The sequence below is a fragment of the Bradyrhizobium lablabi genome (genome assembly GCF_900141755.1).
Lineage (GTDB): Bacteria > Pseudomonadota > Alphaproteobacteria > Rhizobiales > Xanthobacteraceae > Bradyrhizobium > Bradyrhizobium lablabi_A.
Map to the genome: position 1 here is coordinate 5034179 of NZ_LT670844.1, position 56987 is coordinate 5091165.

Genomic DNA, 56987 nt, shown 5'->3' on the forward strand with positions numbered 1-56987 from the left:
GATATTGCATCGGATGGGTCCTTTCAAAAACAGCTCGAGCTGCGCTCCCTCGCCCCGCCCTTGCGGGGAGAGGGTTGGGGTGAGGGGCTGTCTCCGCAAATTCCGAAGACCATTACTGCGGTGACTCCCCCTCACCCGCCGCGCGAAGAGCGCGGCGACCTCTCCCCGCAGGCGGGGAGAGGTGAAGAAGGCAACCCCCTCACTCGTTCTTTAATATCTTAAACACGCCATTGGCCATCGCGATACAGCGCTTGTCGACCTTCACCTCGGTGCTCACGAAAATGAGACTGCGGGTCGAGCGCACCACGCGCGGCTTTGACACCAAAATCTCCCCGATCTTGCCGGCCTCGACAAAATGGGTGTCGAGCTGCACCGTCGCCAAGGTCTGCTTGCCCGAGACATGTCGCGCCGTCATGCCGCAGCTGCGGTCCGCGAAGGTCATCAACAGCCCGCCCTGAACAAGGCCCCGGCGGTTATGGTGCTTGTCCTCGGTGATAATAGCAAATTCGAGCTCGCCATCGACGAGCCGCTGCCACAAGGGCCCGACAAGGCTCAAGAATCCGGTCGTATCCGCGATGCTCCAGCCGGAGGCTTTTAGCTTGTCCGCGGCAGTTATTTTGTCGTCTTTCGATTGCGCAGAAATTACACCCTCCATTGTCGTCCCTGCGAAAGCAGGGACCCATAACCACCGGCGCTCGTGAGGTGCAAAGCCGGTTATTATCGTGCCCCAAGCGCGTCCGCGGCGTATGGGTCCCTGCTTGCGCAGGGACCACCTATCAATCATTTCATCAAACGCTCACGTGGTGTAGTCAAGCCGGATGGGCTGGCCCTTCGATGATGCCACACGGCGGAATATTTTAGCGCGCTGCGCGGCGTTTACGCGCTTGCCGGCAAGCGCGCCGGCGCCGGCGCCGGCGCTGAAGCGGGCCGCGGTCGCGATCGCGCTGGTCGAGGCCGAGGATGGCGCGGGCGGCACGGCGCTGTTGTTGACCTTGCGCGCGGCGGGCTTGCGCGCCCATCGTGGCCAATGGGCGCTGCCGGGCGGACGCTGCGACGCCGGCGAAACCCAAATCGAGGCGGGCTTACGCGAGCTTGCCGAAGAGCTCGGCCTTGCGCTTACACCCGACGACGTCCTGGGCCTGCTCGACGATTATCCGACCCGCTCCGGCTATCTCATCACGCCTGTGGTGGTGTGGGCGGGCACGAGGGCCGCGATCTCTCCGAACCCCGCCGAAGTCGCCTCGGTGCATCGCATCGCGCTCGATCAGATCGAACGGCCTGACGCGTTCGATTTCGTCGCCATCCCCGAAAGCACGCGGCGGGTGATCCGGTTTCACCATGCGGGCCGGCTTATCCACGCGCCGACCGCGGCGTTGATCTATCAGTTCCGCGAGGTGCTCGCGGGCCGCGATACCCGCGTCGCCGAGCTGGAACAGCCGGTGTTCGCCTGGAAGTAAGCCCTAATCCGTAACGTTTCGGGGCTGACTTAAGCCATCAGCGCTTGCTAAGAGAATCCCATGCGCCCTCATGCGATTCGATACTTCCCCTATTTCGCGCTCGCGCTGCTCGTGATCGCGCCGCAGGCTCTGGCGACGGACACCACGGTGCTGCCCGCGGCCACCGCGGGAGCGATGGCGCAGGCGGCTTCGCCACCGGCGCTCGCGGAATATCGCCGCAAGCTGAAGGAATACCTCGCGGCGCGCGCGGCGTTCGAGGAGGAGGCCGGCGCCTATTGGAATTCGATCGCCGAGAAACGCCGCGGCCGCAACGCCAAGCGGCGCGAGCACCAGGCGATCGCCCTCGATGATTATGTGCTGACCCAGCCGCCGGTCTATACCGGGCCGAAGCGGCCGGTGAACCCGCAGCCCGAGGCCGAGGAACCGCGCGAGCCCCGCCGCGAGCGCAAATATATTCCCGTGGTCGCCGATCTCCTGAAAGCTGCCGCCGATCATTTCCAGTGGACGCCGCAGCGGCCCACCAGCGAACTCGAATTCAAGCGGGCCTATGCAAGCTTTGCTTCCGCCGCGGGGTTGACGCGCGAGCAGGCGGTGCGGGTCTATGCGTTCGAGACCGGCGGCAATGGCACCCACGCCTCGCAGTCGGGTTTTCACGGAACGCACGCGATCTCGACGGCGATCGGCTACAACCAGCTTCTGACCACCAACACCGTCGAACTGCTCGCCGAGCAGGGGCACGAATTCATAAAGTTGCTGACGGAGCGGGCGGCGGGTCTGTCAGGTGCCGCGCGGCAAAACATGGAGCACAAGATCGCGGTGCTGAAAAAAATGGTGGCACTGGCGCGTTCGGTGCCGGACGAGTGGGCGCAGCACGAAAGGATCGGCGATACGCCGCAGGGCTGGGCGCTGCATGCGATGGTGCTCGATATCGACGTCGGGCCGATGTTGCAGACCCACAAGCTCCTGACCTCGGTGATCTTCGCGCGCGCCAAGGGGTATATGCGCCCGCTCTCCGCCGCTGAACTGGAGATGATGAACCTGACCGGCGACGGCACCGGGCTCGACATGGTGACGATGCCGCTAGCGATGCGCGAGCAGGTCCCAACCTCGAATTTCTTCCAGCGCGGCGGCTACGAACGCAACCCGGTGGCGATCCACCACAACTCAGTTGCAAAACTGTTGGCGGTGACCGACTCAAGGATGGACTCGATGAGCAACCTGCCGGGCGCCAAGGAATTAGCGGCGGCGTTTTAGCTTTCGCTGCAACCAAAGCCGTCATGCCCCGCGAAGGCGGGGCATCCAGTAATCGGCTACGTCGGAATAAGACCTCGGGCGGCGCTGCGTACTGGATCATCCGCTGGAGCCTGTCATCGGGCTCGCCGGAGGCGAGACCCGGTGGCGGATGATGACACCGAAAATAGCCCCCTCTAATTCGGCCCGAACATGAACTTGCCGTCGCCCTCGAGGAACGGGCCGGTGCGCATGTAGAGCTGGCCGTTCTGGCCGATGAAGAACAGCGTGCCCTTGGGCACCTTCTTGGCGCCCTTCAAGAGCAGGCCGGCATTGTTGGTGCCCATCTTGTAGGAAAACGTCTTGCCTTCCTTGTCGTAGCCATAGCCCAGGTCCGGCTTCAGCTCCCACGGCGTCGGTGCTGCGGCTTGCGCGAAGGCCGAAGTCGCCGGCGCACCGATGGCGGTCGCCATCAAAAGGCTGGCCATCAAAAGAATCTTGCTCGAAAATCTCGTCATCATCCATCCCCGCTAAAAATTGGTCGTCCCGTTTTGAACAAATCACGAACGTCATTGCCGCGTCAATATGACGATCCCCATTCACGCATTCCGCCGCAGCGCACACGATGTGAGACTTTGTGATTTCCCGCATGCCGGTTGGCGACTATGTTCCACTTTCAGTCTAGAAGCGGTGTCGACAAAATAGGTTAGGGGGATGATTCGGATGAACCAGGTTATGAAAATTTGTTTGGGCGTCGCGTTGTCGTTCGCGGCGCTGGTTCCTGCGGCCCAGGCGGACGAATTCAAGCTCTCCAACAACCAGAGAATTTCCTGCAGCCGCGGCCTTGCCGCCGGAAAACTCAACACCGCGACCTGCAAGTCATACGCTTATTTGTTCAACGTCAAGACCTCGGAATATTTCCGCTGCCAGGTCTCGCTGGCGCTGACGCGGGACAACAAGGAAGTGATCAACGTCCAGACCGATGGCGGCTGCAGCAAAAGACCGCGCATCTTCGAGACCGATTCCAATTACCAATTCGACGCCACCGAAACCGAGCCGCCGAACACCAATTCGTTTTTCGGTCCCGGCGGCTATTCGGTGTGGGCAGCCGACTCTACCGCGCAAAAAGTCCGCGGCTGCATCACCATCTCCTCCGGCCTCGGCTCCGACATCTCGAAATGCCTGGATATGACGTTTAATTGATTGCTCTGGCCGAATTGAAGTCTGATTCGGGTTTTCGTCATGGCCGGGCTCGTCCCGGCCATCCACGTCTTTCTTGCTAGTTGCAGCAAAGACGTGGATACCCGGCACAAGGCCGGGCATGACGACCCGATTACGAAAACCTCATTCCCTTGGCTGTTTCTTGAGTTGGTCTGAGGCTCCGTTCGTCTCGTTCAATGCCCCATGCGCGCGGAGGCCGGATGGCCCGGCACCTTGAATCGCTTGCCGGTGTCGGTGACCTTGCCGCCGTCGACTTTCAGGATCGAGAAATCCTCTGTCATGAAATTGCCGGCGAGGATGTACTTGCCGTCAGGCGTGAACAACACCGCCTCCGGCAATCCGCCGAGTTCGATATCCTCCGTCTTGGTCACTTTCTTGCCGTCGATTTTCAAGATCGAGAGGCTGCCGTTCTTCTGGTAGAAGAAGGCTTTCTTCATGTTGGAGCCGCGCAGGATGGCTGAGACCGCGAGATCGCCGTTCGGCGACATCGCCATTCCTTCCGGGCCGTCGCCGACCACCACGCGGTCGATGATGCGCGGCGGGTTGGCCTCGAGATCGATCACGCTCACCGTATCGACGCTGCCGTCCGACGAGCCGGCACCGCCATTGTCGTTGGTCAGCCCAAGACGGCTGTCGGGCGTCACCACGACATTGTAGGGCCACTGCCCGGTCGGCAAATCGATCTTGCTGTAGGTCACCTTGTCGCCCGCGACATCGAGCAGCGATACCTTGTGCGCGGGGAATCGCACCGCCAGCGCCCGCTTGCCGTCGGGCGTGAACAGGACGTGCGCGACGCTGTCCGGGAATGTCAGCGTGTCGGTGACCTTGACGTCGGTGCCATCGAGCGAGAGTACGCTGACCGTGTTGTCGCCACGATTGGCGACCAGCGCCATCTTGCCGGAGGGAGAGATGCTCAGGCCCGAGGGCTGCTTGCCGACGGTGACGGTTGCCGCCAGTTTGGGCGGGCTCGCCTTGAGGTCGATGACATAGAGCTTGTTGTCCGGCACCTGTTTCAGCGCATCGCCGTCTTTAACGACATCGACCGAATCCGCCACCAGCGCGACCGAGCCCGTTGGGTCGATGTCGAGGTTGACCGGCGGTCCGACGATCGAATTCTTCAGGGGCAGGCTAACGACGGTCTTGGGGTCTTCGGGATTGGCAAGATCGACGATCAGGACCTGGTCCTTGCCGGGCGCCGACAGGATGGTCTTTCCGTCATCGTCCCACCAGACTTTCTCATCAAGGCCGACGATCATGAACGGCTTTGCCTGCACGGATTGGAGGCTCGAGCCGCAGAGCAGGATGGCTGCTGCCAGGGACAATTTAGCTGCGCGATTAACAGGCATTGTGGCGTTCTCCCGGATTGAACCCGCCACTGATGGCCGGGTTCGCGATTTTCAGATTACGCGGGCGGCCGCGTTGTTGCCAGAGCGAACGGCGGCCGCGTCGGGGTGATCCGAGACGCTTATGCAACCGCAACCCTGCCTTTGGCCGGAGAGGGTTGACCCCGGGCTTTGGTCCGTCCAATTTCAGGGGAATATTTTTCAAGGGGATATTTTTCATGTTTTCAAGATTGACGGCCGTTGCCGTTGCGGTGGTGGCCGTGCTGTCAGCGCCTGCGACCCGGGCGCAAGCCTTCATCAACGTGCTGACCGGCGGCACCTCCGGCGTCTATTATCCGCTCGGCGTCGCGATCGGAAAAATCTACTCTGACCAGATTCCGAACGTGAGGACGCAGGTGCAGGCCACCAAGGCGTCGGTGGAAAATCTCAATATGCTGCAGCAGGGCCGCGGCGAGATCGCGTTTGCGCTGGGCGATGCGCTGAAAGCCGCCTGGGAAGGCGACGAAGACGCCGGCTTCAAGTCAAAACTCAAGCGGTTGCGCACCATCGGCGCGATCTATCCGAACTATATCCAGATCGTCGCCACATCCGACAGCGGCATCCGGACGCTCGCCGATCTCAGGGGCAAGAGCCTCTCGGTTGGCGCGCCAAAATCGGGCACCGAACTCAATACGCGCGCAATCCTTGCCGCCGCGGGCTTGAGTTACAAGGATCTCGGCAAGGTCGAATATCTCCCGTTCGCCGAATCCATCGACCTGATGAAAAATCGCCAGTTGGACGCGACGCTGCAATCCGCCGGCCTCGGGGTGGCCTCGCTGAAGGATCTGAGCACCTCGGTCGACATCACCCTGGTGTCGGTGCCGAAGGAGGTGGTCGACAGGGTCGGGCCGCCCTTCGTGGCCGAGACTATCCCGGCCAATACCTATTCCGGCCAGGACAAGGACGTTCCGACCGCGGCCATCATCAATTATCTGGTGACCAGTTCCGCCGTCTCCGACGACCTCGCCTATAAGATGACCCGGCTGATCTTCGAGTCGCTGCCGGAGCTGGCCAACGCCCACGCCGCCGGCAAGGAGATCAAACTTGCGACCGCGGCTGCGGGCGGTCCGGTGCCGCTGCACCCCGGCGCGATCCGTTATTACAGGGAAAAAGGTCTGATTAAGTAGGGGCTAATTAATTTGGAGTGTCATGGCCGGGGCAAAAGCGCAAAGCGCGTCTTCACGCCGATGCCCCGGCCATCCATCTTTTTGAGTAAAACTTGATTTTTTGATGGATGCGCGGGCATAGGCGAGCGGAAGCGACGCCGTCCTTCGGACGACTATGCCCGCGCATGACGAATTGAGGCCGGTGCGCGAGAGATAATAAGCGCCGCTCGATACGGGCGCGGGGGACAAGAATGCTGCAGGCTGAGGGCACCGAGGCGGCCGCGAACGTCAAATTCGATCATTTCGAGCACGGCTTCCCGGCAGGCTTTGGCCCCGGCGGCTGGGGAAAGTTGGCCTATGCGGTCGGCATCGCCTTTGCTTCCTTCCAACTCTATGTCGCGGCCTTCAACTATCTGCCGAGCCAGGTGGTGCGCGGCGTTCACGTCGGCTTCCTGATCCTGATGACGTTTGGGCTCTCCGGCAACTTCACCGCCAAAGGCAATACCGGCCGTGCCGCCGGCTGGCTGATCGGCGGCGCCGGATTTTTGTGCGGACTCTATCAGTGGATCTTCTACGCCGACCTGATCGCGCACGACGGCGATCCGACCCGGCTCGATCTCGTGGTCGGCACCTTGCTCGCGGCCCTGATCTTCGAGGGCACGCGGCGGCTGATGGGCCTTGCGCTGCCCTTGATGTGCGGCGCCTGCATTCTCTACTGGTTCTTCGGCCAGCATCTGCCGGCGCCGTTCAACCATCGCGGCTATGATTTCGATCAAATCATCACCCATTTGTCCTACGGCACCGAAGGCTTTTATGGCGTGCCGATCTATGTCTCGGCAACCTACATCTTCCTGTTCATCCTGTTCGGCTCGTTTCTCGAACATGCCGGGATGATCCAATTGTTCACCGATGTCTCGCTCGGCCTGTTCGGCCGCACCCGCGGCGGACCTGCCAAGGTCGCGGTGTTCGCATCGGGCCTGATGGGAACGATCTCGGGCTCCGGCATCGCCAATGTCGTCACCGTCGGCCAGTTCACCATCCCCCTGATGATCAAGTTCGGCTATCGCCGCGCCTTTGCCGCCGGCGTCGAGGCCACCGCCTCGATGGGCGGACAGATCATGCCGCCGGTGATGGGCGCGGTCGCCTTCATCATGGCGGAGACGCTCGGCGTCGACTTTTCCGTCATCGTCAAGGCCGCGTTGATCCCGGCGACGTTGTATTTTGCTTCCGCGTTCTGGATGGTGCACCTCGAAGCCGGCAAGCATGGCCTTACCGGCATGAAGCGCTCGGAAATCCCGAGCGCCTGGAAGGCGCTGGTGGCGCGCTGGTACCTGGTGTTGCCGCTGGCGGCCCTGGTCTACATGCTGTTCCAGGGCTTTACGCCGCTTTACGCCGGCAGCATCGGATTGGCGCTGACCGTGGCGCTGATCCTCGGCGCCAGCATCACGCTCGGTCTTTCCGAAACTGGGCTGCGATATGGGTTCTGGATTGGGCTCGCGCTCGTGGTCGCCGCGGTGTCGCGCAACGGGCTCGAGATCGTGCCGGTAGCGGGCGTGGTCGGCGTGCTCATCGCGATCGCGGCGTTTTCGCGCCGCGGCCGGGCGAGCCTCGTGGCCTGCCGCGATTCGCTTGCCGACAGCGCCAAATCGGCGCTGACCGTCGGCATGGCCTGCGCCATTGTCGGCTCCATCATCGGCATGCTGACGCAGACCGGCGTCGGGACCCTGTTCGGCGGCTGGGTCATCGGCCTCGGCGCCAAAAGCCTGTTCCTGGCGCTGGTCATGACCATGCTGCTGTCGATCCTGCTCGGCACCGGCATCCCGACCATTCCGACCTACATCATCACCGCCGCTCTTGCCGCGCCGGCACTTGCAAAACTCGGCGTGCCCCTGATCGTCAGCCATATGTTTGCGTTCTACTACGGCATCATGGCCGATCTCTCGCCGCCGGTAGCGCTGGCGGCGCTGGCGGCCGCACCCATTGCGAGGGAAAGCCCCGACAAGATCGGCTGGGAGGCGATGCGCATCGCGCTCGCCGGCTATGTCATTCCGTTCGTCTTCGTCTATTCGCCGGCCTTGATGCTGCAGGCCGGCGATCCCATGGCCGCGCAACTCGGATTCTACGGCGCCGTGGCGCTCGCGACCTTCAAGGCGCTGGTTGCGATCGGGTTGTTCGGCATGATGGCGATCGGATTTCTGTTTGCGAAGATGTCGCTGGCCGAACGCGGCGTTGCCTTGATCGCGGCGCTTTGTTTGCTTGGCGATTTTCGCTTCAGCGATACGGTCGGCTTCGCGCTGACGGTTGTGATCGTGCTGTGGCAATGGCGGCAGCGCCCGCGTGCCGCGGTGGTGACCGCGTGAGCCTGTGCCTCACTTACCTGGGCGTCGTGAAGACGCTATCGATCGCGGCTTTCACGCTGGCCTGGACCCATTCGATCGAAAAGACCGATTGGCAGGAAGACTGGCGCGTCACGCCAAAAGGATTGGAATTGGTGCAGGCGAGGGTGAAGGGTTTTGGCGCCGGAATGGAGCCGCCGCCGGAGGCGCGGCTTGTCGATGGCTGGTTTCAGTGGAGACCTGCGCGCGCGGCAATGCCGGAACTGGTGCTGGCCAATTCCGGCGCGGCGGGCGAATGGCGGCTATGCAGCGAGGGGCATTGCCGGACGCTGTCGGAGATCTTTGGACATCGGGTCGCGGCAAATGTCATAAAGATGAGCGCATGCAATCCCCCTTACGACAACAAATCATAAAACAGGGAGAAGTCGATGGAACGGCTCAAGGGCAAGACAGCGATGGTGGTCGGCGCCGGCTCGATCGGGCCGGGCTGGGGCAATGGCAAGGCGACCGCGGTAACCTTTGCGCGCGAGGGCGCGCAGGTGTTTTGCGTCGATCGCAATGAGGCCGCCGCAAGGGAGACGGTTGCGATCATCGCTTCCGAAGGCGGCAAGGCGACCGCCTTCACGGCCGACGTGTCCCGCGCCGCCGATATCGAGGCGATGGTCGCCTCATGCCTGAAAACCTATGGCCGCATCGACGTGCTCGACAACAATGTCGGCATCGCCGAGATGGGCAGCGTGGTCGAGGTGTCGGAAGCCGATTGGGACCGGGTATTTTCGGTCAATCTGAAAAGCGCGTACCTTTCCATGAAGCACGTCATTCCGGTGATGGCGCGGCAGGGCGGCGGCTCGATCATCAATATCTCGTCGATCGCCTCGATCCGCCATCTCGGCATTTCCTATGTCAGCTATGGCACGACCAAAGCCGCGATGAACCAGATGACCCGCACCACGGCGGTCGAATTCGCCGCAAAACATATTCGCGTCAACGCGATCCTGCCCGGACTGATGAAGACCCCGATGGTCGAGCACTCCGCGGGGCTGGCCGCGAGCTACGCCAAGGGCGACGTCGAGGCGATGTGGCGCGCGCGCGACGCGCAGGTGCCGATGGGCCATATGGGCGACGCCTGGGACGTCGCCAACGCCGCTTTGTTCCTCGCCTCCGATGAATCGAAATACATCACCGGCATCGAGCTCGTCGTCGATGGCGGCGTCACGCTGAAGGCGGGTTAGCTCTCTCCCCTCATGGCGAGGAGGTGCTCTCGCGCCGTCTCGAACCATGAGGCCCGTGGCCCATCCTTCGAGACGCCGCGCCAACGCGCGGCTCCTCAGGATGAGGGAAGCGTCTGTGGCGACTCAAATGCTTTCGCAACGACGACGACTATCCCTGCGCGCTCAGTTCGGCGCGATCGAACTCTTCCTCGAGCTGATGGAAGGCGTCGTCGCCGATCGTTTCCGGCTCGCGCTGCGCGATGATTGCCCGCCGCGCGGCGGCGATCGCGCGCCGCCGCAGCGGGTCCGCCGGCAATTCCCCGGTCGGGACCGCGCCATCGGGATCGGTTTTCGCGCGCATCAGCAGCGCGCGGTATTCGAGCCGGAGAATCTCGGCTTCTTCCGACGGGTCGCCGTCGATTTCCTCCAGCGCCGCGCGATAGGCGGCGGCGCGGGCGCGTCCGACTTCGATGGTGACCGGATTGTCGTCCTTCAACTGCAGCGCGGTGATCAAGGGCCGCAGCGTCAGGCCCTGAATCACCAGCGATCCCAGCACCACGGCGAATGCCGTCCACAGAATGAGATCGCGATAGGGAAAACCCTCGGGCAATGCGAACGCCGCCGCCAGCGTGACGATGCCGCGCATGCCGCACCACGCAAGGTACCCTACCCGACGTTCCTCGCGCTTGGCGGCATGCTGCTCGCCTTCGCGCCGTCAGGTCCGTCCTGGACCTTGGAGCCCGATGATCCGCCGGGCCAGCGCCGACAGCAGCACCGCGCCGAGCAACAAGCCGATCAGCCATTCAAATGTCGTCAAATCCTGCATCCCGTGGGGGCTCGATATCGGATCAATTCTAGCATTAAAGCGCGTATGTCGATGGTGGCGCAAATCTCACGGCAGTGCCGATCGGAACTCACCTGGTCTTGCAATATCCGCTCCGATATGAAAGGCGATGCGCTGGAAGAAAATCGATGCAAAATATCTTCACCATCCTGATCCGGAACGCCGTGCTCGCCTCGCTGGTGTGGACGACGCTGCCGCAATCCGCCGGCGCGACCGGCGCCGAGCCCACCACCGACCCGCTGGTCGATCCGGCGCCGTGCCAAGCCGCCGCCACGGCGAAGGATGATGACAAGATCATCGCCATCTGCGGCGCGCTGATCGACAACGAAAAAACCTTGAAGATCGACCGCGTCAGGGCGCTGATCGCGCGTGGCGGCGCTTATGACCGCAAGGATCAGATCGACCGCGCCATCGGCGACTACGACACGGCGCTGCGGCTCGATCCCACGCTTGCCGATATCTTCAACACGCGCGGCGAACTCTGGTACCGCAAGGCCGACCGGCCCAAGGCGCTGGCCGATTTCGGCGCCGCCCTGAAACTCAATCCGCAGCACGAGGCGGCGCGCGCCAACTACAAGTCGCTGGCGCTGGAACTGGAGCGGCTCGGTGCGCAGATGGCGGTCAACAACACGCCGAGCTTCAATTGCGCAACTGCCAGACGCGCGGTCGAGAAGGCGATCTGCGCCGATCCGGAGCTTGCCAAGCTCGACCGCGGTATCCATACCGTGAATATCTGGGTGGTCCGCGAAGCGAAAACTCCGCGCCTCCGTCGTGCCATACAGCGCGAACAGGACGCTTTTCTCGCCCGCCGCAATGCCTTATTCGGCCGGCCGGACTACGACCTGCGCAAGGCCATGAAGCAGCGGTTCGAAAGTCTGGTGGGCGTCGACGGGTATTAGACCGCGACAGCTGCGGGAACGGCAGCGTCCCGGCAAACGGCCCGCTTTCGAACCTCGGGGAATGCCGCGGCGACAAAGCCTCTAGGCGCGGGATTGCCGCGAAGCACGCCAGTATTTTGAGAGCCGTCATGCGATCATTTGTTTCGCCGTTTGCCGCAAGCGCGGCCTTTGCCATCATTGTCCTGTCTTCCAGCGCCGCCAGCGCTGAAACCGCCGCCGAGCCGCCGGTCATTTGCGCCGCGCTAACGGTTGCGGCGCCTGCAAAACTGATCGCAAGCTGCAGCGCGCTGATCGACAATCCGGCGACGCCGGAGGCCGACCGTCTCGATGCCATGGTCACCCGTGCCGCCGCGCTCCATGGCAACGGCCAGACCGACAAGGCATTGGCCGAGATCGACGCGGTCATTGCCAGGGATCCCAACCGGGCGCGGGCCTTTCGCGCCCGCGGCGAAATCCTTCGCACCAGCGGCAAGAAGGAGGCGGCATTCGAATCGCTCAACCAGGCCATCAGGCTTGAGCCGGACAATGCCAATGGCTACGAAAGCCGCGGCAATGTTTTCAACAATGCCGGCAAGTACGATCGCGCCATCCAAGACTATGATGAGGCGCTGCGGCTGAAGCCCGATTTCGCGCAGGCGTTTTCGGACCGCGGCGCCGCCTGGTATTTCAAGGGCGAGTATCAGAAGGCGATCGCCGATTACGATGAAGCGATCCGTCTCGAACCGAACCGGGCGCGGAGCTACACCAACCGCGGCGCGGCCTACAAAAAGCTTGGCCGCATCGAACGCGCGCTCGACGATGAAACCGCGGCGATCCGGATCGATCCGTCGCAGCCGGAATTCTTTGACAATCGCGGGCTGAGCCTCGCCGGCAATGGCGACTACAAGCAGGCGATCGTCGATTACAACGAAGCGATAAAAATCCGTCCCGAGGCGAAATTCCTGACCAACCGCGGCGACGCGTATCAGGCAATCAAGGACTATGACCGCGCGATCGCGGATTACGATGCGGCTGTGAGACTGGATTCGACGTTTCAGCGCGCTTACAACAACCGCGGCGCGGCATGGCGCGGGAAGGGCGACCGCGCCCGCGCGATGCAGGATTACGCCGAGGCGGTCCGCCTCAATCCCTCGGACAAAACCGCCGCCGAGAACTACCAGCAGATCGCGCTCGAAGTCGAACGGCTGGGCGCGCTGACCACCCAGACAAATTTGCCGAGTTTCAATTGCGCCACCGCCAAGCGTCCGGTGGAAAAGGCGATTTGCGCCGATCCCGGCCTCGCCCGGCTCGACCGCGACATCAACGACGTATTTTTGAGGGCGATCGCGAGCGCGGAAGCCGACAGCCATCGCGCGGCGCTGGCGCTGACCCAGCAGCAGCGCGATTTTATCGAGAAGCGCAACGCGTCTTTCGGCCGCCATAGCTATGACCTGCGCCAGGCCATGGCGGAGCGGCTGGAAAAGCTCAATACCATCGCCCGGCCGTAGGGTTTGGCCGAACGGCGAAGCTGTTTCCGGCTTGATCTCCCGCCGCTTCCCGTGACAATGGCGGTTAGCAAGTCGATGGCCGACCAGCGCCGTCATGCCCGGCCTCGTCCCGGCCATCCACGTCTTTCTTGCCTCGAGGCGTGAAGACGTGGATGGCCGGGACAAGCCCGGCCAAGACGGATAAAGGGTGCCGACTCGACGGCCGGGAGGGCGCCATGAACATCCGGAGCAATAGCCGCTATCACGAGGTCCACGCACGCTCGCTGCGGGATCCCGAGGGCTTTTGGGCCGAGGCGGCGCGCGAGATCGACTGGATCGAGCCGGCAAAGAAGATCTTCGATCCCACCACGGGGCCTTACGGCCGCTGGTTCACCGGCGGGGTGGTCAACACCTGCTACAACGCGCTTGACCGCCATGTCGCGGGTGGGCGGGCTGATCAGGTGGCGCTGATCCACGATTCGCCGCTCACGGGCCGCGTGACCAAATTTACCTATGCCGAGCTGTTGCATGACGTGAAAACGCTCGCCGCCGTGATGGCCGATTTCGGCGTGACAAAGGGCGACCGCGTCATCCTCTATATGCCGATGGTGCCGGAAGCCGTCATCGCGATGCTGGCCTGCGCGCGGATCGGCGCGGTGCACTCGGTGGTATTCGGTGGTTTTGCCGCGAAGGAGCTGGCGACCCGGATCGAAGATGCAAAGCCAAAACTGATATTCTCGGCGAGTTGCGGGCTCGAGCCCGGCCGTATCGTGCAATACAAGCCGCTGTTGGATGAGGCCATAAAACTTTCCAGCTTCAAGCCGCAAGCCTGCATCGTCTTGCAGCGGCCGCAGCAATCATGCGAACTCGTCGCCGGACGCGATCACGACTGGGAAGAGTTGCGCGCTCAGGCCATGGCGGCGAAAAAATCCGCCGATTGCGTGCCGGTACTCGCCACCGATCCGCTCTATATCCTCTACACCTCCGGCACCACGGGCATCCCGAAAGGTGTCGTCCGCGACAATGGTGGGCATCTGGTCGCCCTGAAGTGGTCGATGTTCAATCTCTACGGCGTCAAGCCCGGCGAGGTCTGGTGGTGCGGCTCCGACATCGGCTGGGTGGTCGGGCATTGCTACATCGTCTACGCACCGCTGTTTCACGGCGCGACCTCGATCATGTATGAGGGCAAACCGGTCGGCACGCCGGATGCCGGCGCCTTCTGGCGCGTCATCTCCGAACACAACGCGGTTGCCTTCTTCACCGCGCCGACCGCGTTCCGCGCCATCAAGAAGGAAGACCCGGACGGAAAGTTCATCCGGCAATACGATTTGTCAAAATTCCGCACGCTGTTTCTGGCCGGCGAGCGCGCCGATCCACCGACGGTGGAATGGGCGGAGCAGCAATTGAAGGTGCCGGTGATCGACCATTGGTGGCAGACCGAAACCGGCTGGTGCATCGCCGGCAATCCGGTGGGCCTGGGCATGCTGCCGGTGAAGCACGGCTCGCCGACGGTGCCGATGCCGGGCTATCAGGTCGACGTGGTCGATGAAGCCTCAAAGCCCGTGCCTGCGGGCACCATGGGCTCGATCGTGATCAAGTTGCCGATGCCGCCGGCCTGTCTGCCGACGCTGTGGCAGCAGGACGATCGCTTTCGGGAAGCCTACCTCACCGAATTCCCCGGCTATTACAAAACCTCCGACGCCGGCTACAAGGACGAGGACGGCTATGTCTTCGTGATGGGCCGCACCGACGACATCATCAACGTCGCCGGGCATAGACTCTCCACCGGCGGAATGGAGGAGATTTTGGCATCCCACCCCGACGTCGCCGAATGCGCGGTGCTCGGGATCAAGGATGCGATCAAGGGCGAGGTGCCCTGCGGCTTCCTGGTGCTCAAGGCCGGCGTGACCAAGAACCATGCCGAGATCGAAAAGGAGATCGTGGCGCTGGTGCGCGAAAAACTCGGCCCCGTCGCCGCCTTCAAGCTCGCGATCACGGTGGCACGGCTGCCGAAGACGCGCTCGGGAAAGATCTTGCGCGGCACCATCAAGAAGATCGCCGACGGCGAGGAATGGACGATGCCCGCGACGATCGAGGATCCAAAGGTGCTGGATGAAATCGGCGTTGCGTTGAGGGGACGGGTGTGACCCGAGGCCCCGTCATTGCGAGCAAAGCGAAGCAATCCATCTTACCGCGTAAAGAATGGATTGCTTCGTCGCAAGCGCTCCTCGCAATGACGACGGAGGGTTTATTGCGTCCCCGATCAAGCAATTTGCCTTTATTTCGATGGATTGCCGGGTCAAGCCCGGCAATGACGAAAATTGGACCGAGGTAAGGCATGCGACGCAAATCTGCACGACTTCTCATTCTGCTGCTTCTCGCACCTCTGCTCGCCGGCTGCCTTGAGCGCGGACAGCCGACCATGGTCAATGCCGGTGGCGACGACGATGACGCGTTCTGCCGCGCCAGCAATGCGGTCGGCTCGCCGGAATATGTCGCCTGTCGCAAGGATCGCGACGTTCAACGCAACAACGCCAACGCCCGCGCCGACCGCCGCCAGCGCGATCTCGGCGACTACATGCTGAACCATCCGGACCATCCGTAACACCAGGGGGCCGCCATGAACGAAGACGTTTTCAATACCAGTCTGCGCAGATTTTTGAAAAAAGTCGGCATCACCTCGCAGCGCGAGATCGAGATGGCGGTGCGCGACGCGATAAAAGCCGGCCGTCTCAAGGGCAACGAAAAACTCCCGGCCAAAATGGTTTTGACCGTCGGCGGCGTCAGCCTGACGTACGAGATCACCGACGAGATCGAATTGGGATAGGAAGGCCCGCCCCATACGAAACTGTCATCGTCCGCGAAGGCGGACGATCCAGTATTCCAGAGCAGTTGCGATGGAGCCGCGAAGTCGCGGCGTACTGGATACCCCGCATGCGCGGGGTATGACGACCAGTGTTGGAACGGCAGCGTGCTTTAGCAAGAGGCGCTCCACATTTCACACAAAGGGACCACACCATGGACATCAAGGTCAGGGATTCAAACGGCGCGCTGCTCGCCGAGGGCGACAGCGTCACGCTGATCAAGGATTTGAAGCTGAAGGGCTCGTCCACCGTGCTCAAGCGCGGCACCGTGATCAGGAACATTCATCTCACCGACAACGAGGACGAGATCGAAGGCCGCACCGACAAGGTCAAGGGCCTGGTGCTGCGCACGGAGTTCTTGAAGAAAGCGTGAGGGGTGCGACAGCCATTTACACGCGGACGGGGTTTGTTCGGCAGCATCGGTTTGATGGCGGGTCCATTCATAATCGCTGAGCTCGTAGCGGATGATTCGAGGCTCCAGTTCGGAGCTTGAATCACGTCCACAGCCGTACCATCAACCGCAGCGGCCGGTCGCGGAGCCGCTCATGTTCCGAAATTACTTCCGCTTTCGAGGCATAGCGGACACGGCCGGACTTCCTGCTGGCTCGACCCGGTCGCGAATGACCCATCTCGGACATTGGCTCAAAGAACTGACGGACGTCGATTAGCGATGCAATACCGATACGATCCAGCGTATCCACGTGATGTCGCGCCGCCCCGGCCAGGGAAGGCGTTTTACCGAGCGATCCCTGCCGGTTCTCCGGTCGATGCGGTCCGCTTGGCAGGAATTTCGGATGATGCGGCGCTGCCTCGTGGCGAAATGTTGCAACGGTAATAATGGCGGCCAGAAAAAGCCACGGACAACTTCTAAATGCGCGCTTAACACCGAATGAGGCGTCGCGCTGGCTTAGGCGGCCCTTTCTGGCTCTTGCAGCAGGGTGGAGCTTTCCTCATGGTAACCGGACCACCTATCGGGCTTTCCCAACTGGAGCCGCAGCCACCCAAATGGGGCGGCGAACACATCGTTCCCGACGGCTTTTCGAGGAGCATCCGGCCGTCCGCCGCCGTTGCCGACCTCGTCGAGGCGATCTGGGATTGGGACATTCCCGACCGCGATGCGGCGACCGCCTTTACGATCAAGGTGCCGCCGAGCACCGCGCCGTATTTCGTCGTTCAATACCGCACGCTGACGCATTGCAGATGGCAACTCGGCGGCGACAGCTGTGATCACAAAAACTACGGCCATGTGCTGACCCAGACCCAGAGCGGGACCTTTGCGATCAGTCCGCGCGGCCCACTCGGTGTCATCACCGTCCGGCTCAAGCCCGAGGGCGCCGCCCGGTTGGCGCGGGCGTCCATGCACGAGCTCATGAACGTCAAGATCGGACTGCGCAACATCTTTAGGGATCACGATATCGCCCTGCTGGAGGAAAGGGTAATGGAGTCCGGCAGCAGCAGCGAACGGATCGCCTGCGTCGAACGTTTTCTCTTTCAGAATCTGCGTCAGGATCGCGAAGATCCGGTTTTTTCCCGCGCTTCCTCGTGGCTGCGTCGCAATCCGGGCCTGCGCGTACGAAAACTCGCCTCGCTATTGGATGTCAGCGAGCGGCAGCTGTCGCGCGGCTTCCGCGCGACATACGGGACCAGCCCTAAACAATATGCGCGACTAGCGCGGATCGAAAAGGTTGTCGCCGCGCGGAAAAGCGGTCTGGGTTGGGCAGATGTCGCATATGCCTGCGGCTTTGTTGATCAGGCGCACCTGATCCATGATTTCGCGACGATCGTGGGCGGAACTCCGGCGGAGTTCTTCGGTACGACACTGCGGTGGGGATTACGCGGCACGGAAGCGGCGCCGGGCATGGCCGATTCTTACAATCCATTTATCGTCTAGATTGCTAACAGAATCTTATTGGCGTCGACCGCAGCGCGGCGGGACGCCAGCCGGCCCTGTGTTGGCGGAGCTCCGCTGATCCACCGCTCCGTTACGCGACTGGCCGAAGATCTACCGAATTTATCTGTTGGAAGGTACCGCCGTGGCGAACGCCGAGATTTCACGTGTGTCAATTCATGCTTCTGTGCGGTCCGCAGCAGCCATGCGGACGCCTGATCACGTACTGACCGAGGTCGAGTCCAGCCGCATTGTGGCCACCGACTGCAGCTCGAGCCATATCCTTGTCGTGGATGACGATCCGGCGGTCCGGCATCTGATCTCGGATTATTTCGGGCAGTACGGAATACAGACCGTCTCGGCGACGAGCCGCTCGGGGGTGGCCCGTCAATTGGCTGGCGGGGACACAAGCGCGATCATTCTCGACCTGCACCTCGGCGAGGACAATGGGCTCGATCTGCTGCGGGAAATTCGTTCCAGTTCGGACGTCCCGGTCATTCTTCTGACAGGTCGCTCCCGCGATGAAGTTGACTGTGTGGTCGGACTCGAACTCGGTGCCGACGACTACCTCACCAAGCCGTTCGGTATCCGCGAATTGTATGCCCGGTTTCGCGCCGTGCGACGGCGCCGTGTGAACGGAGGGTTATTGCGCACCCGCGACGTGGAGCGGGGCGGATACAAGTTCGGCGGATGGCGGCTTGATCGTCGCAGCCGGCGCCTGATCGATCCGCAGGAACGGCCGGTTGCCTTAAGCAAAGGCGAGTACGCCCTGCTGCTGGCCTTCCTCGATGCGCCGGAGCGGCCGCTTTCGCGCGAGTATCTATTACAGGCGACCCGGCTCCACGAAGACATCTTCGATCGCAGCATCGATGTTCAGGTGCTGCGGCTGCGGCGCAAACTGGAGGCAGAGCCGAAGGCGCCACGTGTCATCAAGACCGAACGCGGCGTCGGCTATGTCTTTGCAATTCCCGTCGAACAAAGCCGTTGGCCGGATTAGCGCAGCTGCGGTGTTGCCTCCGTGTTGCAGAGATTGCTTGGGACTACGATTTCGCAAGATCGATCGAAGTACGTGCCCAAACGAGGACGTCAGCATGATTGGCAAGTTCAAGGGGGACCCGTCATGGCTCCAGTCCATGGTTCTAGCCGTTGCCCCGGTAGCTGACGGTCTGGTTGGGTAGTCTCCGTCTTGCAGCTGACTCAGTGAAGTGCAGGAGCAATAAGCGCCTGGCCAAGAGCAAGCAAACTTGGGGTGTTAAATGAAAAGCGGATATGACTATGTCGTTGTAGGTGGCGGTTCCGCCGGATGTGTTATAGCGGCAAGGCTAAGTGAAGACCCTGCCGTCCAAGTCGCGCTAATCGAAGCCGGTCCGATGGATGATGCACCCGAAGTTCACACACCGGTTGCCTTCCCTCAATTGTTCAAATCGGAGCACGACTGGGACTATTCATCCGAGCCGGAGCCGGCGCTCTTCGGTCGACGTATCTACCTGCCGCGCGGCAAGGTTCTTGGTGGCACTTCGTCGATGAATGCTATGATATATATTCGTGGCAATCGAGCGGATTACGACGAATGGGCGGCCGAGGGGGCGACGGGGTGGTCCTACGATGAACTGCTGCCTTACTTCATCAAGTCTGAAGCCAATGAACGAGGTGCCAGTAAGTTTCATGGCGCTGATGGGCCTCTTTTCGTCCAAAATGGGCGGTCGCAGCACCCGTTGATTGATCGCATCATCGAAGCGTTTGTCGAGGCAGGCTATCCGCGTAACGACGACTTCAATGGAGCAAGCCAGCTCGGTGCGGGCCGCTTTCAATTCACCCAGAACTGTGGACTGCGCTGCAGTACGGCTACGGGCTTCTTACGCCCTGCGCGGGGGCGGGCGAACCTCGACATCCTAACGCAGGCCACTGTGACTCGAGTGGTGCTGGAAGGTTCGCGTGCAGTGGGAATCGAGATTCAACGCCATGGCGAGAGGAGCATTATCCGGGCCGAACGAGAAGTCATACTCTCGGCCGGCGCTTACAACTCGCCACAGATCTTGATGCTTTCGGGCATTGGCAAACCCACCGATCTGAAGGCGGTCGGCATCGATCCGCTTATTGATCTTCCTGTCGGCGATAACCTGCAGGACCATCCCGGCCTCGTGCTGTCCTACTTCACTGACACTCCGACGCTTTTACGCGCGGGCACGGACGAAGACCTGCGGCTGCTCAAGGAGTGGGGACGAGGGCCCTTGACTTCCAGCATCAGTGAGGGCGGGGGATTCTTCCGGACGGACTCTTCGATGGAGTTGCCTGACGTCATGTTCAACGCCGGGCCCGTCATGTTCTATGAGGAGGGCCTGTCCCAACCCTTCGATGACGCCTATGTCTTCGGGCCCGTCGTCCTGAAACCGACCAGCCGCGGAACCGTCAAGCTCCGTAGTGCGCGGCCTGATGTCAAGCCACGGATTTTCAGCAACTACCTGGCGACCGAAGAAGATCGGCGGAGCATGATCCGCGGCGTCCAACTCACGATGGACGTTGCGCAAAGGCCCGCTCTTGCCGCGGTGCGCCGGGGGCCTCATCTCGTGCCGGCATCCAGCAGTGACGCGGATGTTTGGTCCTTCGTCGAACGCCATACACAGACCTTCTACCACCCGTCGAGCACGTGCGGGATCGGTCGGGTGGTCGACCCGCAGCTCCGTGTCTTCGGCATCGAGGGCCTCCGGGTGGCCGACGCATCCGTCATGCCGAGCGTCACCCGCGGAAATACCAACGCTCCCGTCATCGCCATAGCCGAGCGGGCAGCGGATTTGGTTCGGCAGCGACATCCTTAAGTCCTGTCCGCCGACCAAGATTTGGGAGGAACAAATTCACTCACAACGCTCGATAGAAGCGCTCAGTCGATGTTGCGGGACTTGGACTGAACCTGGTTGTCCTGAAAGCCAGCTCGAAATCCGATTTCGATTCGGCCTTCACGACGCTGGTCCAACAACGAGCCGGAGCCCTGGTCGTTAGCGCCGATCCGTTTTTCATCAGTCAACGTGATCAACTGATTGCACTGGCGGCGCGCCATGGCGTGCCCGCGATCTACTATGCGCGCGAGTTTACGGCGGCCGGCTTGATGAGCTACGGGTCCAGCTTTGCCGTTGCGCATCGCCAGGCGGGCGTTTATGCGGGGCGGGTTCTCAAGGGCGAGAAGCCGGGCGATCTTCCGGTCATGCTGTCCGCCAAGTTCGAGTTCGTGATCAACCTCAAGACCGCAAAGGCGCTTGGGTTGAGGTGCCAGCAAGGCTACTTGCGCTCGCCGACGAGGTGATTTGAATAGGAATGTCATTTTGTGCAGTGCATGAGTCTCTTCATGGCGACGATAGGCGCGGCGGTCAGCGAGCGCTCGATAACCCCCACTAAAGCCATACTAGCACGGTCGGTAGGGATAGTATCCGCAGCGATAAGCTCCGTAAGCTCCGGCGGCACCAGCACCGACTGCAGCAGCTCCGACGCCGACCGCCACTCCACGGCGTACGGCTGCACCACGGTAGACGCCACCACGATAGACGCCGCCGTGATAAACGCCAGCGCGACCAACTCCAACGCCCCTTCGATATGCGAAGGCGTCAGTAGAAATAGTCGCAATGCAGGCGATGCCGATGATAACGGATGCAGCAAGCGAAACGATGGTTCGACGTGACATGATTAATCCTTTCTCGGGCTGATCAGTTCGTACTCGAAGTTTAGAACCCTTCCCGACTGCTCATGCTGCGTCTATGCAATTTCGGCCGACGACTCGGGTTATTTTGCCGTGCAGGAGTCTGGTAAACCCTCTATGAAAATTGTGACCCATCAAACCACACTCCATCTCTCCTTCAAGATAAAGTGTTGCGTCGACCGGTTGAGACCACCCCTCAAGAACAGACATGGCGGGATCGACGCGTGACGTCTCGAACCGGGTCAGCGTGGCGAGATCCGCTTCCGAGCGCGGCTCCTTCGTGCCCGCGTCGGTGATCATTGTCGTCAGCAAAGGCTTGGCGGGACGCCAGTCATCTTTACGAAGTGGAGCGTCGCGTTCAGCATGCCGCGCGCCCCGGCTTTCGCATTATGGAGTTGCAGCTCTCGCCGACGCAGAAGGTGCCGTGGCACAGTCACACCAATATCACCGATACTTTTTACGTTTTGGAAGGCCGCATGAGGCTGTTCCTGCAGGAACCGAAAGAGGAAGTGAATCTGAATCCCGGCGAAATCCATGTAGTTAGGGCAGCGCGACCTCATCTAGTGACCAACGGTGGCACCAAGTCGCTCACGTTTTTGGTTCTACAAGGTATCGGTGAATACGATTATGTTCCTCTCACATCGAGTTAGCTTCTCGCCGCCGCACTTACGCCCGAACCGGAATAGCATCCGAGGATTGGAGGCAATCATGTTCTTTTACTGCACAGCGAGCCATGAGGTCACGCGGCGATCGCCGCGTTTTTTGATGCGTCAAGAAACGTGGAGTTGAGATTGTAGCGCTGACGATTGCCCGGCTGGGATCACCGGCATCACTGTCCATACGGTGCAGCCTGGGCCGACTGAAACCGACATGAACCCGGACGAGAATTATCCGCGCCGTGCTGCGACCGTTGCTCGCGCCGGGGCGGATCGAAATTGCCAGCCTGATCGCCTACGTGGCGAGCACAGGGGCGAGTTTCGTCACTGACGCAGCGTTCACCATCGATGGCGGCTATCTGGGCTGAATGACGGCCGCGCGTTCAAAACGCTCGATGACCTCATTACTCAGTGCAACCCCATCGGGCGAAGCGGCGCAACTCGTTAGTGTCTTGGATCGTATCGCCAGCGCTGGTATAATGATGCACGCTGAAGCGCATGGAAAGCCGAATAGTGTTCGGCAAGATCGTCGTTGGTTTCTGATGCAACGTCTGCTGCATCGCTCCAAGGCCCGACTTCGCGACACGACCAAGCCGCTGGGCCAAGCCGCGGTGGGTGCGTTGACGATCGGAATACTGCGTACCGCCCGCTATTTCGATCCGATCAAGACCGCCAACCTGTTCGGCCGGATCGCCCGCTCGATCGGGCCCTTGATGCGGGAGCAAAAGATCGGTCGCGCCAATCTGACCGCCGCATTTCCGGAGAAATCGCCTGCAGAGATCGAGGCCATTCTCGCAGGCGTCTGGGACAATCTCGGTCGCGTCGGCGCCGAATTCGCGCACCTCGATCATATCTGGGAGCACGATCCCGCGCGCTCCGAGGATAGCCGGATCGAAATCGGGACGCGCTCCTACGAATTGTTTACGCAGCTGCGACTCGACGGCAAACCGGCGCTGATCTTTGCAAGCCATCTCGCCAACTGGGAACTTCCCGCTCTGGCTGCCGTCGCGCACGGGCTGGACACCGCGATTCTGTATCGCCGGCCCAACATCGCGGCGGCCGATCGCATCATCCAGGATATGCGCGCCGTAAAAATGGGCACGCTAATTCCGGCTGGCCGTGACGCACCCCTAAAACTTGCGGAGGCCCTGAAAAACGGTCAGCACGTCGGGATGCTGGTCGACCAGTATCTGACCAACGGCGTCGAGGTTACTTTCTTTGGCCGCAAGACCAGGGCCAATCCGATGCTGGCCCGGCTGCTGCGGCAGATCGAGTGCCCGGTTCATGGCGTCCGCATCGTCCGCCTGCCCGGACACCGCTTTCGTGGCGAACTGTCCGAAGAAGTGAAGCCGCTCCGCGACGCCGCCGGGCAAATCGACATTCAGGGAACGATGCAGGCGGTCACGTCGGTGATCGAGGGCTGGATCCGCGAATATCCCGATCAGTGGCTGTGGCTACACCGCCGCTGGCGATGAGCAAAGCGATATCCGGGAACGAACGCGACGCCTGCCTTAACACTCACACAATGTCATCGTCCGCGAAAGCGGACGATCCGGTATTCCGCGAAGCGATCGATCACCGGCCTCTTTCAGTGTGACCAACGTGGAAACCCCCAGCCCCGGGAAAGCAGTAAGTCACCCTGGGAGATAGCGAAACACCGGAATGGGATATGAGACAGTGGGATAGCGGGTGCCACTCTCTCGGCGCTACTGACCAACGATCGTGTTTTGGCCGTTTTTGCCAGTCGGGAGACCGCCTGAATCACCCGATAGAGTAGTGGAACAGTCCGCATGGGACAGTGCGACATTCCCAAGAAGTTGATCCTTCCCGCCCGCAGGTGATTCTGCCAGGCAGCTATCGGAGGCATAGCGGACGTTACCGTCCATCCAACTGCATTTTTATGAGTTCACGGCCGAAACCTGCTCATTCTTCCGGTTATTATTGCCCGTAGCCTTTACCGGACGAGCACGAGCAGACGACCCCGGGGCCCTCACCGGATGCATACCGTCCAGCTCGGCAATGCGGCGGTCAATCTCACTGATCACGTGCTTCGAGAAAGGCCCGAGGTGCAAGTACAGCGCCATCAACATCACGATGTAACGCAGCGCGCCTGGATTGGTCTTGGCGACCTCGACGAAGGTTTTCCAGAACGGCTCGCGAACCTCCGGCAGGGCCCGCATGATCCTGTGTACGCTGTCAATGCCGCCAAGCCTCTTGCGCATGTCGCCATCCGGCAGGTCGCGGCGGCGGTCGGAGCGGTCGAGCATGACAGCGAGCCTTGACAGCCGTCCGGCATATGCCGTCGGGCTGAACACGTGCCCGAGCACAGTCTTGTAATCCACAAGGATGTCACGAAGCGGACGCTTGGTGTCGAAATTGCAGCCGAGCGTGCATTGGTCGCCCGCCTGCTCGACCTTCATGAGGTCATGGCCTTTGTGCAGGCGGGCTTCCTCGGCTAGCCGCCGCGTCAGCTGTGTGCCAGGCAGCGCATAGAGTAGTCCAACCATGCAGACCGGAATGTTCGCCTCCTCGATGAAGTCGATCATCGCCTGTCCTATCGACCCTTTCTCGGTATCGAATCCGACGATGAAACCGGCGGTGATGAACATGCCGTAGCCGTAAATCTTATGGATGCACTCGGCGATGTTGCGCCTGGTGTTCTGCTTTTTCTTCATCTGCACGAGCGTCTCAGGGTCCGGGCTCTCGATGCCGACGAAGATCCCGAAGAAATTCGCGTCCTTCATTGCCTGCAACAACTCGCTGTCGTCCGCGATGTTGATCGAGGCTTCGGTCGAGAACTCGAACGGATAGTCGCGCTCTTCCAGCCAAGCTTTGAGCCGCGGCAGTAACGTGCGGAGGTTTTTCTTGTTGCCGATGAAATTGTCGTCGACGAAATCGACATGCCCGCGATAACCGTGATCGTAGAGCGCTTGCAGTTCGGCGAGAATCTGATCGTTAGTCTTGGTGCGCGGCACGCGACCATACAGCTCGATGATATCGCAGAACTCGCAGGTGAACGGGCAGCCGCGCGAATATTGCACGCCGATGAAGAGATAGTGATCGAACTTGATCAGATCGTAACGCGGCATCGGGCTTTGCGTGACGTCGATCTTGAATTTCTCGGCGATGAACACACCCTTGCGTTCGCCGCTTTCCCAGGCGGCGATGAAGTGCACCATGATTTGCTCGGCCTCGCCGATCACCTGGAAGTCCGCGTCCGCGTAAAGATGCGGGCTGGAGGAGACGTCAGGCCCACCGACACATACCGGCTTGCCGTGCAGGTGGGCGAGATCGATCAGGTAGATGAAATCAGGCTGCTGGTTGAGCATACCGCCGATCATCACGAGATCGGCCCAGTCGAGGTCCGCGTCCGTCAAAGGCTCGGTGTTACGGTTAACGAGACGGATGTCCCAATGCTTCGGCAGCATAGCGGCAACCGTGATCAGGCCGAGTGGCGCCGCCGGATACTTCGCGCCGACCAGTTCGCAGGCTTCCGTATAGTTCCAGAACGAGTTCGGAATGAACTTCGGATATACCATTAGGACGCGGCACGGGATCGTCATGTGATTCCCCGGAGGTTGAGGCGCAGGGTGTCACGCAGTTTGTCGGGACTCAAGAGTTTGATTCGCTCGTCGGCCGAAAGGCAAGCAAGCCTATATGCTTCTCGCCTTCGAGGATACCGTTCTTCCGCGTTTCGCCCTGCTGTGATCGTCGCTCACAGCTGACCCGTGGCGCCTTTTCGTTTCCAATTCCGCAAGTTTCGCATTTGGCCGGCCGCGTTTATCGGCATATTCCTTGCCGTCGATCGGCCCGACATGCGGCGGATCTTTGTCGAGGTACGGTCGTCCGATCCCAAACTCTTTGCGTGCGGATCGATCCACTTCCACGAGTTTTCGCTTGAACTCCATCGCTGCGCAAATGTCCGCTTCGGTCAAACAGAGAAGAACTCAGCATGAGCACATGTTTTCCGCTTTGCGCCCGAACTCGGAAATTGCTTGATGTAGTCGGCATGTCGCAAAAGTGCCATAACCGGACTCATGCACTGCAGCAATTGGCAGTTTATTCGATCACCTCGTCGGCTCGGTAGATGGGCACAAGTGCACGTAGCATTTTCGACGGCGCCAGCGTTAAATTGCGAGTTGCGCCTGCAAATAAAGGACTTCTCGCATTCAGTGTCGAGAAAGCCTTGGCCATAACTTGAAATTGGACATTTGGGACAATTCGAGGGGGGTCGGGGATGTCCCATCCGGTCGGGTGCAAATCGTGATCCCCCGTGATCATCTATTGCCTTCTTTTGGGCACGTATGGGGAGGAGGTTGGCCCCGTAACGGGCTAGCGGCCACCGCAGGGGGGGCTGCAATGACGCATCGATCCCACGAGATCCCGCAGGACGACCTCCGGAACCTCGTCCGCGTTGTCTCAGCTTGCACATTAGGCCTGTGGGCATTCGCAGCAGGTTTGCTGATCGGCGTCTTTCTGTTTTCGTGATCGAAGGCGCCCCGCCCCATACGCGGCCGCGATAAATTTTTTCCGCGCCCCGACCGCCGCGCGAGGCACGATGCCGGGGGGCGCGGCGGTGCCGTCGGCTAGCGGATCAGCAATCGTCGCGCTGGTCCCCGAAATGAAAGAGGCCGCCAATTGAGGCGGCCCGTTTACATGAACGCGATAACTAGCCCCATCGCGACAAGGGCATTTAGGCCGGTAACGGCGACGCCGAGATAAAGGCCGCCCATCACGTCCTCGGGCTGGAACTTGGTCTTCCCGAGCATTGGAGTCCCTCATGCTTCGTCCCGCCCAAATACATCACGCAGGAACCAGCCTTTCGTTCCGGGCTCAAAGCCTAAAAAGGAATTTAAGGACAAGGCCGCGCAGTTCCTCTGCCGCGCCGATAGCGTCGACGATGTCGCGGGGAAATGCGAAGCGCTGGGGCTGAAGCCCAAGGCCCTGCCCCGCTGATGTCTGGTTTTACGCGCAAACCGGACTCCCGCCAGACATCGCGCCATTTCCGAAAAGTGCCAACAGGTGACATTCGAAATGAAAGAGGCCGCCAACTGAGGCGGCCTCGGCACTTGCTACTGCGAATTGTTACTTTAGCCCCAGACTGGTGCAATACCACGCGTTTTCGTTGTCTCTCCAACCGGTGTTAAATCCCGCCTCCTTGCACTCGATGTAGGTCTTGTAGTTGCCTACGTTTCTGCATGTCGGCGAAAACGTGCCACCAGAAACGGAGCATCCGACCCAAGGGGCGTTGCCTGACCTAAAGCTTGATGCGCAACCACCGGCGCAACTGCCAGTGGCATTGACGGGTGCGGCATTAGCGGGTGCAATCGACAAGGTCGCGATAGCTAGGCCCGCAACGAATAGTGACGCGGCTTTCATGGCTATCTCGCAAATTTCCGGGACAGCACTTGCCGTCCCGGAGCGAGAGCGTACGCCCCTCTCCAAGAAAGGCCACTGGTAATTCTTCCAGTCGGGTAGGGGCTCACTGCACAAACGGGCGAACAGCCCAATTAGGACACTCTCAAATTCAACTTAGGACACCGGGGCTTAAATACGGACGCTGCTTGGCCGTGCATAGGAAAAAATTGGCAACTCCGGAACCTTTCCTGAACTCAGCAGATGCTGACCGAATGTCGGTTGAGGGTCAGACTCGGACCTCGACGCGCACGACCGCGAGGTCTGTTTTGCCCCGGCAAAGCGGAAACATTTGCTCGCACTGAGTTCTTCTCAGTTTGACCCATTTCGGACGTCAGCGGCAGACTGCTGAAAAGCCGCGCTTCGGCCTCGTTTTCGCCGAGTGTTGGTCGCTTGCCTACAATCGTAACCGTTTTCCCGAGGCTGAAATAGCGCCGTAGCGCAGCCGGTCCAATCTGGATGCGGCATGTCAGTACGGGAGACCAGCCAATGAAAATGAGTCCAACAGCTGCTTTGATGCACCATGCGCAAACTCGGCCAACAAGCGCGGCATTCGTGTTTCACGAAGAGGTGCCGCTCATATGCGCCATGGGCAAGGGCATGATCACGAAATCGTCTTCCGAATGTTAGGAGTCTCTATGAGTTTCAAAAAGTGCGCCCTGGCGAGCTTGGCGCTTTCGTTCGCGATATGCACGGGCCCGGCTACCGCACATGCGGCCGACGACGGTCTGATAACCAAGCCGAGCAAGTATTCGGTGAAAGAAACCGTCACGCGATTTGAAGCCGCGGTTAAACAGAAGGAGGCGGCCGGCTTCACGGTCTTCACCGAAATCGATCATGCTGCCGCCGCCAAGAAATTCGGCCTCGACCTGCGCCCGCGTACGGTCATCGTATTCGGCAATCCAAAGCTCGGAACGCCCGCCATGGTCAAGACTCCACTGTTGGCGATCGACGTGCCGCCTAAAGCGCTGGTCTGGGAGGACGATCAAGGCAAGGTTTGGCTGTCGTATAATTCTTCCGACTATCTCTACAACACGATCTACCCGCGGCACGGTGCGGCGGCCCCTCCGGCAACCGCGCCATTCGCAAAACTCCTGGACGAGATCAGCGATCAGGCGACGAAGTAGACCAGCCGGGCCGATCGCAGCGTCTGAAGGGTGAAAAGCTTGCAAACCATCTCAGTGCGGCATCCGACCAAATTCGAGTTGATGATCTATGTCGATGCCGAAACGCCAATCGGCTTCACCATTCCCCACCATGCTCGCCCGCGCCGACGAGGTGATCGAGTAGCGATACGCTTTGCTGCGGTGCGTGAGTCCGAAGGTGGCACATCGCGTCATTTTGCTGCGCTACATAATTTGGTAGCTATCGGAGCCGTAGCGGACATCGGGCAAGCCGCACCAAACGTGTCGCATATGAGTACGCGCCTTAATTCGCGACACTACCGATCTTGGCGCCGATCGCGACGATCAACGTCGCCACCGGCATAGGCGCTTTGCGCGGACCCTTTGGCGTTTTTGCCCGGCCATGACGAACGAAAAACCACCGCCGGATCACGATTTCTGATTTTCAGAAATTTCTCTTGACGGCCGGGGCAAATCAGCAATATACCAATCCGGTCCCGCCTCCTTTCGAGGGGCGTTTCGCGATCGTCACGGACGTGGGGCGGGATGCGGTGGACGCGGATGCGCTCTTGACGAACGGCGCTGAGGCGGACGGCGAAGACGTGTGGTCCTGACGCCCCGACGCTGGCGTCAAGTTCGCGCTAAGGAGCGCGGGCGACGGTGGCAAAAGAGCCGGTCGCCGGGGAGAGCACGAAATAAGCCGTAAACCATTGCGCGGGGAATGCCGGGTGATTCCGGTGTGACCTGACTAACGCGTGTGCGTTCTACCACTATCATTGCACACGCGGCTATCGGGCGCATCGGGCGCCCGGCATTCCCTGCGCCCTCTGTTTCAGAGGGCGGGAAGTTAAAGGTAAAACTCGCGCGGATTGCGCGGCGAGATCGCGAAGCTGCGGCTGCAAACACTCTAACTGTCATCACCCGCGACCCGTCTACGCCGAAGGCTTCGACGAGCCTTCAGTGCCAGTCCGCCGAAGCTTTAGCGAAGGCGGAAAGCGGGTGATCCAGTATTCCAGAGCAGTTGAGATGGAATCGATAAGCCGCGGCGTACTGGATCCCCGCATGCGCGGGGATGACGACCGTTGTTGGGGCGACGTGGCGCGCCTACCGCGCCAGAGCGCTCCCGCCTTACTCCTCGTCCGCCTTCTTCCCACCGATCGTCTTCAGTTTTGCAAATACCGCATCGACGTTGAGGTCGTCGCGCTGCTTTTCGGTGGGCTCGAATTCCGGCTCCTTGCGGGTGGTCTCGGAGGCCGGCAGCAAGGTCGCGCCGCCGTAGGCGGTATCGGTCGGCTTTTCCTTGGCCGCGCGCTGCACCTCGAAATCGAGTTCGATCTGCGAGCACAGGCCGAGCGTCACCGGGTCCATCGGGGTCAGGGTCGAGGCATTCCAGTGGGTGCGGTCGCGGACGCTGGCGATGGTGGTTTTGGTGGTGCCGACCAGGCGCATGATCTGGGCGTCCTTCAACTCGGGGTGGTTACGCACCAGCCACAGGATCGCGCTCGGCCGCTCGTGGCGGCGCGACACCGGCGTATAGCGCGGGCCCTTCTTCTTGGCGGCCGGCGGCAGCGTCACCTTGCTCTCGCCGAGCTTGAGACGATAGCCCGGGTCCTTTTCGCCCTTTTCGATCTCGTCTCGGGTGAGCTGGCCGGTCGAAATCGGGTCCATGCCCTTGATGCCCTGGGCGGCGTCGCCATCGGCGATGGCGCGGACCTCGAGCGGGTGCATCTTGGTGAAATCCGCCACCTGATCGAAGGTGAGCGCGGTATTGTCTACCAGCCACACGGCAGTCGCCTTTGGCATCAGCGGTGCGTTGCTCATGGCAAATCTCCTTTGCGCTTCGCCCACCCCTTTTGGAGGCGAAGCCGGTGGTCATCAGCGATGACGTGGAATTAGGGCCTATATAGGCCGTCCGGGGCTATCAGCGCAATGGCCTGTTAAACAGCCTTGACAGCGCCTAAAAGCAGTCCCAAGTCGTTAGCCAAATCGACCGTTCCCTGCCCGCCGGCAAGGGGTGATTCGGTCCCGAGATCGCTCCCATGCAGGCCAAACCAGACCTAAAAATCGTGCTGTGCTCACCCCGCGGCTTTTGCGCCGGCGTGGTCCGGGCCATCGACACCGTCGAACGGGCGCTCACCATCTATGGCGCCCCGGTCTATGTCCGCCACGAGATCGTCCACAACCGCTATGTGGTCGACAGCCTGAAGACAAAAGGCGCCATTTTCGTCGAGGAACTGGCCGAAATCCCCGATAATACCAACGCCCCGGTGGTATTTTCGGCCCACGGGGTGCCGAAATCGGTGCCGGCGGACGCCCGCGCCCGCAATTTCTTTTCCCTCGACGCCACCTGCCCGCTGGTCACAAAAGTGCACCGGGAGGCCGCGATCCATTTCAAGCGGGGCAGGGAAATCCTCCTGATCGGGCATTCCCATCACCCGGAAGTGGTCGGTACCCTCGGCCAATTGCCGCCGGGCGCGGTGACGCTGATCGAGACCGCCGAGGACGCCAAGACCTTCACCCCGAAGGACCCCAACAACCTCGCCTTTGTGACCCAGACCACACTGTCGATCGACGATACCGCCGAGATCGTCGCGATGCTCAAGGAGCGGTTTCCCAACATCTCCGGGCCGCACAAGGAAGACATCTGCTACGCCACCACCAACCGCCAGCTTGCGGTGAAAAAGGTGGCGCCGGTGGTCGACGCCCTGATCGTGGTCGGCGCGCCGAATTCCTCGAACTCGCAGCGCCTGCGCGAGGTCGCCGAACGCGAGGGCTGCAGAATCGCGGTACTGGCGCAGCGCGCTAGCGATCTCGACTGGAAGCGGTTCGAAGGCATCAAGAGCCTCGGCATCACCGCGGGCGCCTCGGCGCCGGAAGTGATCGTCGAAGAGATCATGGGCGCCTTCGCCGAGCGTTACGAATTGCATGTGGAGACGGTCTCGGCCGCGGAAGAGAACGAGTTCTTTCCGTTGCCGCGCTCGCTGCGGCCCGACGCTGCCGAGTAAACGCGATGGCGGTTTATACCGACGTCGCCGCCGACGAGCTTGCGGAATTTTTGAAGCATTACGACATCGGCGAACTCCTGTCCTACAAGGGCATCGCCGAGGGCGTGGAGAATTCCAACTTCCTGCTCCACACCACGGCCGGATCCTTCATCCTGACGCTGTATGAGAAGCGGGTCGCCAAGAATGATTTGCCGTTCTTTCTCGGCCTGATGACCCATCTCGCCTCGAACGGCATCTCTTGCCCGCAACCGGTCAAGAACAAGAGCGGCGAGGCCCTGAGCACGCTGGCCGGCCGGCCCGCCGCGATCATCAATTTCCTGGAGGGCGTCTGGCCGCGCAAGCCCAACGCCACCCATTGCGCCGGCGTCGGCGAGGCGCTCGCCAAAATGCATCTGGCCGGGAAGGGTTTTGCGATGTCGCGCGCCAACGCGCTGTCGGTGTCGGGCTGGCGGCCGCTGTTCGAGCAGGCCGCGTCCCGCGCCGACGAAGTGCAGCCCGGCCTGCGCGGTTTCATCGAAACCGAGCTTGATTATCTCGAAGGCGGCGTCTGGCCCAAAAATCTGCCGCATGGCGTGATCCATGCCGATTTGTTTCCGGACAACGTATTCTTCCTCGGCGACCAGGTCTCCGGCATCATCGACTTCACCTTCGCCTGCAATGATCTGCTGGCCTATGACGTCGCGATCTGCCTCAACGCCTGGTGCTTTGAGAGCGACTGCTCGTTCAATGTCACCAAGGCGCGGGCGTTGCTGGCCGCCTATGGCCGCGAGCGCGAATTGTCCGAAGCCGAGCAGAAGGCGCTGCCGGTGCTCGCGCGCGGCGCGGCGCTGCGCTTTCTTTTGACGCGGCTGGTCGATTTTCTCAACGTGCCCGCGGGTGCTTTGGTTCGTCCAAAAGACCCGCTCGAATATGCCCGCAAGCTGCGCTTTCAGCAGGGTGTTTCGAGCATGCGCGACTATGGCATCGCGGCTTCGGGGCTGGTGGCGTGAGTTCGCCTCCTTCCGTCACCATTTACACCGACGGCGCCTGCTCCGGTAATCCCGGACCCGGCGGCTGGGGCGCGATTCTGAAATTCGGCGATGTCGAGAAGGAATTGAAGGGCGGCGAGGCCCATACCACCAACAACCGCATGGAATTGATGGCGGCGATCTCGGCGCTGGAAGCTTTGAAAAAACCCTGCACGGTCGATCTCTACACCGACAGCCAGTACGTCCGGCAGGGCATCACCGCCTGGATCCATGGCTGGAAGAAGAACGGCTGGCGCACCGCCGACAAGAAGCCGGTCAAGAATGCCGAACTGTGGCAGCGCCTCGACGCCGCCCTAAAACCGCATCAGGTGCGCTGGCACTGGGTCAAGGGCCACGCCGGCCACGACGAAAACGAGCGCGCCGACCAACTGGCCCGCGATGGGGTAGCGATGGCGAGGTTGAAGTAGGAGTAGGGGAACTGAACGCAATCGCTCGCACACCCACCGCCGTCGTCGCCCGGCTTCACCGGGCGATCCAGTATCCCAGAGGCGTTCGTAATCAACCGAGAAGCCGCGGCGTACTGGATCGCCCGGTCAAGCCGGGCGATGACAGTTGTGAGCGGGCGATGACAGTTGTGATTGTGGGATCGCGCCTCAGATTCTCACAGCTGCGCCAGCAGCGTATCGCCGCCCGAAACCTCGACCTTGCCGGGCGCGGGCTCGCGATTGAGCTTCTTGACCACGCCGTCCTCGACCAGCATCGAGTAGCGATGGGAGCGGATGCCCAGCCCGTTGCCGGAGGCATCTAGCTCCATGCCGATCGCCTTGGTGAATTCGGCATTGCCGTCGGCGAGGAAGGTGGCCTCGTCGCGCTGGTCGGTGTCGCGCTTCCAGGCGTTCATGACGAAGGCGTCATTGACGGACACGATCGCGATGGTGTTCACGCCCTTGTCCTTGATGGCGTAGGCGTTGAGGAAAATGCTCGGCAGGTGCATCTTGTGGCAGGTGCCGGTATAGGCGCCGGGCACCGCGAACAGCGCGACCTTCTTGCCCTTGAAGATGTCGTCGGTGGTCTTGACCTGCGGACCTTCCGCCGTCATCACGCGAAATTTTGCCTCGGGCAGCTTGTCGCCAACTTGGATGGTCATCGTCAATTCTCCTTGAGGGGGCGGGTGTTTCTTAAAGCATTTTTGGCGCGCTGTGAAACGTCTTCACCATGGTTTGATGGGGTGATGATGCCCAAATATTCCCCACGTCATTGCGGGGAGCATAAGCGACGAAGCAATCCAATGTCAGGGTGGCAAGCTGGATTGCTTCGCAGCAAGTGCTCCTCGCATGACGGTGGGGGCGTCCCCTCAAGCCGCCGCGGCCTTCTTCTCGTCGCGCAGTTCGCGGCGCAGGATCTTTCCGACATTGGTCTTCGGCAGCGACGTGCGAAACTCGATCTGCTTCGGCACCTTGTAATTGGTCAGTTGGGTGCCGCAGAACTTGATGATGTCTTCGGCGGTGACGTTAGGATCTTTCTTCACCACAAAGGCCTTGACCGCTTCGCCCGAGCGCGGGTCCGCAACCCCGATCACGGCGCATTCCAGGACGCCGGGATGGCTCGCGATCACTTCCTCGATCTCGTTCGGATAGACGTTGAAGCCCGACACCAGGATCATATCCTTCTTGCGGTCGACGATCTTGGTGTAACCGTCCGCCGTCATCACGCCGATGTCGCCGGTGCGGAAATAGCCGTCCGACGTCATCACCTTTGCGGTCTCGTCCGGCCTGTTCCAGTAGCCGGTCATGATCTGCGGGCCCTTGGCGCAGATTTCGCCGGGCTGCCCGAACGGCACTTCGTTGCCGTCGTCGTCGCGGATCGAGAGATAGGTCGAGGGCACGGGAATGCCGATCGAGCCGTTGAATTCGGAGGAGGTCGCGGTGTTGCAGGTCAGCGTCGGCGAGGTTTCCGAAAGGCCATACCCTTCCGCAATGCTGCAGCCGGTCAGCTTCTTCCACGCGTCGGCCACCGGGCGTTGCACCGCCATGCCGCCGCCGTTCGACATTTTGAGCTTGGAGAAATCGAGCTTGTCAAAACCTTGCGTGTGCAACAGCCCATTATAGAGCGTATTGACCGCCGGGAAGCTGTTGATCTGGTATTTTGCCAATTCCTTGACGAAGCCCGGCATGTCGCGCGGGTTTGGGATCAAAAGATTGACGCCGCCGGCGCGCACCGCCAGCAGGTAGCAGGCCGTCAGCGCGAAGATGTGATAGAGCGGCAGCGCGCAGACGATGAACAATTGCTCGACGTGCGGCGGCGCCTCCAGCGCGGGCTGCAGCCAGGCGTCGTTCTGCAGCACGTTGGCGAGAATGTTGCGATGGAGCAGCGTCGCGCCCTTGGAGACGCCGGTGGTGCCGCCGGTATATTGCAGGAAGGCGACGTCGTCGGGCGCCATCTTCGGCTTGTTGAGCTTCATGCCGCGGCCGGCCGCGACCGCGTCGTTGAAGGAGACGGCGCCCGGTATCGAATAGGCCGGCACCATTTTCTTCACCCGCCGTACCACCAGATTGACGATCACGCCCTTCAGCCCGAGCATGTCGCCCATGCTGCCGACGATGACATGCTTCACCGCGGTCTTCGCCAGCACCTGCTGCACGGTGGTCGCGAAGTTTTCGAGAACGATGATCGCTTCGGCGCCGGAATCCTTGAGCTGGTGCTCGAGCTCGCGCGGGGTGTAGAGCGGGTTGACGTTGACGACCGCATAGCCCGCGCGCAACACCGCGGCGGTCGCGACCGGATATTGCAGCACATTCGGCATCATCAGCGCGACGCGGGCGCCCTTCTGCATGCCCTTGCTCTGCAGATAGGCGCCAAGCGCCAGCGACATCTCGTCGAGATCGCGGTAGCTGATCGATTTGTCCATGCAGATGAAGGCCTTGCGGTCACTGAACTTGGCAAAGCTTTCTTCCAATAGCTCGACCAGCGAGGTGTATTGGGTCACATCGATATCGGCGGGCACGCCGGCCGGATATTGCTTGAGCCAGATCCGCTCCATGGTATTTCCCCTTCCGGTTTCCTTCCCCGCATCTTGCACGGGACGCCTCGTTGGGCGGCATTGATTTTGGGCAGTATTGAGAATGCGGTGGCCGATGGCAAGCGGCGGCGCTCGATCCGGGCGTCGTTGGTTAAGAGCGGGCCGGCTCCGGCCGGCCGAAACCGGCCTTAGGTGTGTGGCTCGGCGGCGGTCTTTTGATCCGCCGGCTTGGCCTCGCTGGTCGTGCTCTTGGGTTTTGCCACCGCCTTGGGCTTTGCCGGCTTTGCGACCGGCTTGTCGGCCGCCGCGGGCTTGACGGCGCTATCGGGCTTGGCGTTGGCGTGCTTGACGGATTTCGGTTCGGTGGATTTGGCATCCTTACCGGCGTCCTTGCCGTCAGCCTTCGGCTCGCTGGCGCTATCGGACTTCTTGTCCGCGAGGCGCGCCTTCTTGCCACGATGGCGCGGCGTCGCCTGTTTGTCGGCGTCCGCGGTCTCGGCGGCGATCAATGCCGAACCGGTCCGGGTCGGACCGGTGTAGACCACGATCGGCTCCGAGGGCGCGGGCGCCCCCGCCAGCAATTCCGACGGTTTTGCCATCGGCGGCTGCAGGCCCGCGGCGAAGAATGTAACCGCGCTTTCGCTGCCGCTGGCGCTGCCGGTGCCGCCGCCGTTGCTCGCCACCGTGTCCTCATCCTCGTCGCTGGCCGGCTTGTGGCGCTTGCCGCCGCACATCTCGTCGCGCAAATTCGGCGGCGAGGCGTCGATCGGCACCAGATTGTCGACGGTGCCGAGCGAGGGGCGCAACCACGACAGCGAATTGTTGGCAAAGCCGCGCTCGAGCAACTGGGCGGCCCTGACCGCGCGCATCTGGCCCGATGACGCACCCAGCACCACCGCGATCAGCCGCTTGCCGTTGCGCGTGGCGGACGCCACCAGATTGTAGCCGGACGCACAGATAAAGCCGGTCTTGAAACCGTCGGCGCCGGGATAGCGCCCGATCAGCTTGTTGAAATTCTGCGTCACCCTGCGGCCGAACCGGATCGAGGGAATGTGGACGAAATATTCGAATTCCGGCAGATCGCGGATGATCGCGCGTGCCAGGATGGCGAGATCGCGCGCTGAAGTGATCTGGCCGTCCGCGGGCAGGCCGTTCGGGTTGACGTAGCTCGTCTGCGTCATGCCGAGTTTTTGCGCGGTTTGATTCATCTGGGCGGAAAAGCCGTCGATCGAACCGCCGACGCCCTCGGCAAGCACCACCGCCATGTCGTTGGCCGACCTCACCAGCATCATCTTGAGTGCATTATCGACCGTGACCTGCGTCCCCGGCTTAAAACCCATCTTGGCGGGCGATTGCGAAGCCGCGACCGGCGACACCGTCAAGAGCGTATCGAGCGAGAGACGCCCCTCCTTGATCGCCTTGAGCGTGACATAAGCCGTCATCAATTTGGTCACGGACGCCGGATACCAGGGATAGGTCGCGTTCGTGGCCTCCAGGACCTTTCCTGAATCGGCTTCGACCACCAGCCACGCTTCGGCATGCGCAACGCGCGGTGTGAGAATCGCGAGCGTTGCGATGAGGATGATCAGGCTCAGCGATATCTTGCGAAGCATCAGGCGAAATGAATGCACGATCCGATTCCGGTCCTCTGAGACCCGCCTTATAAATCAAGGAGGTCCTTAAATGTCACGTTCGGGTTTCAAGCGTATCCGGCGGACGCAAACCTATACCGGCTTGTCGGCCCGGAATAGAGGCTGTGCGATTAAATCGTGGATGAAATAGGCGCAATTTCGGCGCTCCTTAAATCTTGACCGCGGCGCCGCTCGTCTATGGCGCGGCAACGCTCGCCCGCGCCTGCTCCTGAACCATGAACTGGGCCCTTGCGAGTTCCGCAAAACGGCCGCCTTTCGCCACCAGTTCATCGAAAGTTCCGCTTTCGATCACGCGCCCGTTCTCGAACACCAGGATGCGCGTGGCGTTGCGGATGGTCGAGAGCCGGTGCGCAATCACGAATGAGGTGCGGCCCTTCATCACCTCGTCGAGAGCGGCGTTGACCTTGGCCTCGGTGACCGCATCGAGCGCGCTGGTCGCCTCATCGAGGATCAGGATCGGCGGATCCTTCAACAAGGCGCGCGCGATCGAGAGCCGCTGCCGTTCGCCGCCGGACAGCATGCGGCCGCGCTCGCCGGCGCTGGTGTCAAATCCGCGCTCGCTGCGCTCGATGAATTCCAGCGCCTGCGCCCGTCCCGCCGCGATCCGCATCTCCTCCATGGTAGCGTCCGGCTTGCCGACGCGCAGATTGTCGGCGATCGAACGGTCGAACAGCAGCGCTTCCTGAAACACCACACCGATATTCCGCCGCAGCGCCTTAAGCGTCAGGCCGCGGACATCCATGCCGTCGATCCTGATGAAGCCCGACTGCGGATCGAACGCGCGATGCAACAGCGCGATCGCGGTCGATTTGCCGGCGCCGGTCGGGCCGACCAGCGCGATGGTCTGGCCGGGCAGCGCGACGAAGGAAAGCTCTTCGACCGCGGGCCGTTTGCCGTCATAGGAAAACGACACGTCGTTGAACTCGACCAGACCCGCCAGCCGGCCGGGATCGATTGCATCCGGCCGGTCGCGCACCGCGGGCACGGCATCGAGCACGTTGAAGAATTCCTTGAGCCGCGGCGCCTCCATGAACACATTGTTGATGAAGGCGACCACCTGCTCGAGCTTCTGGATCAACATGGTGGCAAAAGAGACGAACATCACGATCTCGCCCACCGACGTGAGTCCCTGCTGGTGCAGCGTGATGCCGACGGTAAAGATCGCCAGCACGGTGATGGTGGTCGACGCCTTGGTGATGACGGTGACCAGCGCCCACCACGACAATACCGGCATCTGCGCCGAGAGCAGTTTGTTGGCGACGAAGCGCAGGCCCTGCACCTCGGCATCGATCCGCACAAAACTTTGCACCAGCGCCACATTGCCGAGCGCGTCGGAAGCGCGCGCCGACAGATCGCTGTAATGCGTCTCGACCTCGCTTTGCATGCCGTAGGTCTTGCGCACCACCAGCGTGGTCAAAACCGTGAACACCACGCACAGCGCGAACAACAGGATCGCCAGCCGCCAGTTGATGTAGAGTGACAGCGGCAGTAGCACCACCAGCGACATGATGGCGGCGAAATGCTCGCGGAAAAATCCGAGCCACAGCCGCCACAGCGCATCAGTGCCGTTCAGCATCACCTTCATCAATTGGCCGGAATGGATGCCGGAGTGGAAGCTCAGCGGCAATTGCATGATGTGCTCGAAATAGCTGGTCAGCACCGCCTGGCGCTGGCGATGCGCCAGCCGGTCGGCCTGCAGTGCGACCGCGGCGCTGCACAGAATAGTGAACAGCCCGAACCCCGCCCAGGCCGCCAGCAGCGGCCAGGCCGGCGACCAGCCTTGCGGGTCCGCTGGCGCCTTGCCGGAGGAGAGGACATCGACGATGCGGCCGAACAGCACCGGTTCGGCGAATTGGGCGCCGGCCAACAGCAGATTGGCGCCGGCGAGAATCCAGCCCAGCCGCGCCTCCTTGCCGAGTAGCTCCAGCACGCGGGTATAAAGGCGAAGCAGGGACATGCCGTTCGGGACTCAAATTCGGCCGGGCGGATCGCTCGGAAACGGCATTCTAATCAGGGATCGGCCGGAAGAACTAGCGGATAGCGCGGTAGCGCCAATTTTGCTCAATTGATTAGCCGGCCGTTGAGCGGCGGCAGGAAGCTGTCGTCGAAAATATCCGAAGGCGTCGGCCGATTGTGGAATTTGAAATCCTCTCCAATTTGATCGATCGACCGGTTGAGGCGGGCCGGATCGATGCCGCCGATGCCGTTGCGCTGCACCTCGCCGGTCAGGATGTTGTCGGAAATCACGGTGCGCAGGCGTTCGAGCTCCAGATCGCGCAATCCGCCGTCCATCTGGCTGACCACGTCATCCACGGCGCGCTCGGGCTCTCGGATGGCGAGCTGCGTACCGGCGATCACCGCGCGCAGGAAGCCCTTCACGGCTTCCGGTTTTGCCACCGCGAACGCCGGATTGACGATCACGGCAAAACCGTAGGCCTCGCAGCCGTAATCGGCATATCGAAGCACCGCAAGGTCATCGGCCGGAACGCCGCGGTCCCTCAAATTGACCGCCGACAGATAGGAAAAGCCTGCGACCGCATCGACCTGGCCGGCGGAGAGGATCGGTTCGCGCACCGCGGCGCTGATCTTGTTGAGCGTCACGCCCTTGATCTTGATGCCATTCTGGCGCGCCAGAGCCGGCCACAGCCGGATCGAAAGATCGCCCTCGGCGACGCCGACGGTCTTGCCCGCGAGGTCGGAGAGTGCGTGGAGCCCCCGGCTCTTGCGGGCAACGATAGCGTAGGGCGATTTGTTGAACAGCACGAATACCGCCTTGACCGGGGCTGCGTCAGCTTTGTCGCGAAAACGGATCAGTTCGTTGAGATCGACCAGGGCAAAATCGCTGGCGCCACGGGCAACGCGCGCGATCGCATCGTCCGATCCGGTGGCGACATTGGTCGCAACCGCAAGCCCCTCGGCGCTAAACAGGCCACGCGTCGACGCCAGAACAAAGGGGGCGGCGCCCGCATCGAGCGGACGATCGAGCGAAAACTGGACAGCGACCGGTTGCCGCACTTCGTCCGCAGCGCGGCCCACCCCAGTGCCGAAGCACAGGACACCCCACAGGCCGATCAGCGAAGCCAGAAAGCAGCGGATAGCGATGGTCTGACTTGCACGCATTTCGGACTACATCGGGACAGGATGCCAGTTGCCGCGCCGCTTATGTTGGTTTGATGACGCCTGCGGCGGCGGCAACGCATCTTGTCACGCCAAGTCTGAACGGTCGATGAGTGCGACGAATTTGCCGACCCCTGCGTCCGGGTTTCGTTTGGACTGGGGAACCCAACATGGGACTTGGTAGTTAACCAATGCGGGCCTGCCAGGCCGGCGTTGCTACGGAGGATGTTGGAGATGTTTGCGCGAAAATCTGTGTTTTCATCGTTTGGCCGCGCCGCCGTCATGGCGACCGTCGCGGCAGTAGCGCTGACGGCCGTTGAGCCCTCGTTGGCCCGCGCCGGGTCGGTGCCGCATGGCAAGGGACTGTCAATGGCGTCCGGAACCAGCGGCGCCACCGATATCAGCGCCCGCCGCCGATACTATCGTGGTGGCGGCGGGGCCGCCGCGGCAGCCGCCTTTGCCGGCATTGTCGGCACCGGGCTCGCGATCGCCGCGGCGCAGAACCGCGATGATTATTATTATGGCGGCGGTCCGGTCTACTACGGCGGCGGCCCGTATTATTACGGCGGTGGCCCTGCCTATTACGGCAACCCCGCCTGGGGTTACAACGACTACGGAATGACCGTGCCTTATTTCCACGGCCATCCCAACGCCGGCTGGTAGGGGCAAGTTTCGGCATCGAATTAATCCGCCGGTCACTGTTGCCGGCGGATTTCTTGTTGGCGCGGCGGCCGTTAACACGCTGACCACGGCTTTCGACTATTTTCGGGCTATGAGTGATTCGCTCGAAAGGCTCTATCAGGCGGTGCTCGCGGCCAAGGATCTCGATCCGGCGGTTTCGCGAACCGCGAAGCTGTTTCAGCGCGGCCCGGCCAAGATGGCCAAAAAACTGGCCGAGGAAGCCATCGAGGTCGTGATCGACGCCGTCAACGGCAATTCCGACGCGGTGATCCGCGAAAGCGCCGATCTGTTGTACAATCTCACGGTTTTGTGGGCGTCGGCGGGTGTACGCCCCGCGGACGTGTGGCGGGAGATGGAACGGCGGGAACATCTGCTCGGAATCGCCGAGAAGCTGCCGAAATCCGCGGTCAAACTGCCCAAGGTTTCAGCGCCCCGGGTGGCGCGGCGACCAATTGTCGCGCTTGAGAGCCGCGGCCTGCGCAAGCGCCACTAGCCTTCCTAAGCCCCATCTAATTCCCGGCATGGACAAATCCGCTCCAGGATGGTTCATCGCGGCATGCTGAGACGGATTTACGATTGGTGTGTCGCTTCTGCCGACAAGCCTTACGCGCTTTGGGTCCTGGGAGCGGTCTCCTTCGCCGAAAGCTCATTCTTTCCGGTGCCTCCGGATATCATGCTGCTTCCGATGTCGCTGGCGCGGCCCAAGCGGGCCTGGCTGTTTGCGACCCTGTGCACGATAACTTCGGTCGCCGGCGGCATGCTCGGCTACGCGATCGGCGCGGTGCTCTATGACTCGGTCGGGCATTGGTTGATCAGTCTCTATGGCCTTGGCGACAAGGTCGAGGCCTTCCGCGCCGGCTATGCCGAATGGGGCGCCCTGATCATCCTGCTCAAGGGCCTGACGCCGATCCCCTACAAGCTTGTCACCATCACCTCGGGTTTTGCCGGCTACAATATCTGGCTGTTCGTCCTGTGCTCGATCATCGCCCGCGGTGGCCGTTTCTTCGCCGTCGCGGTGCTGCTCAACCGCTACGGCGACACTATCCGCGCCGAGATCGAGAAACGCCTCGGGCTGTGGGTGGCGGTTCTCGCCCTTGTTCTCGTGCTCGGATTTGTGGTCGCCTTTCGAATGATCTGAGAGCGGCCGTGAAGCGCTTTGCCGGCGGTCGCCTTCAGGTTACGCTGAACATCATGCCCGCTCGACCCGGCAATCTCATCGCACGTTCCACAAGGCAGGCCGCGACTCCTCCCGCGGCGCTGCTGATGCTGATGATCGCCGCCGGCGCCGCCTGGCCGCAAACCGCGCCGCCGCCCACACTTGGGGTCCAGGAGCAGCCGGCCCAGCCACCGGCGTCGCCGCCGGCGGGCGAAGAGAATCCAGGCCTCCTCAACGAAATCGGCAAGATGTTCGACAAGCTCCCGAGCCTGAAAAGCTCGCAGCAGACGATCGACGATTTGAACTCGCGCGCCAAGGATGCGGCCAAAGACGCTACCGACACGCTGTCGCGGCTGGCAAACCCATCCTCCATGGTGGCCGGACGGATGATCTGTCCGGTATCGGGCAATGGCGCGCCGGACTGCAAGCTTGGCGCGGATAAGCTCTGTCAGGCCAAGGGCTTCAAGGAAGGCAAGAGCCTCAACACCGATTCCGCCGAAACCTGTTCCGCAAAAGTGCTGATTCCGGGCCGGACCCGCAAACCCGACGATTGCCGGACCGACAATTTCGTCACCAGCGCGCTGTGCCAGTAACGATGCAGTTCCGCGGCTTCATCCTTCGAGACGCGCTCCTAACGGAGCGCTCCTCAGGATGAGGTCTAAGACCCTCATGGTGAGGAGCGCGGCAACGCCGCGCGTCTCGAACCATGAAGGCCCAAATGCCCTGGTGCCATGCTTAAGCGCGATTGCCTTGTTGGGATGATGTCTGGCATCTTTAGGCCGAAAAATGCCTCGAGCCTCGCCTCCGATAACCAAAGGGATTTTTAGCAAATGTCCATGCCTGCTCTGTTCAAGGGCCGTCTGTCGATACCCGTGATCGGTGCGCCGCTGTTCATCATCTCCGTGCCCGATCTCGTGATCGCGCAGTGCAAGGCGGGCATCGTCGGATCGTTTCCGGCGCTCAACGCGCGCCCGCCGGCGCTGCTAGACGAGTGGCTGGCGCGGATCAGGGAAGAGCTTGCGGCCTACGACAAGGCGCATCCGGAAGCGCCATCGGCGCCGTTCGCGGTCAACCAGATCGTGCATCGTTCGAACAATCGGCTCGAGCACGATCTCGCGCTGTGCGAGAAGCATAAGGTGCCTGTCATCATCACCTCGCTCGGCGCGCGCGAAGAGCTCAATCAGGCCGCGCATCAATGGGGCGGCATCGTGTTTCACGACGTGATCAACCAGAAATTCGCGCACAAGGCGATCGAGAAGGGCGCCGACGGTCTGATCCTGGTGTCGGCCGGGGCAGGCGGCCATGCCGGCGAGATCTCGCCGCTCGCCTTCGTGGCGGAGACGCGGCAATGGTTCGATGGGCCGATCGCGCTGTCGGGCGCCATCGCCAACGGCCGCGCCATCCGCGCCGCGCGCGTGCTCGGCGCCGATTTTGCCTATGTCGGCTCGGCCTTCATCGCCACGACGGAAGCCAATGCGGTCGAGGGTTACAAGCTGATGATCACCACCTCGACCGCGGAAGATATTGTCTATTCGAATTTGTTCACCGGCGTGCACGGCAATTACTTAAAATCCTCGATCGTGGCGGCGGGCATGGACCCGGACAATCTTCCCGAATCCGATCCGTCGAAAATGAGTTTTGGTACGGATGCTTCCGGCGAGCGCGCGAAACCAAAGGCCTGGAAGGAAATCTGGGGCTCTGGCCAGGGTGTCGGCAGCGTCGGCAAGATCGTGCCCGCCGCCGAACTGATCGCGCGGTTCAAGCGCGAATACGACGAAGCCGTCGATCCGCCGCTGTGATGCTCTCCTTCTTCCCTTACTTCCCCTCTCCCCTTGTGGGAGAGGGTGGCTGCGATGCGAAGCATTGCAGACGGGTGAGGGGTCTCTCTCCGCGGAAACAGACCCCTTGTCCGGCGCGGACTTCGCATAGCCGATGCAAAGCATCGGCGTCCTATTTAAAGAGAACGGCGGCCGAAGGCCGCCTACGGCCACCTTCTCCCACAAGGGGAGAAGGGAAGAGGGTAGCGCGTGATCTTACCAACAGGATTCCAATCTGATGGACGCCATCTATCGCGTCGACGCCAATCGCGTCGTCACCAGCCCCAATGCGGCCGGGCCCTGGGATCCGCGCATGCAGCACGGCTCGGCGCCGGCGGCGTTGGTGGTATGGGCGGCGGAGGCGATCGCAACACCGGTGCCGATGCAGATCGCGCGCGTCACCATCGATCTGATGCGGCCGGTGCCGCTGGCGCCGCTGACGTTTCGGAGCGAAGTGCTGCGCGAGGGGCGCAAGATTCAGCTCTGCGCGATAAAATTGTTCGCCGAGGATGTCGCCGTGGTCAGCGCGACCGTGCTCAAGATCAAGACGCAGGCGCTAACATTGCCCCCTGAGGTCGCCGAGTTGCCGGTCGAGCTTCCCGGCCCCGATCAGTCGCAATCCGACCCCGCGAACTTTTCGAATAGTCCCTTCGTGACGGGCATCTTGCTGCGCGCCGCCCGCGGCCGTTTCGGCGTGCCCGGTCCGGGCGCGATCTGGTATCGGGTCGACCGGCCGCTGGTCGAGGGGTTTGCGGTCTCGCAGGCGATGCGCGCCGTGGTCGCCGCCGATTTCTGCAACGGCACTTCGGCCGCGCTGGATTTCCGGGAATGGACGTTCCTCAATGCCGACCTCACCGTCAGCTTTGCGCGCCAGCCGTTGGGCGAGTGGATCTTGCTCGATGCGGAATCCTGGATCGGTCCGGATGGCGCGGGCCTTGCGATGGCAAGACTTGCCGACCAGCACGGTTATTTCGGTCGCGCGGTCCAGAGCCTCGTGATCGAGAAGCGGTAGGCCGCGAACGCCGGCTTGCGCAAAAGACGTCGCCGCGCGATCATGTTTTTCGGATAATCTCCGCTCTAATCTTGGATCGGGGTCAATCATGAATTTGACGCCACCCTCGCTTCCCCTGACCGGCGGCTGCCCGTGCGGCGCGATCCGTTACGAAATCGCCTCGTTTCCGCTGTTGCTCTACACCTGCAATTGCACCAATTGCCAGCGGACGACCGGCAGCGCATTCGCGCTGAACATGCCGGTGAAGGCCAAGGATTTTCGCCTTCTGCAGGGCGAACCGAAGGGATGGCGCCGTCTGTCCCCGTCCGGTGCGGACGTCACGTCATGGTTCTGCGGCGACTGCGGCGGAAGAATCTACGGCGAACGCGTCGGGCGCCCGCAATCGATCACCATTCGCGCCGGAACGCTCGACGATGCAAAGTGGCTGGTTCCGGTCGCGCATATGTACATGCGAAGCGCGCAGCCGTGGGTTCAGCCTGCGGCCGAAGCCGAATGCCACGAAATCGCGCCGAACGATTTTCAAGCGGCGGCCAACGCCTGGCGCGCGATGTGGCCGGAGTTCTTTCCGCAGAAATAATCCGGTCAGGCCGTTACCCCGCCAACCGCTCGCGCCAGCACTTCCGATACGCCCGACGTCGAATGCCCCGCGCTCCAGATATCGCGCCAGCGTTTGGGGCGGTTCTCGCGCGCGCCGATGTCGATATCCTCTGCGATGTCGATCGCGCCGCGTTGCGGCAGGTCGCCGAATATCGCGCCGCCGGCGGGCGGCTCCGATAACGCAATCGCGGCCCGGCTTTCCGTCCTTAACCGGCTATTAACCATCGCGCCCCGACAATCGGCCCCGAAGGCCGCGCCACCCTCAGCGGGGCGCCGCCCCAAGGACTACCGCCAACGGGGATGCGACATGGATCTGGACAAATTCCTTGCAAAGACGCCCGCAACCCTCGACGAGATCCGGACCCGGGTCGGCTACGCGCTGGCGCGCCATCCAAAGTGCCGCAACGTGCAGTTCGACATCATCAGCACCCCGCGCACCCGCAGGGGCGGCAACTGGACCATCAGCCTGCACCAGGTCGCCCCCGACGCGCTGTGGGAGGCGTCCGATATCGTCGCAGACATCCAGGAAGCCTACGAACTCTGCGTCGCGGCCTGATTTTTCGCCTATCCCGCGCCAGATTCCATTGTCGAACCCGCCGCCGCCGCAGCGTCGGCACGGTTAAGCCTTAATTATTGCCCAGTTTCCGGGAAAGTAGCCGTTCAGGGGACGCGGAGACCTGCTTGACGAAAGCCATCACCATCATCGCGATGACCTGTTTCCTCATCGTCGGCGCGGCCGCCACCAGCATTTTGGGCCGCGACAGCGTGCCGGCGGCCCGTTCGGAAATGGCTTCGCCCGTCGTCAAGAGCCCGGTTGCGAACCGGGAGAGCAAGCAGGACCGGCTCGCGGTCGTGAAACTGGCGCTGGCATCCTTCGAGCCGCCGCAAACGGTAACCCTGAGCGAGCCGCTGCGGATGGCCTTTGCCGCCGTAGCCCCCTCCGACGTCGAGCCGCCGAAGGCCGCAGACACCGTGGCGATGCTGGCGCCGCCCGCGCCGACTCCGAAGCCGAAACTGGTGGCAAAACCGGCGCCGCAGAAATCCTACGCGCTGCTCAGCGACGTGCAGATCGCCGGCATCAAGGAGCGCTTAAAACTTTCCGCCGCGCAGGAATCCTACTGGCCGGCGGTGGAGACCGCGCTCCGCGCCGTCGCGCGCAAGATCCACGCGACCCGGCAGGGCGATCCGAAGGCTGCCGGCGTGCCGCCGATCGATCCCGACGCCGAAGAAGTGCAGCAATTGAAATCAGCGGCGATGCCGCTACTGTTTCAACTGCGCGAAGATCAAAAGCAGGAAGTGCGCACGCTCGCCCGCCTGATCGGACTTGAAAAGGTCGCGGCGGCAATCTGATCTGAGTCTGAAGCTCTGGCATTCCACTGCGCTCGCTCATCGCAAGCACGTTTGGGACGGATGACGACGACCGGCAGTAACTGCCTGAGAGCCAAGCCGCCCCAACGTCATTGTCTCAGCTTGCGCCGTTTCAGCTTGCGCCGCGGAGCTTGTTATACAGCCCGAAGGCCCGCTCCTTAATCTTGGTGTTGATGGTCTCGACTGCCAATTCGTCCGCGGCGAATGCCGAATTCGGGAACACAAAATACAACACGTCCTGCTCGATGCTGGAATTGCGGGCCCGCAGACAAAAGCCCTTGTCATTGCGCTTCGAGCACGGGTCGGGACAGTCCTGCTGCAGCAGCGCTTCATGAACCCGGATCGAGGCCTCACCGATCTTGTTGAACGGACCGAGATCGCCGCAGACGGCCGCCGCCGTCTTGTCCTTGAAAATGACGATCGCGACATCGCCGAGGGCGACCGCAGGATTGAAGGTCCGGCTGCTGCCGGATTGGAGCTCCGGCAACACGATATAGGGGATGATCTCCGACGGCAGCCCCTTGCCGTTGGCAAGGTGCAGGCTGGTGTCGTTCTGTCCGCTGGAAGGGTCGAGCGCCTTGCCATTGAGACGGCCGGGACCGGCGGACGGACCGTCAGTGTCGATTGCCATCTTCGAACTCCAGAACACGGCGCCCGGGCCGGCGCCGTTATCGGGGAATTTGAGCAGCACCTTGCACTTGCTGGGATCCTTGTTCCCCGGCTGGCGATCTTTATCGGCAAACTTCTTTCGCGCGTCCGGTGCAAAATCCACGGCTTGGTCGAATGACACACCATCGAGTTGGCGCTTCGACGCTGCTGGCGGCCGGAATGCCATCTGCGATCTCCCTTGCAAAAATATTCAGCTCGTTGGCGGCGGATGCCTGATGGTCTGTTCCGCCAGTTCGAAGTGCATGCTGTCGACGGAGCCACGGGAGAATCCCGCGCCCCAATACCAGCCATGCCTGTTGAAGAACGGCGCGAGTTGCAGGCATCCGCGGTGAGTTTTGTGCGAACCTTGAGGTACCGCGGCATGGCCGAAGAACAGATCGATCGCCGTGCCCCAGCTGTGATTTGAAAAGGAACTGGCATTCATCCGCTTGTGGCGCACGCAGAGCATCCCATCGCTCTTCACCGCGGCGACGACGTTGGGAATTTGCTGCTCGGCCTCATCGAACACCGCCTTGAGCAACTGGACGGCGATGTCGAGGCCGCTCACCTTGAACGGGCCGACATTGATCAGGGATACGATGCGTTGCTTGAAGGCGCCGGTGGCGGGGCTGCAATCCTGTGTCTTCGCACCCGGCACCCCGAAAATCCCGAGCATGGTCGCTTCCGAGGCCGAGCTTAGATTCTGGTTGAATGTGTTTGCCGCAGGAATGTCGACGAGAGTTTCCGGGCTGGTCTGAGTGGGCGCCGCCGCAACAATGCTTGGAGCTGCTGCTGCTCTCGGAGCTGCAGCTCTCTTGACCGTTTTCTTAACCGTTTTCTTGGCCGCCTTCTTGACCGCTTTCTTTGCCGTCGCTGCTTTTGCCATGGCCGACCTCGCTGTAATGATGAAGGTCTGATAGATGCGCAATCAAAGATTCTGAAATCAGGAGCGCGTTCCTCCTGCATGAAAATCATCCGTCAAGTCTGGTCCGAACGCAACCTGAAGATTTGTTGTCAAATGTGATCTACCCGATAGTTCGGTGCGGTCCGAACCGCGACGTGCGAAAATGTCGCACTGCCGGCGTGCCTGGGAAAAAGCCGTGCACAACGATCAGCGCGGGTGAAAGCGAAGCGAGCGCTCGCAGGGCGAACGCTTGCTTCGTTGTTCTTGGTATTTGCGTTGCAAGATTCAGCACGCTCGCGGCGGATGCCGAATTTGCAAGGCGTTGGGCTTGGCTCCGGCGAAGCAGCGCTCGGAAAATCCTCACCCGCCGTGGGCTTCCACGACCTTGCGGCAGGGCTCGGAGAGCTTCGGCTTGTTCTCACGCAGGCACGCGTTCATCTGCGGCGGCTTGCCGATAAACTCGGCGCAGAAGGTGCCGGCATCGGAACGGCAGGCCATCTTCTCTTGCGGGGTCGGTCCGGATTGCGCCATCGCCGATGAGCTTAAAGCCATCAGCAGGAGGAGCGAAACATACACTGACTTTTTCATGATCAAACCTTTCGACGAGTTAATGTTGGGGGTGCGGTTAAGCGCGGCGAACATCGTCGAGACGAAGATCGCGGTCCATGCCATGTTCATGGCAGTCGGGAAATCCTTTAAATCCGCGGGTTTTCAGGCGCGAGACGATCTTATCTGCGCGCTTCCGCCACGCCCCCATCTTCATGGGATGTTGCGGCACCCTGCCTGGGTCCATGTACATCCGCATCGACTGCGGTGACCGATCGGTCCAACCGCAAGGCCGCTTTCAAACTGGAGAGATGTCATGTTGACCAAATCGAAATTGATGAGCGCTGCAATTGCCCTGACGGCTTTCTCGACACTGGCGACGGTTTCGCTGACCGCCGCGCCCGCCGAGGCGGCGGTGGTTTATTGCAAGACCGCGGGCGTGCCGCAGGGCTGCGTCGTTCGCACCCAGCCGGTGGTTCGGCCGATCTACCCTGTGCGTCCGGTCGCTGCGACCGGTGTCCGCGTCACCCGCGTCGGTGTCACCCGCCTGACCCCCTACGGCGTGAAGCATGCCTCCTATCGTTCGGTCCGCGTGTGGCGCTGAACGTAGGTGCTCAAGCGCCGGCGGTGTCACTGTCAGGAAAGCGGCGAGGTAACGTCAGCCTCACCCGCGTGCCGCCGGCGCCGGAACAAAGCTCGAGCTCGATACCACAGCGCGTGGCGCGGCTTCGCATGTTGCGCAAGCCGCGCGCCGCTTTTTTGTCCACCGCCGCGGCGCCATCCGGCGTGAGCGCAAAGCCGTTGCCATCGTCGTCGACCGTGATGCGCCCATAGGCGAAGCCAGATGCGTCGGCGAGCGTCTCGATCGTGACCGTGATGCGGCGGGCGTCGGCGTGCTTGACGGCATTGGTCACGGCTTCATCCAAGAGCCGCACGATCTGGATAACGTGCCATGGCCGCAATTCGGGATGAACCGGCAGGCCTTGCGGCGACAGCGCGCGCCAGTCGAGCGCGATATCATGCGGCCGCAACTGCGCCGTGGCGCGCTCGCGCCACGATCCCAGCGCCAGCATCAGGTCGCCGCCGATATCGTCCATCGAATCGATCACCAGCCGAAGATCCTTCAGCGCCGCGCGCGCCGCATCGCCGATCGGCGCGCTGGCATCGCCGCGTTCGCTCAGCGCCACGATGCTGACGAGCTGGCCGCCCAGCCCGTCGTGAAGGTCGCGCATCAGCCGCGTGCGCTCCAGCGCCAGCGCCGCGGCCCGCGCGCGCTCCTCTTCACGCGCAAAACTCGCCTTCAGCTTGTCCTCGGCCTGGCGCACCTGGGTGACGAGGCGGCCGGCAAAGCTGTCGACCTGATTGAGCGCGCGCGCAAACCGCCAGGTCAGCCCGGCGCCGATCGCGACCAGCAGTGCCGAATAGGACAGGCGGGCGACGAAGATGCGTCCGTCGGGCGCGATCTGCAGCACCGAGAGCATGTCGCGAATCCAGCAGGTCAGCACGATGGTGACGGCGCAGCCCAGCACGAAACTGGCGACGTCCTGTCGCTTCAACACCGAATGCGCGACGATCAGTGCCAACAGCACGAGATACAGGCCAATCGTCGGCACCCCGAGCCACACAAAGAATTGGCTAATCGTCGCCTGGTCTCCAAACAGCGCGACCGCGACCAGGATCAGGCCGGGAGCGAAGATCAGCGCCCCCCAGCGCGGCCATCTCCAGCCGAGAAACAGCATCGCAAACGTCAGCACAAAACTACTTTCTAGCGGCCCAGACGTGATCAGGATCGCGTTCAGCCTGGAAAATTGCGACTGGTCCACCGCAACAGGCAAAAACGACTGCGCGACGCCGAGCGTCATCGCGGCAGCCAGGATGCCGTAAGCCGGCTCGTGGCGGCGTACCACCCCCATGATCGTCAGGATCACGGCGAGGATCGCCTGCCATGCCGCGAACACGACCGGCAGGGTGACGAACAACAGCGTCCGCTGTTCGTAATAGGGCCGCAATGTCTGATCCGGACCGACATAGACGCTGTCCAGGAAACCGGTCAGCGGACCCCACACCAACAGCCGAATAGTAAGATCGTTCGTCCCGTCGCGCAGCAGCGACGCCGGGATCACCGCGATTTCGGGCGCATTGCGGTCGGGCCGGTTGGCGACCGGATCGCGCCGGCTGTCGAGGATCACGACGCCGTTGACTAAAACCTCCACGCCGTTGTTGAAGCGCGGCAGGTACACCGACCAGGCGCGTTGTTGTTCGCCGCTCGGCCACGAGAACTGGCCTGAGTAGAGAGGCGCATCGTTCATCGAAAATCTGGAAGAGGTATAGTGCGGCAGCGTCACCGAACGCTCGGTGCCGCCTTCCTTTGCGTTGAACTCGGTCAGGAGATAGCGGGACGGTGGTTCCGGCAATGACCGATGCAGCGCGAAGACACAGACGACAACGATCAGCAGCTGGACCAAAGCGTATTGGAGGAGACGGGAAGCCCGCAGCCACCAGCTCTTGCGGGTGGAAAAGTCAGGCTTCGCCGCGACGACGTCCATCACAGCCGGATCAAGCCCTGCTGCAGCGCCTCGAACACCGCCTCGCCCCGGGTGTGCACCTCGAGCTTGCGGTAGATGTTCTTGATGTGGCCCGGCACGGTCTGGCGCGATAACCCAAGATGGCCGGCGATCTCGGCATAGCTAAAACCCTTGGCGATGCCCCACAGGATGTCGATTTCGCGTGGCGTCAGTTTTACGGTGTCGAGCGGCGGCCCGGGCGGGGGCTCGGGATGGTTTTGCGTCCTGCGCACGATGAAGCGCGCGATCGAGGCCGAAATCGGCGAATGCCCGGCGACGAGGTCGCGAACGGTTGCTGCGATATCGGTCGGGAAGGCATCCTTGAGCAAATAACCGGTAGCGCCGACCGTGATGGCGGAGATCACGCTCTCTTCGTCGCCGAGAATCGAAATCACCATGATTTCGGTTTCGGGAAAGCGCTGCCGTGTCTCGCGGATCAGTTCGATGCCATGGCCGTCGGGCAGTTGCAGATCGGTCAGCAACACCTTGGGGCCGCCGCGCTCGGCCAGGTAGCCGCGGGCCTCAGTCAGCGTCGCCGCCGCCGTAACCTCGAATCCGGCCTTGGCGAGCGCGTCCTGCAGCCGCCACAATGTCGGCGCGTCATCTTCGACCAGCAAAACCGTGATTGCCTGCGAAGCGCGCTCGTCGCTCACTTCCGTCATCGAACTTGTCCCTGCCGCCATTGCCGCGGCCGACGCAGTCTAACCCCGCGGACACCCTTTGCGACAGCCATATTCATGGGGGTGGGTGAGCTGCCGATGGCGGAGAGGCGCGCCTTAGCCGGGATTTTTCGCACAATGCGCGATCAGCCGCTCGATGAAGCCGGCGCAGTCCAATAGTTCCGACAGCTCGACGAATTCATCCGGCTTGTGGGCCCGTTCGATCGAGCCCGGGCCGATGACCACGGCAGGTATTCCGGCGATGCCGACGAATAGTCCGGCTTCGGTGCCGAAGCCGACCTTGGCATGGCGATTGCGGCCGGCCAGTTGCTTGGCGAGCGTGACGACCGGATGATCGGGCGGCATGTCGAGCGCCGGATATTCCACGAACTCCTCGAAATCGATCCCGCAAGCGGGGTCGATCTTGCGCATCGCGGGTTCGATGGTGGCTTTTGCCCAGGCGACGATGGCATCGGTAACCTCTTTTGATTCCTTGATCCCGAGTCCGCGGGCTTCGAATTCCATCACGCAGCGATCGGGCACGATATTGAGCGCGGTGCCGCCCTGCACGATGCTCGTCAATAGCGTCGTGTGGGGGACGTCGTACATCGCGTCATGAGGTCCTTCCGTCGCGAGCGCGATGGCGCGGCGGCGGATTTCGGTGATCAGCTCCGCGGCATATTCAACCGCGTTGACCCCGCTCGGCGCCAGCGACGAGTGCGCGGCGAGCCCGCGGAATGTCGCGCGCACCGCCTGCTTGCCCTTGTGGCCGATGGTCACGTCCATTTGCGTCGGCTCGCCGACGAAGCAGGCCAGCGGCTTGACCGCGCCGCGGTTCAATTCGTGCAGCAGCGGACGCACGCCGATGCATCCGACCTCTTCGTCATAGGAAATCGCCAGATGGATCGGCGTCGCAAGCTTTGCGCGGGCCATCTCCGGGACCATCGCAAGACAGACCGCGACAAAGCCCTTCATGTCGGTGGTGCCGCGGCCGTAGAGTTTGCCGTCGCGTTCGATAAGCGTGAACGGATCGCTGCTCCAGTCTTGGCCTGCGACCGGCACCACGTCGGTATGTCCCGACAGCACCATGCCGGGCCTGTCCTCGGGGCCGATCGTGACCCACAAGGCCGCCTTCTGCCCGGTCTCATCCGGGATGCGGCGCCCAGTTATTCCGAAGGAAGCGAGATACCGCTCGATATAGGTGATCAACGGCAGGTTCGAACGGTCGCTCACGGTGTCGAAGGCGACGAGATCTGCGAGCAATTGGCACACACGTTGGTTTCTTTGGTCTGGCATGGATCTCGATCATTCGACGGGAGGGGAGAATTGAAAGTCTCACTGTCGCAATCCTACCTCGGTCCGCTAATCGATGGCAGGGTTCTTTTGTTCTGCCTCGCCGGCAGGCATTTTCGGATCGGGGCGCGAGATAATTCCACTACCGATCGCAACAGGGCTTGGAAAATCCGGCTCACCCTGCTCTGATCGGCTCTCACGAACACCCGGAGAGGCTCCAATGACGACGCGACGCGAACACGATCTTTTGGGCGACCGCGATGTTCCGGCGGAGGCTTACTACGGCGTCCACACCCTGCGCGCAGTGGAAAACTTTCCAATCAGCGGCACGAAAATCTCGATCTATCCCGACCTGATCGCGGCGCTGGCCTCGATCAAGCTGGCGGCGGCGAAGAGCAACCAGGAACTCGGGCTGCTCGACGATGTCCGCGCTAACGCCATCGTCGCCGCCGCGGAGGAAATCAGGGCCGGGGCGCTGCACGAACAATTCGTGGTCGACGTCATCCAGGGCGGCGCCGGCACCTCGACCAACATGAACGCCAACGAGGTGATCGCCAACCGCGCGCTGGAACTGCTCGGGCGCACCAAAGGCGATTATCATTTCCTGCATCCGAACGAACACGTCAACATGAGCCAGAGCACCAACGACGTCTATCCGACGGCGCTCAAGCTCGCGGGCTATTCCGGCATCATGCGGCTGGTCGACGCCATGGCGGTCTTGCGCGGGGCATTCGAGGCGAAGTCGGAAGAATTCAAGGACATCGTCAAGATGGGCCGCACCCAGTTGCAGGACGCCGTGCCGATGACACTGGGCCAGGAATTCTCGACCTATGCGGTGATGCTCGGCGAAGACGAACAGCGTTTGAAGGAAGCGGTGCTGCTGGTTTGCGAAATCAACATGGGCGCGACCGCGATCGGCACCGGCATCAATTCGCATCCGGATTATGCCGGTCTGGTCTGCCGGCATTTGCGCACCACGACGGGCATACCGGTGGTGACGGCGGCCAACCTCGTCGAAGCGACGCAGGACTGCGGCGCGTTCGTGCAGCTCTCCGGCGTCCTGAAGCGGGTCGCGGTAAAACTGTCGAAGACCTGCAACGATCTGCGGCTGTTGTCGTCCGGGCCTCGCGTGGGCCTGGGCGAGATCAATCTGCCGCCGATGCAGGCGGGCTCCAGCATCATGCCGGGTAAGGTCAATCCCGTGATCCCCGAGGTCGTCAACCAGATCGCCTTCGAGGTGATCGGCAACGACGTCACGGTTTCCTTCGCGGCCGAGGCCGGCCAATTGCAGCTCAACGCGTTCGAGCCGATCATCGCCCACAGCCTGTTCAAGAGCGTCAACCATCTCCGCTCCGGCTGCCTGACCTTGGCCGAAAAATGCGTCAGCGGCATCACCGCCAATCGCGAGCATCTGCGCCGCGGCGTCGAGCGCTCGATCGGCATCGTCACCGCGCTCAATCCCTATATCGGCTACGCCAACGCCACCGAGATTGCCCAGCAGGCGCTGGTCTCGAACAAAAGCGTCTACGATCTCGTGCTGGAAAAGAAGTTGCTGACCCGCGAGCAGCTCGACCAGATCCTGCAGCCGGAAGTACTGACCCAGCCGCGGTCATTTGCCATCACCTCCGCCGGCGGGAAAACCGAAGTCGTCACCGTGGGCCCAAGACAGATCGATTGAAGAAATTCGATCCCGGGAAAATGTGGCAGCGCGCCGCTAAAATGTGGCGGGGCGCGCCGGTAAAATGTGGCAGCGAGCCAAGTAAGAGCTGTTCCGCCCGTTCGATCGTGCTGCGGCGGTATTGTGAGGATTCGTCATCGAATCTTCACGAATAATGCCTTAACTGGGTCAACGGTCCTGCCGTGCTGCGACCATCCGACGCATCGTCGATCAAACAGAGTTCGGCGTGACGCAACGATTGCATCAACTTTCGCGAAGACGTGCGCAGCAGCAACAACGTCTGCGAGAATTTTGCGCCTTGTTCCACATGCGACTCTTCGTCTTGCTCTTAAAATTGCCACCAAGTTGCCGCCAAATTAACTTCAGCTATATTGCTTAAAAATTTCGCGCAAAAAAAATTAAGCTCACCGTTGTTCCAAAGGGAGATCAGTTGCGTAGAGGAGGTAATATCCATGTCGATCATTCTCCTGATTGAAAAGAGATTGTTCCTTAGAAATTGTCTTCATGATTGCTTCGACAGATCATACCCCGAGCACGAGATATTTGCGTTCGGCAGCATTGCTGAGTGGTGTAATTCGGTTGAAAAGAAAACGCTGAAACCCGCCGTCGTCATATATTTTGCGGCGACGGGAATCGGCCTCATGATGAAAAGCGAATTTGAGCGCCTCGAAGGTCTTGTCCCCAATACGCCGATTGTCGTTGTTTCGGACACCGCGAGCTCCGATGAGATCGCGCGGATCATCGGCTACGGCGCGCGCGGCTACGTCCCAACAAGCATGCCGTATCACCTCGCCGTCGAAGCCGTCCGCTTTGTCGAAGCCGGCGGCACATTCGTGCCGGCGGGCAATATGCTTGCTAGCCGTGACCGGCACAGGAAGCCGGCGGGAGCGAGTGCTCTGACGGAGCGGCAGATGAAGGTCGTCGAGGCCGTCGGCCGCGGTTTCGCAAACAAGCAAATCGCCTATAAACTCAAGATGAGCGAGAACACGGTGAAAGTGCATCTCAGGCACATCATGAGGAAGCTGAAGGTGAGAAACAGGACGGAGATCGCGATCATGACGCGGCGCCTTCTGGATGAGGCCGGCGAACTCCAGCCCAGCGGCAGAGCCGGCAAACTCCAGGACCGACCTTCGCTTTAAGGCCAGTTTGCCGCGCTAATTCAAAGCGTGGCGCTGAATTTATTGCGCGACAGCAGCCGGACCCGCGCGTGGTCGCCTGCACTCATGCAGGCGACCAGCCATGATGCAGGTAACACCAGTGCTCAGTCAGCTTCCGCCCAGACCGGACTTCGAGGCGATGGCGGCCGCGGCTCCGGCGTCTGCCGATCGCCGGACGATGATCTTGTCGCTGATCGGAAATCTGATTGTCAGCTGGTCGAACAATGAGAGCTTGTTCATCTACGTGCTGATGATCCTGCTGGATACCGATCAGCCGTCGGCCGCCATCGTTTTCGCGACCCTCAATACCACCCGCGCCCGGCTTGACCTCATTCAGCGGCTAGCGAAAATCAGGCTCA

54 protein-coding genes and 3 pseudogenes (2 of these 57 running past the window's edge) are annotated in these 56987 nt (G+C 61.7%); 37 read left to right on the forward strand and 20 right to left on the reverse strand.

From position 1 onward, the window contains the following. Together B5526_RS23415 and B5526_RS23420 are read right to left on the reverse strand one after the other, a co-directional pair. Window positions 1-10 carry the 5' end (the start) of an aldo/keto reductase gene (locus tag B5526_RS23415; RefSeq protein ID WP_079542076.1) on the reverse strand. Its footprint begins 1004 nt before the window's first position, so only the first 10 of its 1014 coding nucleotides appear in the window; it begins with the start codon at window positions 8-10; the stop codon falls past the left edge of the window. Window positions 11-199: 189 nt separating this feature from the next. Next, on the reverse strand, window positions 200-655 hold the full coding sequence (locus B5526_RS23420; RefSeq protein ID WP_079542078.1) for a PaaI family thioesterase: 456 nt from the start codon (window positions 653-655) through the stop codon (window positions 200-202). A gap of 163 nt (window positions 656-818) precedes the next feature. Between B5526_RS23420 and B5526_RS23425 the strand changes: the two genes are divergently transcribed. Further along, window positions 819-1457: an NUDIX hydrolase gene (locus B5526_RS23425; protein ID WP_079542080.1), complete on the forward strand. Its 639-nt coding sequence runs from the start codon at window positions 819-821 to the stop codon at window positions 1455-1457. A gap of 60 nt (window positions 1458-1517) precedes the next feature. Further along, window positions 1518-2711: a hypothetical protein gene (locus B5526_RS23430; protein WP_154071409.1), complete on the forward strand. Its 1194-nt coding sequence runs from the start codon at window positions 1518-1520 to the stop codon at window positions 2709-2711. Between the two features lie 173 nt (window positions 2712-2884). Here B5526_RS23430 and B5526_RS23435 read toward each other — a convergent pair whose 3' ends face one another. Continuing rightward, window positions 2885-3205: a hypothetical protein gene (locus B5526_RS23435; protein ID WP_079545235.1), complete on the reverse strand. Its 321-nt coding sequence runs from the start codon at window positions 3203-3205 to the stop codon at window positions 2885-2887. A 205-nt stretch (window positions 3206-3410) separates the two neighbouring features. Between B5526_RS23435 and B5526_RS23440 the strand changes: the two genes are divergently transcribed. Beyond that, window positions 3411-3890: a hypothetical protein gene (locus tag B5526_RS23440; RefSeq protein WP_079542082.1), complete on the forward strand. Its 480-nt coding sequence runs from the start codon at window positions 3411-3413 to the stop codon at window positions 3888-3890. A 191-nt stretch (window positions 3891-4081) separates the two neighbouring features. On the opposite strand, the gene B5526_RS23445 is transcribed toward B5526_RS23440, so the two are convergent. Beyond that, window positions 4082-5254, reverse strand: a complete 1173-nt coding sequence (locus tag B5526_RS23445) for a YncE family protein (RefSeq protein ID WP_244562041.1) — start codon at window positions 5252-5254, stop codon at window positions 4082-4084. Window positions 5255-5469: 215 nt separating this feature from the next. On the opposite strand from B5526_RS23445, the gene B5526_RS23450 reads away from it, so the two are divergent. From B5526_RS23450 to B5526_RS23465, 4 genes are all read left to right on the forward strand, one after another. Beyond that, window positions 5470-6417, forward strand: coding sequence for a TAXI family TRAP transporter solute-binding subunit (locus B5526_RS23450; protein ID WP_079542084.1), 948 nt, complete (start codon window positions 5470-5472; stop codon window positions 6415-6417). 230 nt (window positions 6418-6647) lie between these two features. Next, a complete protein-coding gene (locus tag B5526_RS23455) occupies window positions 6648-8756 on the forward strand; it encodes a TRAP transporter permease (RefSeq protein WP_079542086.1) in 2109 nt (702 codons plus the stop codon). Further along, a complete protein-coding gene (locus tag B5526_RS23460; RefSeq protein WP_079545240.1) occupies window positions 8753-9145 on the forward strand; it encodes a DUF1850 domain-containing protein in 393 nt (130 codons plus the stop codon). The genes B5526_RS23455 and B5526_RS23460 overlap by 4 nt, the downstream gene beginning before the upstream one ends. A 15-nt stretch (window positions 9146-9160) precedes the next feature. After that, window positions 9161-9964, forward strand: coding sequence for an SDR family NAD(P)-dependent oxidoreductase (locus tag B5526_RS23465; protein ID WP_079542088.1), 804 nt, complete (start codon window positions 9161-9163; stop codon window positions 9962-9964). 148 nt (window positions 9965-10112) lie between these two features. On the opposite strand, the pseudogene B5526_RS23470 reads toward B5526_RS23465, so the two are convergent. After that, window positions 10113-10604 (reverse strand): annotated as a pseudogene (locus B5526_RS23470) (sodium:proton antiporter); the annotation flags it as partial. A 311-nt stretch (window positions 10605-10915) separates the two neighbouring features. Here B5526_RS23470 and B5526_RS23475 point away from each other — a divergent pair. The 10 genes from B5526_RS23475 (at window position 10916) to B5526_RS39795 (ending at window position 21202) form a co-directional block, all read left to right on the forward strand. Then, entirely contained in the window at window positions 10916-11686 is a 771-nt protein-coding gene (locus tag B5526_RS23475) for a hypothetical protein (protein WP_079542090.1), read from the forward strand. Window positions 11687-11814: 128 nt separating this feature from the next. Continuing rightward, window positions 11815-13173, forward strand: a complete 1359-nt coding sequence (locus B5526_RS23480) for a tetratricopeptide repeat protein (protein ID WP_079542092.1) — start codon at window positions 11815-11817, stop codon at window positions 13171-13173. A 215-nt stretch (window positions 13174-13388) separates the two neighbouring features. Continuing rightward, on the forward strand, window positions 13389-15299 hold the full coding sequence (locus tag B5526_RS23485) for a propionyl-CoA synthetase (RefSeq protein WP_079542095.1): 1911 nt from the start codon (window positions 13389-13391) through the stop codon (window positions 15297-15299). Window positions 15300-15490: 191 nt separating this feature from the next. Beyond that, window positions 15491-15757 carry a hypothetical protein gene (locus tag B5526_RS23490; protein ID WP_079542097.1) on the forward strand — a complete coding sequence of 89 codons (267 nt, stop codon included), beginning with the start codon at window positions 15491-15493 and terminating at the stop codon, window positions 15755-15757. Window positions 15758-15772: 15 nt separating this feature from the next. Then, the gene (locus B5526_RS23495) at window positions 15773-15979 is read left to right on the forward strand and encodes a DUF6494 family protein (RefSeq protein WP_079542100.1); all 207 of its coding nucleotides are present in this window, start codon (window positions 15773-15775) and stop codon (window positions 15977-15979) included. A gap of 191 nt (window positions 15980-16170) precedes the next feature. Beyond that, window positions 16171-16389 carry an alkylphosphonate utilization protein gene (locus B5526_RS23500; RefSeq protein ID WP_079542102.1) on the forward strand — a complete coding sequence of 73 codons (219 nt, stop codon included), beginning with the start codon at window positions 16171-16173 and terminating at the stop codon, window positions 16387-16389. A gap of 579 nt (window positions 16390-16968) precedes the next feature. Continuing rightward, the gene (locus B5526_RS23505) at window positions 16969-17907 is read left to right on the forward strand and encodes a helix-turn-helix domain-containing protein (protein WP_172842092.1); all 939 of its coding nucleotides are present in this window, start codon (window positions 16969-16971) and stop codon (window positions 17905-17907) included. Window positions 17908-18049: 142 nt separating this feature from the next. Continuing rightward, window positions 18050-18901, forward strand: a complete 852-nt coding sequence (locus B5526_RS23510; protein WP_244562042.1) for a response regulator — start codon at window positions 18050-18052, stop codon at window positions 18899-18901. 259 nt (window positions 18902-19160) lie between these two features. Beyond that, window positions 19161-20720, forward strand: a complete 1560-nt coding sequence (locus B5526_RS23515) for a GMC family oxidoreductase (RefSeq protein WP_079542110.1) — start codon at window positions 19161-19163, stop codon at window positions 20718-20720. Window positions 20721-20821: 101 nt separating this feature from the next. After that, window positions 20822-21202: an ABC transporter substrate binding protein gene (locus B5526_RS39795; RefSeq protein ID WP_433994661.1), complete on the forward strand. Its 381-nt coding sequence runs from the start codon at window positions 20822-20824 to the stop codon at window positions 21200-21202. Between the two features lie 14 nt (window positions 21203-21216). Here the strand turns inward: B5526_RS39795 and B5526_RS37845 are convergent, their stop codons facing one another. Further along, window positions 21217-21471 (reverse strand): hypothetical protein, encoded by a 255-nt coding sequence (locus tag B5526_RS37845; protein WP_154071411.1) that lies wholly within the window; start codon window positions 21469-21471, stop codon window positions 21217-21219. Between the two features lie 420 nt (window positions 21472-21891). Between B5526_RS37845 and B5526_RS23535 the strand changes: the two genes are divergently transcribed. The 3 genes and pseudogenes from B5526_RS23535 (at window position 21892) to B5526_RS23540 (ending at window position 23723) form a co-directional block, all read left to right on the forward strand. Next, the gene (locus B5526_RS23535) at window positions 21892-22242 is read left to right on the forward strand and encodes a cupin domain-containing protein (protein ID WP_154071412.1); all 351 of its coding nucleotides are present in this window, start codon (window positions 21892-21894) and stop codon (window positions 22240-22242) included. A 166-nt stretch (window positions 22243-22408) separates the two neighbouring features. Next, window positions 22409-22616 (forward strand): annotated as a pseudogene (locus B5526_RS39615) (oxidoreductase); the annotation flags it as partial. Window positions 22617-22790: 174 nt separating this feature from the next. Further along, window positions 22791-23723 (forward strand): lipid A biosynthesis lauroyl acyltransferase, encoded by a 933-nt coding sequence (locus tag B5526_RS23540; RefSeq protein WP_079542122.1) that lies wholly within the window; start codon window positions 22791-22793, stop codon window positions 23721-23723. A gap of 423 nt (window positions 23724-24146) precedes the next feature. On the opposite strand, the gene B5526_RS23545 is transcribed toward B5526_RS23540, so the two are convergent. After that, on the reverse strand, window positions 24147-25811 hold the full coding sequence (locus B5526_RS23545; RefSeq protein ID WP_197688362.1) for a B12-binding domain-containing radical SAM protein: 1665 nt from the start codon (window positions 25809-25811) through the stop codon (window positions 24147-24149). 2490 nt (window positions 25812-28301) lie between these two features. Here B5526_RS23545 and B5526_RS23560 point away from each other — a divergent pair. Further along, window positions 28302-28790 (forward strand): DUF302 domain-containing protein, encoded by a 489-nt coding sequence (locus B5526_RS23560; protein WP_172842093.1) that lies wholly within the window; start codon window positions 28302-28304, stop codon window positions 28788-28790. A gap of 1125 nt (window positions 28791-29915) precedes the next feature. Here B5526_RS23560 and B5526_RS23565 read toward each other — a convergent pair. Continuing rightward, entirely contained in the window at window positions 29916-30608 is a 693-nt protein-coding gene (locus tag B5526_RS23565; protein WP_079542128.1) for a DUF1013 domain-containing protein, read from the reverse strand. Window positions 30609-30826: 218 nt separating this feature from the next. Between B5526_RS23565 and ispH the strand changes: the two genes are divergently transcribed. From ispH to rnhA, 3 genes are read left to right on the forward strand one after another with little or no spacing between them, the layout of a single operon-like run. Then, window positions 30827-31792 carry a 4-hydroxy-3-methylbut-2-enyl diphosphate reductase gene (gene ispH, locus B5526_RS23570; protein ID WP_079542130.1) on the forward strand — a complete coding sequence of 322 codons (966 nt, stop codon included), beginning with the start codon at window positions 30827-30829 and terminating at the stop codon, window positions 31790-31792. Window positions 31793-31797: 5 nt separating this feature from the next. After that, window positions 31798-32781, forward strand: a complete 984-nt coding sequence (locus tag B5526_RS23575) for a homoserine kinase (protein WP_079542133.1) — start codon at window positions 31798-31800, stop codon at window positions 32779-32781. Continuing rightward, entirely contained in the window at window positions 32778-33227 is a 450-nt protein-coding gene (gene rnhA / locus B5526_RS23580; protein WP_079542136.1) for a ribonuclease HI, read from the forward strand. The genes B5526_RS23575 and rnhA overlap by 4 nt, the downstream gene beginning before the upstream one ends. A gap of 194 nt (window positions 33228-33421) precedes the next feature. On the opposite strand, the gene B5526_RS23585 is transcribed toward rnhA, so the two are convergent. The 5 genes from B5526_RS23585 to B5526_RS23605 form a co-directional block, all read right to left on the reverse strand. After that, on the reverse strand, window positions 33422-33907 hold the full coding sequence (locus B5526_RS23585) for a peroxiredoxin (RefSeq protein WP_079542139.1): 486 nt from the start codon (window positions 33905-33907) through the stop codon (window positions 33422-33424). 207 nt (window positions 33908-34114) lie between these two features. Next, a complete protein-coding gene (locus tag B5526_RS23590) occupies window positions 34115-35800 on the reverse strand; it encodes a long-chain fatty acid--CoA ligase (protein WP_079542142.1) in 1686 nt (561 codons plus the stop codon). A 167-nt stretch (window positions 35801-35967) separates the two neighbouring features. Continuing rightward, complete coding sequence (locus B5526_RS23595; protein WP_079542145.1) at window positions 35968-37410, reverse strand: serine hydrolase; 1443 nt, start codon at window positions 37408-37410, stop codon at window positions 35968-35970. A gap of 196 nt (window positions 37411-37606) precedes the next feature. Further along, window positions 37607-39388, reverse strand: coding sequence for a glucan ABC transporter ATP-binding protein/ permease (locus B5526_RS23600; protein WP_079542148.1), 1782 nt, complete (start codon window positions 39386-39388; stop codon window positions 37607-37609). 104 nt (window positions 39389-39492) lie between these two features. After that, a complete protein-coding gene (locus B5526_RS23605) occupies window positions 39493-40551 on the reverse strand; it encodes an ABC transporter substrate-binding protein (protein ID WP_079542150.1) in 1059 nt (352 codons plus the stop codon). A gap of 231 nt (window positions 40552-40782) precedes the next feature. Here B5526_RS23605 and B5526_RS23610 point away from each other — a divergent pair, with 231 nt between their 5' ends. The 7 genes from B5526_RS23610 (at window position 40783) to B5526_RS23640 (ending at window position 45791) form a co-directional block, all read left to right on the forward strand. Beyond that, window positions 40783-41211, forward strand: a complete 429-nt coding sequence (locus B5526_RS23610; protein WP_079545242.1) for a hypothetical protein — start codon at window positions 40783-40785, stop codon at window positions 41209-41211. Between the two features lie 109 nt (window positions 41212-41320). Then, window positions 41321-41722 carry a phosphoribosyl-ATP diphosphatase gene (hisE, locus tag B5526_RS23615; protein ID WP_079542153.1) on the forward strand — a complete coding sequence of 134 codons (402 nt, stop codon included), beginning with the start codon at window positions 41321-41323 and terminating at the stop codon, window positions 41720-41722. Window positions 41723-41785: 63 nt separating this feature from the next. Further along, window positions 41786-42367: a YqaA family protein gene (locus B5526_RS23620; RefSeq protein WP_154071413.1), complete on the forward strand. Its 582-nt coding sequence runs from the start codon at window positions 41786-41788 to the stop codon at window positions 42365-42367. A 53-nt stretch (window positions 42368-42420) separates the two neighbouring features. Continuing rightward, on the forward strand, window positions 42421-42978 hold the full coding sequence (locus B5526_RS23625; protein ID WP_079545244.1) for a hypothetical protein: 558 nt from the start codon (window positions 42421-42423) through the stop codon (window positions 42976-42978). Between the two features lie 237 nt (window positions 42979-43215). After that, entirely contained in the window at window positions 43216-44184 is a 969-nt protein-coding gene (locus B5526_RS23630; protein WP_079542157.1) for an NAD(P)H-dependent flavin oxidoreductase, read from the forward strand. 256 nt (window positions 44185-44440) lie between these two features. After that, window positions 44441-45214 carry a thioesterase family protein gene (locus B5526_RS23635; RefSeq protein ID WP_079542159.1) on the forward strand — a complete coding sequence of 258 codons (774 nt, stop codon included), beginning with the start codon at window positions 44441-44443 and terminating at the stop codon, window positions 45212-45214. A gap of 88 nt (window positions 45215-45302) precedes the next feature. After that, window positions 45303-45791 carry a GFA family protein gene (locus tag B5526_RS23640; RefSeq protein WP_079542161.1) on the forward strand — a complete coding sequence of 163 codons (489 nt, stop codon included), beginning with the start codon at window positions 45303-45305 and terminating at the stop codon, window positions 45789-45791. A gap of 5 nt (window positions 45792-45796) precedes the next feature. On the opposite strand, the pseudogene B5526_RS23645 reads toward B5526_RS23640, so the two are convergent. Further along, a pseudogene (locus B5526_RS23645) lies at window positions 45797-45961 on the reverse strand (nitronate monooxygenase); the annotation flags it as partial. A 157-nt stretch (window positions 45962-46118) separates the two neighbouring features. On the opposite strand from B5526_RS23645, the gene B5526_RS23650 reads away from it, so the two are divergent. Both B5526_RS23650 and B5526_RS23655 read left to right on the forward strand, forming a co-directional pair. Then, a complete protein-coding gene (locus B5526_RS23650; RefSeq protein WP_079542165.1) occupies window positions 46119-46367 on the forward strand; it encodes a hypothetical protein in 249 nt (82 codons plus the stop codon). Between the two features lie 125 nt (window positions 46368-46492). Next, a complete protein-coding gene (locus tag B5526_RS23655; RefSeq protein WP_079542167.1) occupies window positions 46493-47161 on the forward strand; it encodes a hypothetical protein in 669 nt (222 codons plus the stop codon). A 130-nt stretch (window positions 47162-47291) separates the two neighbouring features. Here B5526_RS23655 and B5526_RS23660 read toward each other — a convergent pair whose 3' ends face one another. The 3 genes from B5526_RS23660 to B5526_RS23670 all read right to left on the reverse strand — a co-directional run bounded on the left by B5526_RS23660 (window position 47292) and on the right by B5526_RS23670 (window position 49409). Then, window positions 47292-48014 carry a glycoside hydrolase family 75 protein gene (locus tag B5526_RS23660; RefSeq protein WP_079542169.1) on the reverse strand — a complete coding sequence of 241 codons (723 nt, stop codon included), beginning with the start codon at window positions 48012-48014 and terminating at the stop codon, window positions 47292-47294. Window positions 48015-48038: 24 nt separating this feature from the next. Next, on the reverse strand, window positions 48039-48713 hold the full coding sequence (locus tag B5526_RS37850) for a M15 family metallopeptidase (protein ID WP_197688363.1): 675 nt from the start codon (window positions 48711-48713) through the stop codon (window positions 48039-48041). A gap of 378 nt (window positions 48714-49091) precedes the next feature. Further along, a complete protein-coding gene (locus B5526_RS23670; RefSeq protein ID WP_244562044.1) occupies window positions 49092-49409 on the reverse strand; it encodes a cysteine rich repeat-containing protein in 318 nt (105 codons plus the stop codon). Window positions 49410-49593: 184 nt separating this feature from the next. Here B5526_RS23670 and B5526_RS23675 point away from each other — a divergent pair, with 184 nt between their 5' ends. Continuing rightward, on the forward strand, window positions 49594-49881 hold the full coding sequence (locus B5526_RS23675; RefSeq protein ID WP_079542175.1) for a hypothetical protein: 288 nt from the start codon (window positions 49594-49596) through the stop codon (window positions 49879-49881). A 10-nt stretch (window positions 49882-49891) separates the two neighbouring features. Here the strand turns inward: B5526_RS23675 and B5526_RS23680 are convergent, their stop codons facing one another. The 3 genes from B5526_RS23680 to argE all read right to left on the reverse strand — a co-directional run bounded on the left by B5526_RS23680 (window position 49892) and on the right by argE (window position 53796). Beyond that, window positions 49892-51823 carry a sensor histidine kinase gene (locus B5526_RS23680; protein ID WP_079542177.1) on the reverse strand — a complete coding sequence of 644 codons (1932 nt, stop codon included), beginning with the start codon at window positions 51821-51823 and terminating at the stop codon, window positions 49892-49894. Continuing rightward, window positions 51823-52503 (reverse strand): response regulator, encoded by a 681-nt coding sequence (locus B5526_RS23685; protein WP_079542179.1) that lies wholly within the window; start codon window positions 52501-52503, stop codon window positions 51823-51825. Before B5526_RS23685 ends, B5526_RS23680 begins: the two co-directional genes overlap by 1 nt. A gap of 114 nt (window positions 52504-52617) precedes the next feature. Continuing rightward, on the reverse strand, window positions 52618-53796 hold the full coding sequence (gene argE / locus B5526_RS23690; RefSeq protein WP_079542182.1) for an acetylornithine deacetylase: 1179 nt from the start codon (window positions 53794-53796) through the stop codon (window positions 52618-52620). A 217-nt stretch (window positions 53797-54013) separates the two neighbouring features. On the opposite strand from argE, the gene aspA reads away from it, so the two are divergent. The 3 genes from aspA to B5526_RS23705 form a co-directional block, all read left to right on the forward strand. Further along, a complete protein-coding gene (gene aspA, locus B5526_RS23695; RefSeq protein WP_079542184.1) occupies window positions 54014-55471 on the forward strand; it encodes an aspartate ammonia-lyase in 1458 nt (485 codons plus the stop codon). A 410-nt stretch (window positions 55472-55881) separates the two neighbouring features. Then, on the forward strand, window positions 55882-56610 hold the full coding sequence (locus tag B5526_RS23700; protein ID WP_154071415.1) for a response regulator transcription factor: 729 nt from the start codon (window positions 55882-55884) through the stop codon (window positions 56608-56610). Between the two features lie 100 nt (window positions 56611-56710). Further along, on the forward strand, window positions 56711-56987 hold the beginning of the coding sequence (locus tag B5526_RS23705) for a hypothetical protein (protein WP_079542189.1). 302 nt of this gene lie beyond the right edge of the window; 277 of the gene's 579 nt are visible here — the first part of the coding sequence; the start codon lies at window positions 56711-56713; its stop codon lies beyond the right edge, outside the window.

Bases quoted from the DNA above. Each gene is read 5' to 3' on its own strand.
- B5526_RS23420 (WP_079542078.1), bottom strand. From the start codon at position 655: ATGGAGGGTGTAATTTCTGCGCAATCGAAAGACGACAAAATAACTGCC.
- B5526_RS23425 (WP_079542080.1), top strand. From the start codon at position 819: ATGGGCTGGCCCTTCGATGATGCCACACGGCGGAATATTTTAGCGCGC.
- B5526_RS23430 (WP_154071409.1), top strand. From the start codon at position 1,518: ATGCGCCCTCATGCGATTCGATACTTCCCCTATTTCGCGCTCGCGCTG.
- B5526_RS23435 (WP_079545235.1), bottom strand. From the start codon at position 3,205: ATGACGAGATTTTCGAGCAAGATTCTTTTGATGGCCAGCCTTTTGATG.
- B5526_RS23440 (WP_079542082.1), top strand. From the start codon at position 3,411: ATGAACCAGGTTATGAAAATTTGTTTGGGCGTCGCGTTGTCGTTCGCG.
- B5526_RS23445 (WP_244562041.1), bottom strand. From the start codon at position 5,254: ATGCCTGTTAATCGCGCAGCTAAATTGTCCCTGGCAGCAGCCATCCTG.
- B5526_RS23450 (WP_079542084.1), top strand. From the start codon at position 5,470: ATGTTTTCAAGATTGACGGCCGTTGCCGTTGCGGTGGTGGCCGTGCTG.
- B5526_RS23455 (WP_079542086.1), top strand. From the start codon at position 6,648: ATGCTGCAGGCTGAGGGCACCGAGGCGGCCGCGAACGTCAAATTCGAT.
- B5526_RS23465 (WP_079542088.1), top strand. From the start codon at position 9,161: ATGGAACGGCTCAAGGGCAAGACAGCGATGGTGGTCGGCGCCGGCTCG.
- B5526_RS23475 (WP_079542090.1), top strand. From the start codon at position 10,916: ATGCAAAATATCTTCACCATCCTGATCCGGAACGCCGTGCTCGCCTCG.
- B5526_RS23480 (WP_079542092.1), top strand. From the start codon at position 11,815: ATGCGATCATTTGTTTCGCCGTTTGCCGCAAGCGCGGCCTTTGCCATC.
- B5526_RS23485 (WP_079542095.1), top strand. From the start codon at position 13,389: ATGAACATCCGGAGCAATAGCCGCTATCACGAGGTCCACGCACGCTCG.
- B5526_RS23490 (WP_079542097.1), top strand. From the start codon at position 15,491: ATGCGACGCAAATCTGCACGACTTCTCATTCTGCTGCTTCTCGCACCT.
- B5526_RS23495 (WP_079542100.1), top strand. From the start codon at position 15,773: ATGAACGAAGACGTTTTCAATACCAGTCTGCGCAGATTTTTGAAAAAA.
- B5526_RS23500 (WP_079542102.1), top strand. From the start codon at position 16,171: ATGGACATCAAGGTCAGGGATTCAAACGGCGCGCTGCTCGCCGAGGGC.
- B5526_RS23505 (WP_172842092.1), top strand. From the start codon at position 16,969: ATGGTAACCGGACCACCTATCGGGCTTTCCCAACTGGAGCCGCAGCCA.
- B5526_RS23515 (WP_079542110.1), top strand. From the start codon at position 19,161: ATGAAAAGCGGATATGACTATGTCGTTGTAGGTGGCGGTTCCGCCGGA.
- B5526_RS23540 (WP_079542122.1), top strand. From the start codon at position 22,791: ATGCAACGTCTGCTGCATCGCTCCAAGGCCCGACTTCGCGACACGACC.
- B5526_RS23545 (WP_197688362.1), bottom strand. From the start codon at position 25,811: ATGACGATCCCGTGCCGCGTCCTAATGGTATATCCGAAGTTCATTCCG.
- B5526_RS23560 (WP_172842093.1), top strand. From the start codon at position 28,302: ATGAGTTTCAAAAAGTGCGCCCTGGCGAGCTTGGCGCTTTCGTTCGCG.
- B5526_RS23565 (WP_079542128.1), bottom strand. From the start codon at position 30,608: ATGAGCAACGCACCGCTGATGCCAAAGGCGACTGCCGTGTGGCTGGTA.
- ispH (WP_079542130.1), top strand. From the start codon at position 30,827: ATGCAGGCCAAACCAGACCTAAAAATCGTGCTGTGCTCACCCCGCGGC.
- B5526_RS23575 (WP_079542133.1), top strand. From the start codon at position 31,798: ATGGCGGTTTATACCGACGTCGCCGCCGACGAGCTTGCGGAATTTTTG.
- B5526_RS23585 (WP_079542139.1), bottom strand. From the start codon at position 33,907: ATGACCATCCAAGTTGGCGACAAGCTGCCCGAGGCAAAATTTCGCGTG.
- B5526_RS23590 (WP_079542142.1), bottom strand. From the start codon at position 35,800: ATGGAGCGGATCTGGCTCAAGCAATATCCGGCCGGCGTGCCCGCCGAT.
- B5526_RS23600 (WP_079542148.1), bottom strand. From the start codon at position 39,388: ATGTCCCTGCTTCGCCTTTATACCCGCGTGCTGGAGCTACTCGGCAAG.
- B5526_RS23605 (WP_079542150.1), bottom strand. From the start codon at position 40,551: ATGCGTGCAAGTCAGACCATCGCTATCCGCTGCTTTCTGGCTTCGCTG.
- B5526_RS23610 (WP_079545242.1), top strand. From the start codon at position 40,783: ATGTTTGCGCGAAAATCTGTGTTTTCATCGTTTGGCCGCGCCGCCGTC.
- hisE (WP_079542153.1), top strand. From the start codon at position 41,321: ATGAGTGATTCGCTCGAAAGGCTCTATCAGGCGGTGCTCGCGGCCAAG.
- B5526_RS23620 (WP_154071413.1), top strand. From the start codon at position 41,786: ATGCTGAGACGGATTTACGATTGGTGTGTCGCTTCTGCCGACAAGCCT.
- B5526_RS23625 (WP_079545244.1), top strand. From the start codon at position 42,421: ATGCCCGCTCGACCCGGCAATCTCATCGCACGTTCCACAAGGCAGGCC.
- B5526_RS23630 (WP_079542157.1), top strand. From the start codon at position 43,216: ATGTCCATGCCTGCTCTGTTCAAGGGCCGTCTGTCGATACCCGTGATC.
- B5526_RS23635 (WP_079542159.1), top strand. From the start codon at position 44,441: ATGGACGCCATCTATCGCGTCGACGCCAATCGCGTCGTCACCAGCCCC.
- B5526_RS23640 (WP_079542161.1), top strand. From the start codon at position 45,303: ATGAATTTGACGCCACCCTCGCTTCCCCTGACCGGCGGCTGCCCGTGC.
- B5526_RS23650 (WP_079542165.1), top strand. From the start codon at position 46,119: ATGGATCTGGACAAATTCCTTGCAAAGACGCCCGCAACCCTCGACGAG.
- B5526_RS23660 (WP_079542169.1), bottom strand. From the start codon at position 48,014: ATGGCATTCCGGCCGCCAGCAGCGTCGAAGCGCCAACTCGATGGTGTG.
- B5526_RS37850 (WP_197688363.1), bottom strand. From the start codon at position 48,713: ATGGCAAAAGCAGCGACGGCAAAGAAAGCGGTCAAGAAGGCGGCCAAG.
- B5526_RS23670 (WP_244562044.1), bottom strand. From the start codon at position 49,409: ATGAACATGGCATGGACCGCGATCTTCGTCTCGACGATGTTCGCCGCG.
- B5526_RS23675 (WP_079542175.1), top strand. From the start codon at position 49,594: ATGTTGACCAAATCGAAATTGATGAGCGCTGCAATTGCCCTGACGGCT.
- B5526_RS23680 (WP_079542177.1), bottom strand. From the start codon at position 51,823: ATGGACGTCGTCGCGGCGAAGCCTGACTTTTCCACCCGCAAGAGCTGG.
- B5526_RS23685 (WP_079542179.1), bottom strand. From the start codon at position 52,503: ATGACGGAAGTGAGCGACGAGCGCGCTTCGCAGGCAATCACGGTTTTG.
- argE (WP_079542182.1), bottom strand. From the start codon at position 53,796: ATGCCAGACCAAAGAAACCAACGTGTGTGCCAATTGCTCGCAGATCTC.
- aspA (WP_079542184.1), top strand. From the start codon at position 54,014: ATGACGACGCGACGCGAACACGATCTTTTGGGCGACCGCGATGTTCCG.